The organism is Verticiella sediminum (assembly GCF_007558815.1).
Lineage (GTDB): Bacteria > Pseudomonadota > Gammaproteobacteria > Burkholderiales > Burkholderiaceae_B > Verticiella > Verticiella sediminum.
Genome location: NZ_VLTJ01000029.1, coordinates 225,229 through 281,512 on the forward strand (window position 1 = coordinate 225,229; position 56,284 = coordinate 281,512).

The following is a 56,284-nucleotide window of genomic DNA, read 5'->3' on the forward strand; positions in this document are numbered from 1 at the left end:
GCGCAAGCATACATCATAAAGTTCGCATTTATGATCTATACTGATCGCACCAAACCGCCGACGAGCGGTACCGAGAGTCAGCCCCGACCGACCACGGATTCAAGGAGACACCATGTTCCAACGTACCGCGCTCGCGCTGTGCCTCGCCGCAGCCAGCGCATCCCCCGCCCTCGCCGCCGAGTACCCCAGCCAGCCGATCCAACTGATCGTAGGCTACGGCCCTGGCGGCGGCACCGACGTGTGCGCGCGCGTGCTCGGCCAGCACATAGGCAATACGCTCGGCCAGAGCGTCGTGATCGAGAACCGCCCCGGCGCGGGTTCCTCGCTGTCGATCAACTACGTGGCCCGCCAGAAGCCCGACGGCTACACGCTTGCCACCTTCTCCACCGGCGCCCTGCTCAACCAGTTGCTGCCGGTCGAGACCACCTACGACGTGACCCGGGATCTCACGCCCATCGTCCAGTACGCGCAATACCAGGCCGGCCTGCTGGTGCGCGCGGATTCCGCGTTCCAGTCGGTGGACGACGTGATCGCCGCGGCAAAGCAGGACGCCAAGGCCATCAGCTACAGCACGGCCGGCCTCGGCACGCCGCAGCACCTCACCATGGAACGCCTGGCCGAGATGGCCGGCGTGAGCTGGACCCACGTTCCCTACAAGAGCGGCCCGGAAACCATCACGGCCCTGCTGCGCGGCGACGTGCAGGTGATGTCGCAGACCGCCGAGTGGGTGCCCTATGTGCGCGATGGCCGCCTGCGCCTGCTCGCCACCTACGGCGCCGAGCGCATGCCCGGCTTCGATAGCGCCCCCACGCTGCGCGAAGCGGGCTATGACCTGGTGGCGCCGAGCATCCTGGGCGTCGTGGGCCCGCGCGGCATGTCCGACGATGTCGTGCAGCGCCTGGCCAGCGCCTTCGAGGCGGCCACGCAGACGCCGGAATTCGCCAACTGTGCCGACCAGTTCGGCCTGAAGCCCGACCACATGGCGCCCGAGGTGTTCGGCCGGCATCTGGCCAGCACGCTCGAGGAGTGGGGGCCGGTGGTGAAGGAGCTGGGGCTGGATTAGGTCCCCCCTACGCGCTGACGCGCGCCCCCCAGGGGGCGGCACTGGCGGACCGGCAAAGCCGGATCCGCGGTGCCCTGGATGGCATCATCGCAGTTTCATACGTCGAGGTGGCGCGCAGCGCCATGGATGACAGCGCCGCTCAGGCGCCGGCCCGCGCGACCGCCCCGACGGCGGGCGCGGCGGCGCGGTCGCGCCACGCCAGCAGGCGCAGCGCGTTGGCGACCACGACCAGCGTCGTGCCTTCGTGCAGCGCCACCGCCGGGCCGATGCCCAGGCCCAGGATGGTGGCCGGCACGAGGAAGGCCACCACGCCCAGGCTGATGCACACGTTCTGCAGGATGACGGCGCGCGTGCGCCGGCTCAGCGCCACCGCGAACGGCAGCGCCGAGAGGTCGTCGGCCATCAAGGCCACGTCGGCGGTCTCCAGGGCCACGTCCGAACCCGCGGCCCCCATGGCCACACCCACGGTGGCGTGCGCCATCGCCGGCGCATCATTCACGCCGTCGCCGACCATCGCCACCTTGCCCTGGCGGCGCAAGCGGCGGATCGCTTCGACCTTGTCGTCCGGCAGCAGCCCGCCCAGGGCCTGATCGAGCCCGAGCTCGCGGGCGACCGCGTCGGCCACCGTCGGGTTGTCGCCCGAGATCATCGCCAGCCGCCGCACGCCCAGCGCGCGCAGTCGGGACAGCGCCGCGCGCGCTTCGGGCCGCGCGGTGTCCATGAGAGCGATCACGCCGAGATCGCTGGCGCCCCGGCGCACGACCATGGTGGTGCGCCCGGCCGCCGCGAGCCGCTCGGCCTCGCGGTGCACGGCGGGATCGAGCGGCGCCAGGCCGCCCTCGCCGAACATCGCCGCCTTGCCGATCCACACGGTGTCCTCGCCGATGCGCGCGCGTACCCCGCGTCCGGTCAGGCTTTCCAGCGCCTCGGCGCTCGGTGCGGGCGCCGCCAGCCGGCCGGCGCCGTCCCGCGCGATGGCGCGCGCCAGGGGATGGTCGGACAAGCGCTCGACCGCGACCGCGACGGCGAGCAGGGCCTGCGCATCGACGCCCGGCGCCGGCGCCACGTCCGTGATGCGCGGCCGGCCGATGGTGAGCGTGCCGGTCTTGTCGAAGGCGATGGCGTCGACCGAGCCCAGGTTCTCCAGCGGCCCGCCGCCCTTGACCAGCACGCCGCCGCGAGCCGCGCGCGCCACGCCGGAGAGCACGGCGCTCGGCGTGGCGATCGCCAGCGCACATGGGCTGGCGGCCACCAGCACCGCCATCGCCCGGTAGAAGCTGTCGCGAAACGGCTCGTCCACGACCACCCAGGCGAACAGGAGCAGGACCACCAGCGCCAGCACGGCGGGCACGAACACCCGCTCGAAACGGTCGGTGAAACGCTGGGTCGGCGACTTCTGGGTCTCGGCCTCGCTCACCAGGCGGACCAGGCGCGCCAGGGTGCTGTCGTCCGCTCGGCGGCTCACCTCCACCTCCAGCGTGCCGCTGCCGTTGATGGTGCCGGCGAACACCCGGTTCGCCTCGTCCAGCCGCGCCGGCTGGGCGCGGGCTTCGGCGGGGTCGGCCACCGGCCGCTTGTCCACGGGCACGCTCTCGCCGGTCACCGGCGCCTGGTTGACTGCACTCTCGCCGCGCACGACGAAGCCGTCGGCGGGCAGCCGGGCATCCGCCTTGACCAGCACCACGTCGCCCGGCACCAGCGCCTGGACCGGGGTTTCCCGCCATTGCTCGCCGCGCCGCACCAGCGCACTGTCCGGCGCAAGCTCCGCCAGCGAGCGGATCGCGCGCTCGGCGCGCCCCATGGCGTAGTGCTCGAGAGCGTGGCCCAGGCTGAACAGAAAGAGCAGCAGCGCGCCTTCGGCCCAGGCGCCGAGCGCCGCGGCCCCGGCGGCGGCGACCAGCATCAGCGTGTCGATCTCGAAGCGCCGCAGGCGCAGGTTGTCCAGCGCCTCGGCCAGGGTGAAGAACCCGCCGAAGACGTAGGCGGCGACGAAGCACGCGAGCGCCCAGGCACCGGCGTCGGGCCAGATCTGGCGCAGCAGCAGGCCCAGACCGAGCAAGGCGCCGCAGGCCAGGGAGAAGACGAGTTCGCTGTTGCGCCCGAAGAGGCGCAGGCCATGGCCGTGACCGTGTACGTGGGAATGGGGCTGAGCGTGGGAAGTATCGCGGACGACGGCACCTGCCGGCGTGGCGCCCGCCTCGTCCGCGGGCTCGCGGGCATCGCCGGGTACGCCGTGGTCGTGATGGTCATGGTCGTGATGATGGGGCCGGGCCGCCACGCCCGCGCCGGCCTGCGCCGCCGGTGCAGGCGCCGGCAGTTCGTCGGTTTCGTAGACGGCCGCCACGTGTCCGCCCGGCTGCAGGGTCTGCAGATAGCCGCGCAAGCCGATCGGGTCGATGCGCGCGCGATCGAACTCCACGCGCACCAGGCCGCTCGCGCTGGCTTGCGCCTCCAGCACGCCGGGCAGTTCACGCAGGCGCTCGGCGATGGTGTCGGCGCGCCGCTGGTGCGGAATGTCCAGTCGCCACAGGGCATGGCCGTAGCGCTGCGTGATCTGCGCGCCGGCCGCCCGCACCAGCTCGCGGATGCGCGGCAGCGGCAGTACTGCCGGGTCGTAGTGCACGCAGAGCTGCGCCGCACCGCCGTCGTCCGCCGGCACGACGTGGGCGCTCTCGACGCCGTCGCGCCCCACCAGCTCCGCCGTCAGGCGACTGACGCAGCGGTCCGCTGCGGAATCCACGTCCGGGAGGACGAGCGGAATGTCCAGCCGCAGTTTCTCGGTCATGCCTGGGTCTCCGATGTGCCACGCGGGCCACGGAGCCAGTGTAGGGCCTGTTAACGCGATGGCCCCCTGTGCGTTCGGCCCTGCACCGGGACACGCGGCGGCGCAGCGGTCGACGCCCGGCGCCGGCCCGCCGCATGTCTTACAACAAGTTCATCGGAATCCTGAGGTAGCGCACGCCGTTGGCTTCGGCCGCGGGCAGCTCGCCCGCGCGGATGTTGACCTGGATGGCCGGCAGGATCAGCGTGGGCATGCCCAGCGTGGCGTCCCGGGCGCGGCGCATGGCCACGAAGCCCGCCTCGTCCACGCCGTCGTGCAGGTGGATGTTGCTCGCGCGCTGCTCGGCCACGCTGGTCTCGTGCCGCGGCTCGCGTCCGGGCGGCGGATAGTCGTGGCACATGTACAGGCGCGTGGCGGGCGGCAGCGCCAGCAGCCGGCGCGCGGAATGATAGAGCGCATGCGCATCGCCCCCCGGGAAATCCGCGCGCGCACTGCCCACGTCCGGCATGAACAGCGTGTCGCCGACGAAGACATGGGTGGGCGTGCCCTCCCCGTCTTCGATCGCATAGGCCATGTCCGCTGGCGTGTGGCCGGGCACGTGCAGCGCACGCAGCGTGAGGCGGCCCACCGCGAAGGTCTCGTCGGGCCCGAACAGGTGATCGAATTCGCGGCCGTCGGCGGCATAGCGTTCGCCCGGATGATAGATGCCGCCGAAGACCGCCTGCACGGTGCGGATGGCCGCGCCGATGGCGATCCGCCCGCCCAGCCGTTCGCGCAGGTAGTGCGCCGCCGACAGATGATCCGCGTGAGCGTGCGTCTCGAGCAGCCAGGCCGCCTGCAGGCCGTGCTCGCGCACGTAGCGCAGCACACGGTCGGCCGCAGCGGTGCTGGTGCGCGCCGCCTTCGGATCGAAGTCGAGCACGGGGTCGACGATGGCACAGGCGCCGCCGCCGGTTTCGTGCAGCACATAGGTATACGTGCCGGTCGTCGCATCGTAGAAGGGTTCGACGCGCGGTGCGGGCTGGGACATGACACGGATTCCGTTGGGCAACACCGACAGTATATCCATATATATTATTTATTTTTATATAATGTCGTGCATGAACGCACCCCTACCCACCGCCGCGCTGGCCGGGCAACTGCGCAACTCCGCGCGGCGCGCCTGCGCCCTGCTCAAGGCCATGGCCCACGAAGACCGGCTGCTGCTGCTCTGCCAGCTCGCACAGCAGGAAAGCAATGTGGGCGAACTGCGGGCCGCCACCGGCATCCAGCAGCCCAGCCTGTCGCAACACCTGGGCGTACTGCGCGACGAACGCCTGGTCGCCACCCGGCGCGAGGGCAGGTACATCCGCTACCGCCTGGCCAGCCCCGAGGTGCTCGCCGTCATGCAGGCGCTGTACAGCAGCTTCTGCACGCCGAGCGCCGCCTCCCCTCGCGAGGCGCGATGACCATCGACTGGCAGCACTTCACGCCCTGGGCCTCGTTCGGCGGCGGCCTGCTGATCGGGCTCGCCGCCGCGCTGCTCATCCTGCTCAACGGCCGGGTGGCCGGCATCAGCGGCATCGTCGGCTCCCTGCTCACCCGCATCGGCGCCGGCGAGCGCGGCTGGCGCTGGGCCTTCGTCGCCGGCATGGCCGTCTCGGTATGGGCATGGATCGGCCTGGGCCTGCATACCGCTCCCTATCTGCCGAGCACCGCGCCCTGGCTGGTCGCCGCCGGGCTGCTGGTCGGCCTGGGCACCCGCTATGCCTCGGGCTGCACGAGCGGTCACGGTGTATGCGGTCTCGCGCGCGGCGCGCGGCGCTCCTACGCCGCCACCGGCATCTTCATGCTCGCCGCCTTCGCCACCGTGTTCCTGGTTCGCCACGTCATCGGGGTCTGACCATGCCGCTAGTCACCGCCGCCCTGAGCGGCTTCATCTTCGGCCTGGGCCTGCTCGTCTCGGGCATGGCCGACCCGAACAAGGTGCTGGGTTTCCTCGACCTTGCCGGCGACTGGGACCCATCGCTCGCCTTGGTCATGCTGGGCGCGATCGCCGTCGCGGCGCCGGCCTACGCCTGGGTGCGCCGCCACCAGCGCACACTGACCGGCGCCACGCTCGCCCTGCCCAAGCGGCGCGACATCGACCGCCGCCTGGTCTGGGGCAGCGCGGCCTTCGGCCTGGGCTGGGGCCTGGCGGGCTTGTGCCCGGGGCCCGCCCTGATCAACGCGTTCGCCCTGCATGGGCCGGCGCTGGTTTTCGTCGCCGCCATGCTGGCGGGCATGGGCCTGTACGGCTGGCTCACGCGGCCTGGGCAGTAGCGTCGGGCGCGTCCGCGCCCAGCAGATTGCGCGTGAGCGTCACCCAATAGGCCGCGCCCAGCGCCAGGATGTCGTCGTTGAAGTCGTAGTACGGGTTGTGCACTGGCGGGTTGTCGACGCCCTCGCGCGCCGCACCCACCAGGATGTAGGCGCCGGGCTTGCGTTCCAGCATGTAGGCGAAGTCTTCCGAGCCCATGCGCGGCCGCGTGTTCGCGTTCACCGCATCCGCGCCCACCACGGCCCGGGCCGCCTCGGCGGCGAGCCCGGCCTCGGCCGGCGAGTTCACGCAGGCCGGGTAGCCCTCGAAATGGTCCACCTCGATGCGCGCCCCGCTCAGTTGCGCGACGCCGGCGCAGATGTCGTCGATGCGCATGCGCGCCCGCTGCCGCACCTGCGGCGAGAAACAGCGGCAGGTGCCGCGCAGCGTGACCGCCTCGGGAATCACGTTCCAGGTGTCGCCGCCGTGGATCTGGGTGATGCTCAGCACCAGCGAATCCACCGCGCTGATGTTGCGGCTGACGATGCCCTGCAGCGCTCCGACCAGGGTGGAGGCCGTCACCACCGCGTCGATGCCCGCCTCGGGCTGCGCCGCGTGCGAACCGCGGCCGATGACGCGGATCTCGAAGGTGTCCGAACTCGAAAGCATGGCGCCTTCGCGGATGGCGAAGGTGCCCAGCGGCAGGTTGGGCGCGTTGTGCAGGGCGAACACGCGCTCGCACGGAAACTGCTCGAACAGGCCGTCCTCCAGCATGACGCGGGCGCCGCCGTAGTTCTCCTCGGCCGGCTGGAAGATGAAATGCACGGTGCCGCGCAGGCCGGGCTCGGCGACGATGCGCTGCGCGGCACCGAGCAGCATGGCGGTATGGCCGTCGTGCCCACAGCCGTGCATCTTGCCGGGAATGGTCGAGCAATGGCCCGCCGTGCCCAGTTCCTGCATGTCGAGCGCGTCCATGTCGGCGCGCAGGCCGATGACCGGCCCGTCGCCGCGGCGCAGCGTGCCCACCACGCCGGTGCCGCCCAGGCCGCGATGGATCTCCAGCCCCAGGCCCTGCAGCACCTCGGCCACCTTCTGCGCGGTGCGATGCTCCTCGAACGCGGTCTCGGGGTGCGCGTGGAAATCGTGGCGCCAGGCGCGCATGCGCTCGAGCACGGGTGCGCAGAGCAGTTCGGTGGCGGCCTCGATGGCGCGGGCGGTGTCTGGGGTCATCCTCGTCTCCTGGAGGCGCGCGCGGGCGGCGCACGCGAAGTCCTCCCCATTCTCCCGCAGCGTCGCGCGGTTTCAATGGCAATGAAGACCGCCTATCATTGCATCGAAGACAACAATCGCCATTCCGCCATGGACGACGTTCTCGACCGCAAGCGCGCCCTCTACCTTCAGCAGATCATCGAGACAGGCTCGGTGCGCGCCGCCGCCGAACTGCTCGGCGTGGACGCGTCGGTCGTCAGCCGCGCGGTCGCCCGGCTCGAACAGGACATCGGCGCCACGCTGCTCGAGCGCAGCGGCCGCGGCGTGGTGCCCACCGACGCCGGACGGCTGGTGGCCGTCTTCGCCCGCCGCCAGCAGGACCTGGACGACACCTTCTTCGCCGAGATCAACGATCTGAGGAACGCCAGCCGCGGCCACGTGCAGCTCGTGCTGGGCGAGGGTTTCGTCGACCTGGTCATGGCGCCGGTGCTCAAGCCCTTCGTCGACGAACACCCGGAGATCACCTGTGCGCTGCACGTCTGCGGCACGGACGAAGCGGTGCGTTGGATCGTCGAGGACAAGGCGCACGTGGGCTTCACGTTCCACCCGCCCGACGACGTGCGGCTGCGCTCGCACTACAGCCGGCTGTCGTCCTTTCGCGCCCACGTGCGCAAGGATCACCCGCTCGCGCGCAAGCGCCGGGCGCTGCGCCTGGTCGACCTGCTGCCGTATCGCGGCGCCACGCTGGACGAGAGCTTCGGCGTGCGCAAGCTCATCGCCGCCGCGGAGCTGGAGGAGAACGTTTCCCTGCCCGCGGTCCTGCAGACCAACTCCTTCAAGGTGCTCTGGGAATTCGCCGCGCAGGGCATGGGCTACATCCTGGCGCCGCGCAGCCTGCCCCTGAAAGGCGCGCAGTTGCGCCAGCTCGTCTCGCTGCCGCTGGCCAGCCCGCTGCTCAACCGCAGCCGCATCCATGTGCTGACGCGCGCCGGGCGTCACCTGCCGCCCGCGGCGGCCCAGTTCCTGCGCCACGTCGTACAGGCTATGCCGCACGTCTGAGCCGGCGCGCGGGCGCCTGCGCCGCGGTCCCGCACGCCGGCCGGCGACCGTTGATGAAAGCGCAACAAAGCACGCAATCTGCTGCCATTGGTGCATGCAGAGCGCCTCGCTAGACTCCGTTACAACGGCCCCCGCGGCCCACAGTATCCGGAGCCAGCATGCGTGCATCATCCGTCGTAACCGCCGCCCAGCGGCATCTGCAAACCCGCCGGGCGTTGCTGGCCGCCATCGCCGCGCTGCCTTTCGCCGGCGCGCGCGCGGCCGCGCCCTACCCCACGCTCAAGCCGATCAGCCTGGTGGTGCCCTACCCCGCGGGCGGCGCCAGCGACGCCTCGGCGCGCATCCTGAGCGGGCCCATCGGCGAGAGCCTGGGCCAGCAGGTGATCGTGGAAAACGTGGCCGGGGGCACCGGCATCCTCGGGGCGATGCGCGTGCTGAACACCGGCAGCGACGGCTACGCCATGCTGCACGGCTCGCCCAACGAAGTCATCCTCTCGCCTCTCACCAACAAGGCGGCACGCTATCAGCCGGAAGACTTCCGCCTGACCCAGCCCCTTTCCGAAGTCGTGCTGGTGCTGCTGACGCGCCAGGGGCTGCCGCCCGCCACCCTCGACGAGTTCATCGCCTACGCCCGCGAGCCGCGCAGCAAGCCTCTCACCTATGGCAGCGTGGGGATAGGTTCGCTCTACCACCTGGTGACGGAGCACCTGGGCCAGCGCGTCGGCGCAGATCTGCTGCACGTGCCCTACAAGGGTGCCGCCCCGGTGCTGCAGGACTTGAGCGGCGGCCAGATCGATTTCGCGGTCCTGCCGTTCCAGACCAACATGCTGGGGCTGGTCGAGCAGGGCCGCATGAACCTGCTGACCAGCTTCTCGAACACGCTGCCGCCGCCGCTCGCGCATCTGCCGAAGATCGGCAGCAGCCGCGAAGTGCCGGATTTCGAGTACACCATCGGCGGCGGCTACTTCGTGCCGCGCGACACGCCGCAGGAGGCCGTGGACAAGCTGCGCGTGGCCGTGGGCAGCGCCATCGCCCGGCCGGATATCCGGGAACGCATGGAGGCCGAAGGACGGCTGGTCAAGCAGCCGGGCTCGCAGCAGGAAGCGGACGACTACTTCGCGGCCGAGATCGCCAAGTACCGCAATCTCGTGCAAGCCGTGGGTTTCGAGCCGACCTGACGGTCGGCCTCAGCCGCGCAGCAGCGGCACGCCGATCAGCCAGCGGTGTGCGAACAGCAGGAAGGCGGCATAGACCAGAAGGCCCGAGACGACGGCCACCAGATCGTTCCAGGGCCACGCCGGCGCGCCGGCTATCGAGCGCTTGGGGCGGCGCGACAGCGAGGCGATGTCGGCCAGCGCCCACAGGCCGAACACGCCGAACAGCAGAACGTCGGCGAGATTGCCGTTGGCGAGCAGGTGCGCACAGGCCCACAGCACCGTGGCGATCAGCATCGGGTGGCACAAGGCATGCGCGATGCGGCCCGGCAGGTAGGCCGCCAGAATCAGCGGAAACACCGGCACCATCAGCAGCATTGCCAGGTGCCGGCCGGCGCCCGGCGGCGTATAGAGGAGATAGGGCGCATACCTGGACAGGCCGTAGCCATAGACGATCATGGCCAGACCGATGATCGAGACCAGGGCGTACATGGCTTTCCAGGGCCCCTCGCTGCCCAGGCGGCGGATCGCCGCCGTGCGAGTGCCAGGCCGTACGATCTCGATCGAATGGATGCCGAAGAACAGAATCAAGCCGACGATGAGCCAGGTCATGGACGGTGCGCACAGATAGCCGGAGTGCGTCGATGATAGCGGCATTCGGCGGTGGCCGGCAGTGTGCCCGCCGTCTTTCGACGGCGCGCCGGGGGTGCGCGGTGTGTGCCCGCCGCGCCCGTTCTCCATTAGCATGAGCAGGACACCGCCCTACTGCCGGCGTCCAGCCCCGAGGATCTGCGCCATGCCGTCGTCCACCGCCACGCTCGCCGCTCTCTGGCAACTCGCCGGCCTGCCCGGCTCCGCCCTCGAGCAAGCTCGATTGAGCGGCCGGGACCCGGTCTTCCCGTCCAGCTTTCCGGTCGCGCTGGCGGCCCAGGCGAGCCTGGCCGCCGCGGGCCTGGCGGCGTGTGAATTCGCGCACGCGCGAGACGCGCAGCGTCAGCAGGTGGCGGTCGACGCCACGCACGCCGCGGTGGAGTCGACCGGCTGGTTCAGCCTGGACGGCACGGTACCCGACATCTGGGACCCGATCACGGGCCTGTATCGCACGGCCGACGGCCACGTGCGCATCCACGCCAACTTCGCGCACCATCGCGACGGGGCGCTGCGCCTGCTGGGGCTGGAGCCGGCGCGCGCCACGCGCGCCGACGCCGAACAGGCACTGCTGGACTGGAAGGCACTGGAATTCGAGGCGGCGGCCGCCAGCCGCGGCCTGGTGTGCACGGCGCTGCGCACCTTCGCGCAATGGGATGCCACGCCGCAAGGCGAAGCGCTGGCGGCCCAGCCGTTGATGCGGTTCACGCGCATCGGCGATGCGCCGCCACGCAGTTGGAGCCGGCCCGCCGCGAACGACCCGCCGCTGCACGGCGTGCGCGTGCTCGACCTCACGCGCATTCTGGCCGGCCCGGTCGGCGGCCGCACGCTGGCCGCCCTGGGCGCCGACGTCATGCTGGTGAACTCGCCCCGCTTGCCGAACATCGCGGCGATCGCCGACACCAGCCGCGGCAAGCGTTCGGCACACGTCGATCTGCACACCCCGACCGGCAGGCAGACGCTATGGCGTCTCGTCGACGAAGCGCACGTCTTCTCGCAGGGCTATCGTCCCGGCGGCCTGGCCGCGCTCGGCTTCTCGCCGCAGGCGCTGGCACAAAAGCGCCCCGGCATGGTCTGCGTCTCGCTCACGGCCTACGGCACCCAGGGGCCATGGGCCGGGCGCCGCGGCTTCGACTCGCTGGTGCAGACGGCCATGGGCTTCAACCATGCCGAGGGGGAAGCCGAAGGCAAGGGCAGGCCCCGCCCCATGCCGATGCAGATCCTGGACCAGGCCACCGGCTTGCTCATGGCCTTCGGCGCCAGTGCCGCGCTCTGGCGGCAGACGCAGGAAGGCGGCAGTTGGCAGGTCGACGTCTCGCTGGCCCAGACCGCCCAGTGGCTGCGCGGCCTGGGCCGGGTCGAGGACGGGCTGGCGGCCCAGCCGCCCGCCATCGAACCCTATCTCGAAGACAGCGCATCGGGCTTCGGCGCCCTGCGGGCAGTGCGCCCGGCCGTGCAGTTGAGCCGCACCGCCGCCCGCTACGCGCGCCCGTCGGTCCCGCCGGGCAGCGACGCGCCGGTGTGGTAGCGCGCAGCGGGCACGCCAGCGCCGAGGGGCGCCCGCCTGTGCCCCCGTTGGCATAAGAATGAGAATAAGTATTAGAATCAAACGTTCTATTTCAAGCGCCTACGTCCGCTCGCCCCATGCCCCGCGCTGCCTACCCCCGAAAAGACTGGCTCGCCCACTACGCCGAGCTGATCGGCCGGTGGCGCCGCGGCGGGCGCGGGCGCGAGGACGGCGAGGACGCCATGCACGACACCGTGCTCGGCATGCTGGAAGGCGGTGTGGGCGCGATCTGCGATCCACGGGCGTACATGGCGCGCGGCACCTCGAACCGTCTGATCAGTTGGCACCGCCACGTCAACGCGCTCGAATTCACCTCGCTGGACGCCATGAGCGACGCGGAGCATCCCAGCATGCCCGGCGCGGACGGCGGGATCCGCTTCCAGCAGTTGGCCGACGCCCTCGCCGAAGCCCTCGAGGAACTGCCGCTCAAGTGCCGGCAGGTCTATGTCATGTGCCGACTGGAAGGCTGGAGCCACAGCGAGATCGCGCGCGAAATGGGGCTCTCGCGCAGCATGGTCGAGAAATACATGACCCGTTCCGTGCGCCACATCAACGTCCGTCTGCAGAACCATGGGCCGTACTGACGACGGCACGCCCTCGCCAGACGCAGGCGCAGCCGACCCGCTCGAACGTCCGGGCGACGCCGCGCACTGGTTCGCGCGCATGCAGTCGGGCGAGACGAGCGCCCAGGACCGCCGCGACTTCGATGCCTGGTGCGCGGCCGACCCCGCACATCTACGCGATTACCGGCGTCTGCTCGCGCAATGGCAGGTGGCGGCTCTCGTGCCCCGCCAGCGGCTGCACAGGCTCATGCAGGCCGCATCCACACCCGCCGTACCGCCCGATCCGTCTCGCCGGCGCTTCGGCCTGGCCGCCGGCGCCCTGGCGCTCGCCGCCGCGGCGGGGCTGGCCGCGCACGCTCTGCGCCCGACCGACCGCGTGAGCCTGGCGCTCGCCACCCCCCAGGGCGAACGGCGCGAGGTCATCCTGCCGGACGGCTCGACGGTGCATTTGAACGCGGCCACCGAGCTGGCCGTCCGTTTCGATCACAGCCAGCGCCACGTCGAGCTGCTGCGCGGCGAGGCCTTCTTCACGGTGCGGCACGATGCCGGCCGTCCCTTCGTGGTGGACGGCGGCCTCGGCCAGGTGACCGTGACCGGCACGCGCTTCGATGTGCGGCGCGATGCCGACGCCCTGCGCGTCACGGTGGCCTCGGGTTCGGTGCGCCTGCAGTCGGGCCCGTGGTGGCACGCGGGCGAGCGCCGCCTGACGGCCGGCCAGCAGGCGCTCGCCTATGCGGACCGCACGCTCAGCGAGGCGGTCAAGGTGGACGTCGACCAATCGCTGGCCTGGCAGCGCGGCAAGGTGATCTTCAACGACGCACCGCTCGCAACGGTCATCGACGAGATGAACCGCTACCTGCCGCAGCCCGCACGTCTGCAGGCATTGGGCCTGGCGCAGTACCGCGTGTCCGGGATCTTCGGTGTGGACGATCCCGATGCCCTGCTCGACGCCCTCCCCGCCATTGCGCCCGTGACCGTCTTGCGCCTGGGCGACGGCCGCGTGGCAGTGCTCGCACGCTGAGGCGGCGGGATAAGCCCGTCGCGCCAGTGCGGCGCATCCACGGCGGGAGCCGCGCCCGATACCTGCCCGCGCCGCCTCGGACACGCGCTCGCCTTTGGCCTGTTACAAAATAGTATCGATTCTCATTACGGTTAAACAGGGTGTCATGCGTCTGGAGAGTAAGAGGCGCGGCGACGCCGGCCTCCAGACACCGATTCCCGCGCGGGCGAGCCCCGCGTCTTCTCTATACCGGAAACGCGCATTGTGAACACCGTCTTCTGCCGGCCCAGCCGGCCCCTGCCGCTACGCACCTTCACCGGCCGCATGAGCGCGCTCGCCGTCGCGCTCGCCCTGGCCCTGGCGGCCGCCCCCGCTCCGACGCTGGCGCAGGAAGCGCCCGCCCGCGTGGACATCCCGGCACAGCCGCTGGGCGACGCGCTGCTGCAACTGGGCGAACAGACCTCCCTGCAGATCTTCTTCGCCCAGGACGTGGTGAGCGGATTGAACGCCCGTCCGGTGTCCGGCACGCTGGCGCCGGAAGCCGCCCTGCGCGTCCTGCTGCAGGGCACGGGCATCGACTACGTGCGCAACGGCAACAATGTCACGCTCTCGCGCGCCAGCGCCACGGGCGCTGCGAACGCCGCGGGCGCGGGCGCCACGGATGTCGCCCAGCTCGCCGCCGTCACCGTGAGCGCCGGCATCCTGGGCGACCTGGCCCCGGCCTATGCGGGCGGCCAGGTGGCGACCGGCGGCAGCCTGGGCCTGCTCGGCTCCGAAGACGTGATGGATACGCCGTTCAGCACGGTCAACTACACGTCCGAACTGCTCTACGACCAGCAGGCGCGCACACTGGCCGATGTGGTGGTCAACGACGCTTCCGTGCGCGGCCTGACCTCCACGGGCGGCTTCGGCGAGGATTTCCAGATCCGCGGCTTTCCGGTCGGCAGCGGCGACGTGAGCGTGAACGGGCTGTACGGCCTGGTGTCCTCCAGCCGGGTGCCGGTGCAGATCCTCGAGCGCGTCGAAGTCCTCAAGGGGCCGGGCGCCTTCATGCGCGGCATCCCGCCCAACGGCAGCGTGGGCGGCGCCATCAACGTCGTCGCCAAGCGTGCGGACGACGAACCGCTGGCGCGCGCCACGCTGGGCTACATGAGCAAGTCCAACGTCACCGGCCAGATCGACCTGGGCCGCCGCTTCGGCGAGGACAACGCCTGGGGCGTGCGCTTCAACGGCGTCAAGCGCGGCGGCGAGGCCACGCTGCGCGACGGCAAGCAGGGCCTGGACATGGGCGCCGTCGGCGTGGACTACCGCGGCGACCGCCTGCGCTGGTCGCTGGACGCGATCCACCAGGAAGACGTGCTGGAGAACATCCGCTCGCAGATCGGCTGGCAGGACGACGTCAGCGAGTTGCCCGCCCCGCCCGACGGACGCACCAACTTCTATCCCGGCACGCGCCTCACGCAGCGCGACAGCACGGTGATGTCCCGGCTCGAATACGACTTCACCGACCGCATCACCGGCCACGTCGCCCTGGGTTATCGCGACGGCGACGTGCGCCAGATCTTCCCGGTCACGGTGGCTGCCGGCCTTCCGGCGCAACGCCTGTCGGTGGACAGCGACGGCAATTTCAACGTCGTCAGCACCTACTACGACTCCTACACCAAGACCTTCAGCGGCGACGCTGGCCTGACGGCACGCTTCAATACCGGCAGCGTCGGCCACCGCGTGGCCCTGGGCATGACCTACCTCGACCAGGAGGCCGGCAACCTGTACACCCGGGGCGACGACACCGTAGCCTCGAACATCTACGATCCTGTGCCGATCCCGCCGCTGCCGGGTACGCGCGGCGAGCCGCCGAAGGTGTCGGACACTGCGCTGACCAGCATCGCCATCTCCGATACCGTGTCCTTCGCCGACGACCGTGTGCTGCTGACGCTCGGTGCGCGCCGCCAGACCGTGGACGTGGACAGCTACAACGCGGCCGGCGCAGTCACCTCGGGCTACCGCGCCAGCGCCGTCTCGCCCGTGGCGGGCATCGTGGTCAAACCCTGGGACAACGTCTCGGTCTACGCCAACTTCACGCAGGGCCTGACGCGCGGCACCGTCGTCGGGGAGCAGTACGAGAACCGCGGCGAAGTGCTCGCACCCTTCAAATCCAAGCAGTACGAGACCGGCGTCAAGGTCGATTGGGGCAAGCTGACCACCACCGCCGCGCTGTACCAGATCGCCCGGCCCGCCGGTCAGGCCGACACCGAGAACAACATCTACGGCTACTTCGGCGAGCAGCGCAACCGGGGCCTCGAGCTGACCGCCTACGGGGAGATCATGCCCAGCCTGCGCCTGCTGGCGAGCGCTGCCTTCATCGACAGCGAGCTCACGAAGACGCAAGGCGGCCTGAACCAGGGCAACCGCCCCTCGGGCGTACCGACCAGCACCTACAACCTCGGGCTGGACTGGGACACGCCGTGGGTGGATGGCCTCAGCCTGAACGGCCGCGTGATCCGGACTTCCTCGGTGTACCTCAACAACAACAATACGCTGGGCCTGTCCGGCTACACCCGCTTGGACGTGGGTGCGCGCTACCGCACCGAGATCGCCGGCAAGGAGGTCGTGCTGCGCGCGAACATCGAGAACCTCGCCGACAAGCGCTACTGGCTGGCCTCGGGCTCGTTCGTCACCAACGCGGCGGGCCGCACCTACATGCTGTCGGCCTCGGTCAACTACTGAGCTTCGCCAGCTCGGGCGCGGCGACCGGCGGCACGCCGCCGCCGCGCCCGCGTCACGCCAGCGCGCGGCGCAGCTCGTTGGCGCAAAGCTGCACCGCCGTCTCGGTTTCGTCGAACGCCTTGCCCATGGTGATGAAGCCGTGGATCATGCGTTCGAAGCTGACCAGCGTGGCGCGGTTGCCGGCCTCCGTGAGGCGCTGCGCGTAGTACAGCCCCTCGTCGCGCAGCGGGTCGTAGCCCGCGGTGATCACCAGCGCCGGCGGCAGTCGGGCGAGATCCTCGTGCAGCAGCGGCGACGCCCGCCAGTCGGTATCGTGGCGGTCGTCGATCAGGTAGTGGTCGTGAAAGTACGTCATGGTGTCGCGCGTCAGCACATACCCGTCGCCGTTGGTCTCGTGCGAGGGCGTCCCGCGCCGCTGGTCGGTGGCCGGGTAGATCAGCAACTGGAAGGCGATGCGCGGCATGTCGGCGTGATCGCGGGCGTACAGGCTCGCCACGGCCGCGAGGTTGCCGCCGGCGCTGTCGCCGCCCACCGCCAGGCGCGAGGCATCCAGGCCGAGCCGCCCGGCCTCGGCGGCCACCCAGCGCGTGGCGGCAAGGCAATCGTCCACCGCGGCCGGAAAGCGGTGCTCCGGCGCCAGCCGGTAATCCACCGCCACCACCGCGCAGCCCGAGGCCTGGGCCAATTGTCGGCACAAGGTATCGTGAGTCTGCAGATCGCCGATCACCCAGCCGCCGCCGTGGTAATAGACCAGCACCGGCAGCCGGCCCTGCTGCGGCGTGCTCGCCGCATACAGGCGCAGCGCAATGGGGCCGTGGGGCCCCGGCGCCGACAGATCCTCCACCCGGGCGAGCGCCGGCGGCTCGGGCTGGGTCAATGCCCCGCGTTCACGGTACTGCTGGCGCGCCGCCTCCGGCGGCTGAGTATGGATCGGCGCAATGCCGCGCTCGGCCATGAGGTCGATCAGAACGCGCGCCTGGGGATGCAGCATGGGTAGGTCTCCTGGGGCGGCCCGCGCGAATCCCGATTGCGCCGCGCGGCCTTCTTTGTAAGAATTGTCTGGAACAACGATCCACCTGGTACAAAGTAGAGTCCGGCCGATTCGGTTGTCAAGCCGCGTCGCGCAGCTCGGACACAACAGTACCCGCGCCCTCCGGCAGCGGGCACGCCACCAAGGAGACAGCAGCGATGCGGGATCAAGTCACTCCCGGGACATCCGCCCCGGGCATGCCGGCCGCCGAGCACGTCGACGTGCTCGTGCTGGGCGCGGGCATTTCCGGCATCGGCGCCGGCCATCATCTGCGCACCCAATGCCCAAAGCGCAGCTTCGTCATCGTCGACGAGCAGGACGGCTACGGCGGCACGTGGTGGACGCACCGCTACCCCGGCGTGCGCTCCGACAGCGAGCTCTACACCTTCGGCTATCGCTTCAAGCCGTGGTCCGGCCCGCCCATCGCCACCGGCGCCGAGATCCTCGACTACCTCGGCGAGGTGGTGCGCGAGGACGAGCTCGAACCGCGCATGCGGCTGCGCCACCGCGTGCTGTCGGCGAACTGGTGCAGCGAGCGCGCCCGCTGGACGGTCGAGGGCCGCCGCACCGATACCGGCGAGCCGTTCCGCTACACCGCCTCCTTCCTCTGGATGGGCCAGGGCTACTATCGCCACGACCAGGGCTACACGCCGACCTGGCCGGGCATGGAGGATTTTCGCGGCCCCGTCATCCATCCGCAGCAGTGGCCCGACGATCTCGACCTCACGGGCAAGCGCGTGGTGCTGATCGGCTCGGGCGCCACCGCCGCCACCGTGCTGCCCGCGCTGGCCGGCCAGTGCGAGCACATCACCATGCTGCAGCGCTCGCCCACGTATTTCGTCACCAAGCGCAACGTCAACGAGCTGGCCGACCTGCTGCGCGAGCTGGACATCCCCGCCGAATGGACCCACGAGATCGTGCGGCGCAAGGTGCTCAAGGAACAGCGCGAGGTGATCCGGCGCTCGTTCGAGGAGCCCGACGCATTGCGCCGCGAGCTGCTCGCCGGCGTGCGCCAGCATCTCGGTTCGGACGAACTCGTCGAGAAGCACTTCACGCCCAGTTACCGGCCCTGGCAGCAGCGCATCGCCTTCGTGCCCGATGCTGACCTCTTCGGGGCGATCCGCACGGGCCAGGCCTCGGTGGTCACCGACACCATCGAGCGCTTCGAGCCCGACGGCATCCGCCTCGCCTCGGGCGAGTTCCTGCCCGCCGACGTCGTCATCAGCGCCACCGGTCTGAACCTGAGCGTGATGGGCGACATCGCCTTCGCAGTCGACGGCGGGCCCGTCGACTTCTCGCGCACGGTGGGCTATCTCGGCGCCATGTTCACCGACGTGCCCAACCTGATATGGGTGTTCGGCTACTTCCGCGCGAGCTGGACGCTGCGCGTGGACCTGCTCGCCGACTTCATGTGCCGCCTGCTCGCGCACATGGACGAGATCGGCGCCAGCCAGGTCATGCCGCAGTTGCGGCCCGAAGACGGCGACATGACGCTGCTGCCCTGGGTGGACGCCGCCAACTTCAACCCCGGCTACCTCATGCGCATCCTGGACCGCCTGCCGCGCCAGAGCAGCCGCGCGCCGTGGCGCCACACCCAGGACTACTGGGAAGACCAGCGCGAACTCGCCAGCGCCGCGCTGGACGACGGCACGCTGGTCTACGGCATGCCCCCGCAGCCCTTGCGGCGCACGGCATGAGCGCTCCCGCCCGGCCGCCCGAAGGGAGCGCGACTCCTCCCTCGGGGAGGATGTCGCGCAGCGACAGCAGGGTCCCTCAGGCCGCGGCTCAGCCGTAGACCGGAAACCGCGCGGTCAGCGTCGCCACCTGCTCACGCACGTGCGCGATGCGCGCCGGCTCCTGCGGCGCATCCAGCACGTCGGCCACCAGGTGGCCCACCTGCCGCGCCTCGTCTTCGCCGAAGCCGCGCGTGGTCATCGCCGGCGTGCCCAGCCGGATGCCGGAGGTCACGAACGGCTTTTCCGGATCGTTGGGAATGGCGTTCTTGTTGACGGTGATGTGCGCCTCGCCCAGCACGCGCTCGGCGTCCTTGCCGGTGATGCGCTTGGCGCGCAGGTCGACCAGCATGAGATGGCTTTCCGTGCGGCCCGAGACGATGCGCAGGCCGCGCGCGATCAGGGTGTCGGCGAGCACCTGGGCGTTCTTCGCCACCTGCTGCTGGTAGCGCTTGAACCCGGGCGCGAGCGCCTCCTGGAAAGCGACGGCCTTGCCCGCGATGACGTGCATCAGCGGGCCGCCCTGCAGGCCGGGGAAGATCGCGCTGTTGATCTTCCTGGCGATGTCCTCGTGGTTGGTGAGCACCACGCCGCCGCGCGGCCCGCGCAGGCTCTTGTGCGTGGTGGAGGTGACCACGTCGGCATGCGGCAGCGGGTTGGGATATTCGCCCGCCGCGATCAGGCCCGCGTAGTGCGCCATGTCGACCATCAGCCGCGCGCCCACCGCCTTGGCGACCCGGGCGAAGCGTTCGAAGTCGATGCGCAGGGCATACGCCGAGGCGCCGGCGATGATGAGCTTGGGCCTGTGCTCGTGGGCAAGGCGCTCCATCGCGTCGTAGTCGATCTCCTCGCGCGCGTCCAGGCCGTAGCTCACCACCTTGAACCATTTTCCGCTCAGGTTGAGCGCCATGCCGTGCGTGAGATGGCCGCCTTCGGCCAGGCTCATGCCCATGATGGTGTCGCCGGGGTCGAGCAGGGCGAGAAAGACCGACTGATTGGCCTGCGAGCCGGAGTTTGCCTGCACATTGGCGTACTGCGCGCCGAAGAGCTGCTTCAGGCGGTCGATGGCGAGCTGCTCGACAAGGTCGACGTATTCGCAGCCGCCGTAGTAGCGCTTGCCGGGATAGCCCTCGGCATACTTGTTGGTGAGCTGCGAACCCTGCGCGGCCATCACCGCGGGCGAGGCGTAGTTCTCGGAGGCGATCAGCTCGATGTGGTCCTGCTGGCGCTGGTCTTCCCGCAGGATGGCAGCGTGGACCTCGGGGTCGATCCGGGCGAGGGTGTATTCGGTGCGCGGGAACATGGCAATGCCCTTGAAGGAAAAAAATCCCGGCCGATGGCCGGGATCGTGACGATCAGGCCACGCTTTCGCGCAGCGCCCGGGCTGCCGAGACCATGTTGGTCAGGGCCGGAATCACCTCGTTCCACTGCCGCGTCTTCAGGCCGCAGTCGGGGTTGACCCACAGGCGTTCGGCGGGAATGCGCTCGGCGGCCTTCTTCATGAGGTTGACCATGTGCGCCTCGGTCGGGATGTTGGGCGAATGGATGTCGTACACGCCCGGGCCGATTTCGTTGGGATACTTGAAGTCGTCGAACGCGTCGAGCAGTTCCATGTCCGAACGCGAGGTCTCGATGGTGATGACGTCGGCGTCCATGTCGGCGATCGAGGCGATGATGTCGTTGAACTCCGAATAGCACATGTGGGTGTGGATCTGCGTCTCGTCGGCCACCCCGTTGGCGGTGATGCGGAAGCACTCCACGGCCCAGTCGAGGTATTCCTGCCATTGCGCGCGGCGCAGCGGCAGGCCCTCGCGCAGCGCGGCCTCGTCGATCTGGATCACGCGCACGCCGGCCTGCTCCAGGTCCAGCACCTCCTGGCGGATGGCGAGCGCGAGCTGGCGGCACGACACCGCACGCGGCTGGTCGTCACGCACGAAGGACCAGTTGAGGATCGTGACCGGGCCGGTCAGCATGCCCTTCATCGGCTTGTCGGTGAGCGACTGGGCGTAGCGGATCCATTCCACCGTCATGGCCTTCGGGCGGCTGATGTCGCCGAACAGGATGGGCGGCTTCACGCAGCGCGAACCGTAGGACTGCACCCAGCCGAACTGGCTGAACGCGTAGCCGTCCAGTTGCTCGCCGAAGTACTCGACCATGTCGTTGCGCTCGGCCTCGCCGTGCACCAGCACGTCCAGGCCCAGGGCTTCCTGCTCGCGCACGCTGCGCGCGATCTCGGCGCGCATTGCGGCCTGGTAGGCGGCTTCGTCGATCTCGCCGGCCTTGAACTGGCTGCGCGCCTGGCGGATGTCGGCGGTCTGCGGGAAGGAGCCGATGGTGGTGGTGGGGAACTTCGGCAGCTTGAGCAGGGCGGCCTGCCTGGCGGCGCGCTCGGCGTACGGCTGCTGGCGCTCGCCGAGACGGGCATCGACCTTGGCCAGCGCGGCCTTGACCGCCGGATTGTTCACGCGCGGCGAGTTGCGGCGCGCCTGGATGTCGGCGCCGTTGGCGTCCAGCTCGGCGCGCACAGCCTGACGGCCCTGGTTCAAGGCCTGCGCCAGCACACGCACCTCGTCGAGCTTCTGCAGCGCGAACGCCAGCCACGACTTCACCTCGGCATCGAGCTTCTGTTCGCTGGCCAGATCCACCGGCACGTGCAGCAGCGAGCACGAGGGCGCGATCCACAGCCGCTCGCCCAGGCGCTGGGCCAGGGGCTCCAGCCAATCCAGCGTGGCGTTCAGATCGGTCTTCCAGATGTTGCGGCCGTTGACCACGCCCAGCGAGAGCACCGAGTCGGCGGGCAGCGCCTCGATCAGCGGCAGCACGTCGTCGCGCCCGTTGACGGCATCCACGTGCAGGCCCGCGACCGGCAGGCGGGCGGCGAGCGCGACGTTCTCGAGCAACTGGCCGAAGTAGGTCGCGAGCAGCAGCTTGACGCGGCTCGTCTTCAGCTCGCCGTAGGCGGTCTCGAAAGCGCCCTGCCACGCGGCGTCGAGCTCGGTGACCAGGACGGGTTCGTCGATCTGCACCCATTCCACGCCCTGGGCGGCGAGCGTCTCCAGCAACTGCGCATACACCGGCAGCAGCCGGGGCAGCAGCGCCAGCCGATCCGAATCGTCCTTGGCCTTGCCGATGGCGAGGTAGGTCACCGGCCCGACGATGACCGGCTTGGCCTTCACGCCCTGAGCCTGGGCCTCGGCGAGCTGCTCCAGCAGGCGGCCGGCGTCGAGCTTGAACTCGGTACCGGCGGTGAACTCGGGGACGATGTAGTGGTAGTTGGTGTCGAACCACTTGGTCATCTCGCCCGCGGCCACGCCGCCGCAGCAGCCGGCGTGCGCCTCCGCGGCCTGGGCCGAACGCCCGCGCGCCACGCGAAAGTAGTTGTCCAGCACGTCGCCATGAAAACCGCGCACGCGTTCGGGCAGGTTGCCCAGCGTGAAGCTCATGTCGAGCACTTGGTCGTAGAACGAGAAGTCGCCGACCGGCACCAGGTCCAGCCCGGCCTGGTTCTCCCAGTGGCGCTGGCGCAGCTTCGCGCCGCTCGCCTTGAGTTCGGCCAGGGACGATTGGCCCTTCCAGTAGGCTTCCTGGGCGAACTTGAGTTCGCGCTTGGCGCCGATGCGCGGAAATCCGAGATTGTGAGTGCGTGCCATGGTGTAAGTCCAATAGGAAGCCCACCCCCTATGCGCTGACGCGCGCCCCCTCGAGGGGGCGGCACTGGCGGACCGGCAAAGCCGGATCCGCTGTGCCCCGGGTGGTGCGGCGTACTTTCATGCGTCGCGGGTGGCGCGATGCGTGGTGGAGTAATTGAAACCGTAGACCCGCATGCTACGCAGACCGATTCATGAATGAAAATGGTAATATTTCATCAATCTATTATTTTCATTCATACGAACCGCAGCCATGGCCATCCTCGACCGAGCCCATCTCGACATCGTGCGCGCCGTCGACCAGCACGGCTCGCTCACTGCCGCGGCCGCCAGCCTGCACCTCACCCAGTCCGCCTTGAGCCACACGGTGCGCAAGCTGGAAGACCAGCTCGGCGTACCGATCTGGCATCGCGAAGGCCGCAGTCTGCGTCCCACCCAGGCCGGCCAGTACCTCCTGGCCGTCGCCAAGCGCCTGCTGCCGCAGCTCGATCAGGCCGAGGAGCGCCTGCGCCAGTTCGCGCGTGGCGAGCGGGGCACGCTGCGCATCGGCATGGAGTGCCACCCGTGCTATCAGTGGCTGCTCAAGATCGTCTCGCCCTACCTCGCCGAGTGGCCCATGGTGGACGTGGACGTCAAGCAGAAATTCCAGTTCGGCGGCATCGGCGCGCTCTTCGCGCACGAGATCGACATGCTGGTCACGCCGGACCCCCTGTACAAGCCGGGCCTGCGCTTCGAGCCGGTGTTCGACTACGAGCAGGTCCTGGTGGTGAGCCTGGCCCACCCGCTGCGCACGGCCGACCACGTCGAGCCGCATCAGCTCTCGGACGAGACGCTCATCACCTACCCGGTCAGCACCGACCGCCTCGATGTGTACACACGCTTTCTGACGCCGGCGGGCGTCAGCCCGCGCCGCCACAAGCCCATCGAGACCACCGACATCATGCTGCAGATGGTGGCCAGCGGGCGCGGCGTGGCGGCCCTGCCGCGCTGGCTGGTCGAAGAGAACGCCGAGCGCTTCGGCGTGGTGCCGGTCAAGCTCGGCCCGACCGGCGTGGACAAGCAGATATTCCTGGGCTTTCGGGAAGCGGAAGCCGACATCGACTACCTGGGGGCCTTCGTCGAACTGGCGCGGGCGCGGCGGGACGCCTGAATCCGCTGCGCAGCCGCACCCTGCGGCGCGGGCCAGCGCACCGACCCGGCGGGAACCCCGCTTGCTATTCGCCGCCCCGCCGCCCGGCTCTACACTGTCGGGCCGAACGGTTCGCCCGCACGTCGCCCGCGAGCCCGATCCGCTCGACGACAACAAGAACGTGCGTGTCACGGCGGTGAGACGCCACGCAGGAACGCTTCAGGCATGACAACAGACATCGTGGTGGTTCTCGGCATCGCCCTCGCGGCGATCCTGCTGTTCGCAACGGAAAAGCTCAGGATGGACGCAGTGGCCCTGCTGGTGCTCGCCAGCCTGGCCATCACTGGGCTGGTCACGCCGGGCGAGGCGGTCAGCGGATTCAGCAACTCGGCCACCATCACGGTGGCCGCCATGTTCGTGCTCGCCGCGGGGCTGCAGAACAGCGGCGCGCTCACCGGCATCGGCCGCCTCCTGGGCAAGGCCAGGTCGCCGTTCCTGTTCCTGCTCACCCTGTTCCTGATCCTCGCCGTGGTCGCGCCCTTCGTGAACAACACCGCGGTGGTCGCCGTGTTCATGCCGCTGGTCATCGCGGCCACGGCCAGCGTGGGCATGCCCGCCTCCAAGGCCCTGATCCCGCTGTCCTACGTCTCCCAGATGGCGGGCGTGTGCACCCTTGTCGGCACCTCGACCAACCTGCTGGTCAACGGCATCGCCCGGGACCTGGGCCATCCGGGCTTCGGCATGTTCGAGTTCACGCCCCTGGGCGTGATCTGCATGGTGGTGGGTTGCCTGTACCTGCTCACCATCGGCCGCTGGCTGCTGCCCGACACCAAGGCCTCGGAACTCGCGGACAGCCAGGAGATCGGCAAGTACGTCACGGAGCTGCGCGTCATGCCCGACGCCAAGCTGCTCGGCCAGACCGTGGGCGAGGCCAAGCTCGGCGAGGAGTACGGCGTGTTCGTGCTCGAGCTGATGCGTGGCGACGAGGAAGTCTGGTCGCCACGCTCGCAAGTCCTCGAGGAAGGCGACGTGCTGCTCGCGCGCGGCGAGTGGTCCAAGCTGGAAGAACTCTGCAAGAGCCAGGGGCTGGAGCTCAACGCGCGCACCAAGCTCAAGCACCGCAGGAACAAGGACGACGAGGACGTGCCGCAGGTGCTGACCGAGGTCATGATCGCCCCGCGCTCGCGGGCGTCGGGCAGCACGCTCGCCACGCTGGACCGCCGCTGGCAGCACGACGCCACGGTGCTGGCCATCCATCGCCGCGGCCAGATCCTGCGCGAAAAGCTCAAGGACGTGCGCCTGATGGTCGGCGACGTGCTGCTGATGACCACGTCGGAGACCGAGATGCCGGCCCTGCGCAAGGACGCCAACGTCATCGTGCTGTCCGAGCGCAACGACGACCCGCCCAAAGGCTGGCGCGCCCCGTTCGCGCTGGTCACCATGGTGCTGGTGATCGGCATCTCCGCCATCGGCTGGCTGCCGATCTCGATCACCGCGCTGGCCGGGGCCGTCGCCATGACGCTGGCCGGCTGCCTGGACGCCGACGACGTCTACGACGCCATCGACTGGCGCATCATCATCCTGCTGGCCGGCCTGCTGCCGCTGGGCGTGGCCATGAGCCAGACCGGCGCGGCCGGGTTCATCGTCGAGAACACCATCGGCCTGGTCGCCTCGCACGGGCCGCTGGTGGTGCTCGCCGTGCTGTACCTCATGGCCCTGCTCTTGACCGAATTCATGAGCAACGCCGCGGCGGCCGTGCTGCTCACGCCGATCGGCATGTCCACCGCCAACATGCTGGACGTGAACCCCACGCCCTTCCTGATCGCCGTCACCTTCGCCGCCTCGACCAGCTTCTCCACCCCGGTCGGCTACCAGACCAACACCATGGTCTACAGCGCCGGCGGCTATCGCTTCGTGGACTTCATCAAGGTCGGCCTGCCCCTGAACCTGATCTTCTGGGTGCTGGGCGTGATCTTCATTCCCATCCTGTGGCCGTTCTGAGCGGCGCGCGCCGGCGGCGCGCCCGCCTCATGCCGGCTTGACCCGGTAGTCGCGCAGCACATCGCCATCGGGCTGCAGGCCGAGCCCCGGGCCGGGCGGCAGCGCGAACGCGCCGTCCTGGACGTCCAGGGCGCCGCCGTACAGCGACGCCTCCGGACCGACGACGAAATGCTCGATGCTCATGCGCGGCGCCGCCGGCTGTGCGGCGATGAGGTGCAGCGTGGCGAGAAAGCCCGGCCCGAAGTAGGTGGAGTGCGGCGCCAGCGAAGCGCCGTACGCCTCCGTCAGCGCCGCCACCTTGCGGAACTCCGTGATGCCTCCCACCTTGGCCACGCTGGGCTGGACGTAGGTCGCGGCGCCGGCGGCCAGGATCTTCTGGAACTCATGGACGGTGCACGCGTTCTCGCCGATGGCGATCGGGATGCCGCTCTCCTGGCGCAGGTCGCGCAAGGCATCGAACGACTCCGGCGGATAGATCGGCTCCTCGAGCCAGCGAATGTCGTAGGCCTTCAGGGCATGCGCCAGTCGACTCGCCTCGGCGGGCGTCCAATGGCAGTTGGTGTCGACCATCAACGGGATCTCCGAGCCCACGACGCCTCTGACGGCACCCACGTCCACCGACCCGCGCGTGTGCACCTTCATCGACTTGTAGCCCGCCGACACGGCGGCCCGGGCGGCTTCGGCGACCCGATCCGGATCGTCGAAGCGGAACAGGCTCGCATACGCATCGATCGTGCTCGCGTTCGCGCCGCCCAGCAGCTCGACCAGGGATAGCCCCGCGCGCCGGCCCGCCATGTCCCAGAGCGCGATGTCGACGCCGGACAAGGCGAAGTTGACCACCCCGTAGCGGCCGTAGATGTGCAGCACTTTCTGCACGTCATGCATCAGGCCGGTGATCCGGCGCGCATCCTGGCCGATCAGCAGCGGCGCGATCATCTGCTCGATGGCCGCCTTGACCGGCACCTGGCAGGCGTAGGAAAAGGCCTCGCCCCAGCCGACGCACCCGTCCTCGGTCTCGATCCGCACCAGCAGTATCTCGAGCGCTCCGAAATCCTTGCCGCGCCACGCGGGCAGCCGGCTGCGCACCTCGAACGGGATCGAGAGCGGTATGGCTTGGACGCTGCGGATCTTCATGGAAGTGCTCCGATGGCCGGCACGCGGCAAGGTTCACGAAAGAAAATTCTTGTCTTCGACGCGATCTTAAGCGAATGAATGGTTCTGATCCGCACGAAACGCAGGCCGGGATTGCCTAGCGTGGCCGAAAACCAGAGAATGCCCATCCAAGGCACTCTCTTGCCGCAAGCACAACGCCATGACACCACCGCGCACGCCCAACGCCTCGCCGCCGGAAACCCTCGACAAATACGAACTGGCGATCCTGGAAATCCTCCAGCAGGACGCCAGGGCCGGCGTGCAGGAGATCGCCGACCAGATCGGCCTGTCGGTCTCGCCCACCTGGCGCCGCATCCGCGCGCTCGAGGAGCGCGGCTACATCGAGAACTACATTGCCGTGCTCGACGTGGAAAAGCTCGGCTTCAAGCAATGCGTCTTCGCTCACGTCACCCTCGCCAAGCACGACCGCGCCGCGGTACGGCAGTTCGAGCAGACGATCGAGCGCCGCAGCGAGGTGCTGGAGTGCTTTTCCATGACCGGCGACGCCGACTACCTGCTGCGCGTCATCGTGCGCGAGACTCCCGACTACGAGCAGTTCCTGCAGGAGGCCGTGTATTCCTGCCCGGCCGTGCAGAGCGTTCGCTCGAACTTCGCTTTGCGCAAGATGAAATTCACCCTGCGCGTACCCTTCGAATGAGCCTTCAGGCCGTGGCCGGTTCGACGCGATAGTCGCGCAGGAACGCCGCCGAGGGCTCCAGGCCCAGGCCCGGCGAGCGGGGCAGCGCGAACGCGCCGTTCACCGGCACCAGGGCATCGCCGTAGGGAAAGGCTTCCACGCCCGCCATGAAGAACTCGATGCAGCCCCAGCGCGCGGGATAGGCCGCCATCAGGTGCAAGGTGGCCAGCAGGCCCGGCCCGTAGTAGGGCGAATGGGGCGCCAGCGTCGCGCCGTAGACTTCGGCGAGAGTGGCCACCTTGCGGAACTCGCTGATTCCGCCCACCTTGATGACGCTGGGCTGCACGAACCGCGCGGCCTGGGCGCGCAGGATCTTCTGGAAGTCGTACGCCGTGCAGGCATTCTCGCCGATCGCCAACGCCTGGCCGGTGCGCCGCTGCAGTTCCGCCAGCGTTTCGAAATCCTCGGGCGGGTACAGCGGCTCTTCCACCCAGCGGATGTCATACCCCTGCAACTGCCGCAGATATTCCGCGGCCTCGCCCGGCAGCCAGGCGCAATTGGTGTCCATCATGACCGGCACGGCGGCGTCCAGGGCCTGGCGCACCGCGACGACGTCGGCCACGCCGCGCGTATGCACCTTGACCGCGCCGTAGCCCTCGGCCACGGCGGCCTGCGCCGCCGCCGCCGCGCTGTCCGGATCGTCGTAGCGGAACAGGCTGGCGTAGGCGGGCAGACTGTCCACCGACGCCGCGCCGAACAGTTCGCACAGGGGAACGCCGGCGCGCCGCGCCGCGATGTCCCACAATGCAATGTCCAGCCCCGACAACGCATAGTTCACCACGCCCGAGCGGCCGTACAGGTGCATGACGCGCTGGATCTCGTAGAGCAGCCCGGCGATGTCGCGGGCATCGCGCCCGATCGCGATCGGGGCGATCATCTCTTGTAGCGCCGTGCGCACGGCGGCCTGGCAGTTGTAGGCGAAGCTCTCGCCCCAGCCGACCAGTCCGTCCTCGGTCTCGACCCGGACCAGCAGCAGCTCCAGCGCCCCATAGTCGCGCCCGCGCCAGGCGTGCCCCTTGGCGCGGAAGGTGAAGGGAGCCGCGAGGGGAATGGCTTCGATCTTGGCGATTTTCATGGGTCTGCTCGGGTGGGACGGATTTCAAAGAATGGATTGCAGGAACGTGCGCGTCCTGGGGTTCTGCGGATGGGCCAGCAGCTCGCGCGCGGGCCCCTGCTCGACGATGCTGCCCTGGTCCATGAAGACGACGCGGTCGCCGGCCTCCCTGGCGAAGCCGATCTCGTGCGTGACCACCACCATGGTCATGCCCGACGCCGCCAGCCGCTTCATCTGCTCCAAGATCTCCTGGATGATTTCCGGGTCCAGCGCCGATGTGGCTTCGTCAAAGAGCATGACGTCCGGGCGCATGGCCATCGCGCGCGCGATGGCCACCCGCTGCTTCTGGCCGCCGGATAGCTGCCCCGGGTAGGCATCGGCCTTGTGCGCCATGCCGACGGCGGCCAGCTCGGCCATCGCCCGCTCGCGCGCCTCGGCGCGCGGCAGGCCGAGCACGCGCATGGGCGCGAGCTGCACGTTCTGCAGCGCCGTGCGGTGGGGAAAGAGGTTGAAATGCTGGAAGACCATGCCGATGCGCCGGCGCAGCCTGCCCAGGTGCGGCAGCGCACGCTGGCCGCCTTCCCCCTGGATGAGCGCCTCACCGTCGAAGACGATGCTGCCCCGGTCGGGCACCGTGAGCAGGTTCATGCAGCGCAGCAGGGTGCTCTTGCCCGAGCCGCTGGGCCCGATGATCACCACGACCTCGCCGCGGCCCACGTCGAGCGACACGTCGCGCAGCACGTGCAAGGGCGCCGGCACAGGCCGGAACATGCCGGGCCTCCTGGCCGCGAACCATTTCTCGATCCCCGCGAGCTGGAGGATGTTCTGTCGCGCGTTCATGGGGTTCGTCATGGCGTTCGGATTGTGCGTGCTCATCTCAGTGCGCCTGCCGCGATAGCCTGCGTTCGAGCAGACGGCCCAGACGCGACACGGCGATCACGAGGGCAAGATAGACCAGCGCTGCCGTCGTATAGAACTCGAAGGTTCGATGCTCGAGATTCGCCGCGCGGATCGTCTCGGCCATCAGGTCGCTCGCCCCGATCAGGGCCACCACGGCCGAATCCTTCACGATCATGGCGAACTGGCTGACCAGTTGCGGCACGGCGACCAGCATCGCCTGCGGCAGCACGATCTCGAAGAACGTGCTCACGCGGCCGAGCCCGAGACTGCCCGCGGCCTCGCGCTGCCCTTTGTCCACGCCCTGGATGGCGGCGCGATACACCTCGGACAGATAGGCGCTGTGCAGCAAGGCGATCGAGATCACGCTGGCCGCGAACGGCGTCAGGTCCAGCCCGGTGACCATGGTGAGCCCGAAATAGATCCAGATCACGTAGATGTAGATCGAGATCGCCCGGAAGAACTGCGTGTACGCGAACGCGAGGCTGCGCAGCGGCCACCAGGGCGACATGCGCAGCAGGGCCACCAGCAGCCCGAGCACGAGCGACGCGGCGTACCCCGCGAACGCGATCTGCAGCGTGAAGACCAGCCCTTTGGCCAGTTGCGGCGCCTGCAGCCACACGGCGTGCCAGTCCATCTCATGGCTCACGGGTGTGCTCTCCTGTCGCCACCGTCGGGCGGCCGGGCGGCGGCGCGGGCTGGCAAGGCTTCATGGATACTCCAGCGCGCGCTCGATGGCGAGGAACAGCAGCGAGATCGTGAAGACCATGGCGACGAAGATCACGAGCACGGCGGTGAAGGCCTCGAACGGCGCGAAGTAGTCCATGTTGATGCTCTGCGCCTGGTGCATCAGGTCGGGGACGGCGATGACGCCCATGAGGGTGGCCGTCTTGAGTGTTCCGACCATGACGTTGCCCAGCGGCGCGACCACGCGGCGCATGCACTGCGGGAGGATGACCTCGCGGTAGACGGCGTAACGGCGCAGGCCTAGCGATTCGGCGGCTTCGAACTGCCCCCGATCCACCGCATCCAGGGCGGAGCGGAATATCTCGGACGCATAGCCGGCACTCGTGAACGCGAGCACGATCAGGATGCTCTCGAACGGCGAGAACGCCACGCCCGCGAGCTGCGATACGCCGAAATGCACCCAGAGCAGCATCACGTAGGGCGGGATGCCGCGCGCTGTCTCGACGAGCGCGGTGCCCGTTCCCGCTAGGAGCCGCACGCCGCTGCGCCGCATCAGCGCGAAGACCAGACCGAACGCGCATGCCAGCACGAAGCCCACCACGCTCACCCAGAGATCCAGCCACGCGCCCGCCAGCAGCGCAGGCCAGTAATCGTCAAGGATGCTCCACTGGAAGTTGTACGAGCCCATGCCCGCCGCCCGCCCTTCAGCCCTGCTTGATTTCCACCGGCTCCCCGCCGGAGCCGACGGAGATCAACGGGATGTTGTACTTGTCCTGCGCCTCGGTGCCGAACCACTTCTGCTGCAGCCCGACCATCGTGCGCAGCGCTCCCTGGTAGCGCAGCCAGTTCGTGATGTACGCCCAGAGCTTGAAATCGTCGGCGGCCATGAAGAAGGTGTTCGGGATGGCGTTGACCGTTTCACCGTGCACGGTGACCTGCGGATACGCCTTCAGCACATTCTGCGCGAACAGCGCGTCCGTGATCAACGCGTCGACGCGCCCCGTGCCCACTGCGCTGGTGGCGTCGGTGAGCTGCGGAAAGGTCTGGATCTCGGCCTGGGGAAACAAGGCGCGCAGCGTGGTGGCTTCCGAGGTGCCTTGCTGGCATGCGACCTTCACGCCCGGCGCGTTGAGTTCGGCCAGCTTGCCGATCGACCTGCCCTCCTTCAGGTAGGCAACGTTCTGCTGGTAGTACGCAGGAAAACCCGCGAAGGCGCCGCGCAAGGCGCGTCCTGGCAGGATCGTCACGAAGGTGCCGATCATGTCGAACTTGCCGGCGGCCAGCGCGGCGAACGTCTGGCCGAACGGCATCTCCGTATAGACCGGCTCGACGCCCATGTCGTTCAGGAGCAGCTCGAGGAACTCTATCCCCAGCCCGGCGGGCTTGCCGTTCTCGTCCTTGAACCGCAGTGGTTTGTTGTTCAGGTCGACGCCTATGCGCGCTTTCTTGGTCCGCGTCCAGACGTCGAGCAGCGACTCCGTGCTGCTCTGCGCGGCGTGGGCGGGCGCGCTGGCCGCCAGACCGGCGGCGCCCAGCGCGGCCATGCCGCCGGCGGCCCCCAGGAAAGAGCGACGCTGTTCGCGGCGCGAGAGGTCGGAAGTGCCGGATACGGCGAAATGCTCGGGCAGCTCTTGCATGACGGTTCCTTCTGACGTTGTGACGGTCGCCTGGTGGAGCACTGGCTGACCGGGACATGATGCCATCGGGAAGCGGGCATGTTTTTTCGAAATGGATCTCGCATTACGCGAAGACGGAAAAATTTTGCTCGCAGCGTCGGTTCCGCGGGAAATATCTCTCCCCATCGTCCGCGGTGCGGCCGCGATAGCGGCGCGGCAAGCCCGCCGGCCATCCACCGGGCCGCGCCACGCGGTTCTGCTCAGTCCTCCGGCACGTAGATCATGCGCCCGTCATCGAGCCGGTAGGTCACGCCGGCGCGGGCGCCCTGCCCCTGGCCGAGCTCGCCGCTGGATTCGTAGCGGGTCAGCTCCTGGCCCTCCTTGACGGTGATGCGCATGTCCGCCTCGCCAGGGTTCTCGACCACCACCACCCGCTCCTGCGAGAACGGGTTGAGCGGGTTCTGCGCGATCGTCACCATCAGGATTCCGATGACCACCAGGAACAGGTCGATCAGGTTGACGACCGAGAGCATGGGATCGTTGTCCTCTTCGTCGAGAAAACGCATCAGGCCGGCCCCCCGCGCTGGCGCTCGAGGGCGCGCAGGTCCTGCAGCAGCCAGCGCCGCCGCACGGTGAGGATGAAGAAGCAGATGCTCGCCGCGAGCAGCGCCAGGATGACCGACGAGAACGCGGCCACCATATTGCGGCCAACGGCGGCGCCGTCGTTGCTGCCCAGGGCCAGCAGGGCCGGCCCCATGGGGATCATGGTGGCGATCAGGCCCAGCATGGGCGCGGTGCGCGAGACGATGCGCAGCCACTCCAGGCGCTGCATGATCCAGAGTTCCAGGTCGTCGCTGGCGAGCACCGGCGCGTCGCCGCCCTGCCGTGCATGGTCCAGGAGCGCCTGCGGCCGGGCGCCGCGCCGGCGCTGCCAGGCTTCGACGATGAAGGCGCCCAGCATGACGAGGGCATAGGCGAGCGCGGCCGCGATGAGCAGCATCACGGGCGCCAGGAACACGCGCGAGACGGCGTAGAGCAGTGCTTCGATGTCGGTGAACAGGGTCATGGGTGGATCGGAAGTCCTGGATGAATGGGAATGGCGCGCGGCGGATTCACGCCGCGCGTGCAAGGAGCCGGGATGCAGTGCGGCGGCGCGAGGGCGCCCGCCGCTCAGCGCACGAGACCGTCGGGGCCGGCCCGCGCCCCGTACCGGCGCCGGGTGCTTGCCGCCTGGCGGACGGCGCCCGCGCCGATCAACAGCAGCATGAGCGCTAGCGCCCAGCGCTGAGGCAGGGTGTCGTCCTGCGGCGGCGGTTCGACGGGTTCGAGCACGCGGCCCTGGACGTCCTCCGACGAGCGCTCGGCCGCCTCCGGGGACGATGCGGCATCCGTTGCCGGCGCGGCCGGGGCGCTCGCGGCATCCGGCGCGGGCCCCGCCTCCAGGCCGAAACCCTGGGCCATCTCGGCGATGAACCGCCGCGTCGGCTCGGCGCCCGTGTCCACGGCGAAATCGCGCGCCAGCGTCTGCCAGCGCTCGGCCAGCGCGCGGCGGGTGTCGTCCGGAGCATCCCAATAGCCCTTGCGGATTGCCTCGGCCATCCGTTCGAGCACCTGAGCCTGCGCGGTGGGATTGTGCTGCTCGAACCACTCGCGCGTACCGAGATCGCGCGTGTCCGCGACATAGGTATCGAACATGGCCTGCCACTGGTCGCCACGCACGGTGCCGGGGTCCATGACCTGCCAGCCGAACAGGTTGTTGGTGGCGTTGAGCACCTGCAGCGTGCCGGCATAGCCCTCTTGCTGCATGGCGCCTATCCATTGCGGGTTCAGGTAGCGCACGCGCAGCTCGTCGGCCAGAAAGCGCGACAGGCCGGTGGTACGCGCCTGCGGGCTGCGCAGGTCCGAGATCAGCAGTTGCGGCGCCTCGCCGTCCAGGTGGCGGATGGCCGCCGACAGGCCGCCCAGGAACTCGAAGGGGTGGTCGGTGGACAGCACGCCGTGCAGGTTGGAGGAACGCGACATGATGGCGGCCTCGGTGCCGCGCAACTGGGCGGCCAGCAGGTTGGCCTCGGCGGGCGCCTCGCCCCAGCCCTGCGCGCCGAAGGCATGCCGGCTGGCGGCGAGGAACTGCTCGCCCAGCGCCGCATCGTCGTCCCATGCGGTCGAGCGCAGCGCCAGATCCGGCACGCCGGTGCCGTACGCGCCGGGCGCATTGCCGAAGATGCGATAGCGCGCCGCCCGCGCCGCGGCGTCCGGCGCCAGCCCCTGCTCGAGCAGGTCAGCGGCGACGCGGCGGTTGTTCGCGGCGATCGGATTGTCCGGCTCGTCGAGTTCGGCGAGGCGCTGCATGGCGTCGTCCAGCAGCCGCATGAAACTGTCGAACTGGTCGCGATACACGCCGGTCACCTGCACCACGACATCGGTGCGCGGACGGCCCAGCGCCGCGGCCGGGATGATCTCCAGGGACGTCACGCGTCCGCCCGCGTCCCAGACCGGACGCAGGCCCAGGGCATGCAGGATCTGCGCTTCCGTCACGCCCAGGTGGCGGATGGCCTCGGACGACCACAGGCTGAACGCGAGCTTGCGCGGCCAGGCGCCGCCATGCTCGGCGCGAAAGGCCTCGACCAGTTGGTCGTAGGCCGTGCGTGCGGATTCATAGGCGGCGCGGGCGGGGATCTTGTCCGCCTCGAAGGCGTACAGGTTGCGCCCGCTCGCCACCTCGGGATTGCGGATGGGGTCGCCGCCCGCGCCGGGCGCCACGAAACGGCCGGCCAGGCCGGCCAGCAAGGCCTGGTTCTCCTGCGTGTCGCGCAGGTGGCGATCGCGCGCCAGCGCCTGTTCGGCAAAGGCGGCGACGGCCTCGGGCAGGGGCGGGCCGGCTTCGTCGCCCAGCATCCGGCGTACGGCGCGGTAGGCGGGCGCCCGCGCGAGCGCCTCGGCATCCGCTGCGAACTGCTCCTCGACATCCACGCCCAGGGCCTCGTAGAAGGGCTGGCCGAGCTGCTGCATGACCGTGCTGGCGCGATGCTCTGCGCTGGCCGGCTCGCCGAAGGTGTGCAGCCCCAGGGGCATGGCGCTGCGCGCAAGCTCGTGCAGGTGATCGTGCAGTTGCTGCAGGAAGCCGGCAGCATCCGCCTCGGCCTGCGGTACCGTCCAGCCGAGGTCCTCGAGCAGATGGGCGCCGGCGGCCAGCTCGCGGATCTGCGCGCTTACCTGCTCGCGCACCTGGCCTTCGTCGAGCTGCTGGTATTCGTGGATGAGATGATGCAGGTCGCGCAGTTGATCGTACAGGCCGGCCGGCGCGAAGGGCGGCGTCTGGTGGCTGACGGTGACCGCCCGGCCGCGCCGCTTGGCCTGCATCGCCTCGCCGACGTTGTCCTGGATGTACGGATAGAACACCGGCAGGCTGCCCGCGGCCAGCCAGGGGTAGTCCGTCGCGGCCAGGCCGCGATCCTTGCCCGGCAGCCATTCCTGGGTACCATGCGTGCCCAGGTGGATGAGCGCATGCGCCCGGCCCTGGTTTTGCAGGTACAAATAGGCTGCCATGTACAGGTGATCGGGCGCGCTTGCCGTGTCGTGGTAGTGCCCTTGCCCGTGCGCGGTGCGCGGCATCTGCGGCATGACGACGAGATGGCCCAGTTGCCAGCGTGGAATCACGAAATAGCGCTTGCCGTCGATCTCGCGGACCGCGGGGTGGCGCGCCGGGGCGCCGGCGTGGCGCAGTTCGTCGCGGCGCGCGGGCGGCAGCGCGGCCAGCCAGCGTTCGTAGTCGTCCAGCGGATACCGTGCTGCCAGCCCCTCGTCGAGCAGCGCGTCCAGCGCAACGCTGCCGTACAGCGCGCCCAGCATGCGCTGCCCCGTGGCGATCACCTGCGCCTCGCTCACCGGCTCGCCCACCGCGTAGCCGTCCGCGGCCAGCGCGGCCTGGATCGAGACGACGCTGCGCGGGATGTTCAGGTTGGACGCGCCCAGGTTCTTCTCGCCCGCCGGGTAGTTCCAGAACATCAGGGCGAGCCGCTTGTCCGCGGGCGGGGTCTGGCGCAGCGCCACCAGGCGCTGCAGCTTGCCGATCAGGGCATCCGCCTGCTCGGGCAGCAGGTCCTGCACACCCTGCGTGCTGGCCGACAGCACGATCGGGTCGCTCACGCCCCACCCTTCCGGGCCGGCCAGGAACACGGCCGTCGTGCGCGGCGACACGCCGCTCGTCGCCGTCGGCCAGTCGGCCGCCTGGCCTTCGCGAAAGCGCAGCGTCTGGATCACGGGCACGTCCAGGGCGAGGAAATCGCGGCTGCGCGCGGCGCCGTCCTGCATGTGCGTGAGGTTGACCAGGGCATCCACGCGGGCGGATGCGAGCAGCCCGGCCAGGCCGCCGTCACGCTCGCCGTCCGTCCAGAACACGATGGGCCGCAGGCCGGCGGCCTCGCTGCGCCGGATCAGTTCGTCGATGTCGCGCGTGAGCATGTCGGCCACCACACCGCGATGGATCAGGAACGCCACGCGGCCGGCAGTCTCGCCGCCGGGGCGATGCGTGCCGTACCAGGCGAGGTAGGGTTCGACGCCGTCGAAGAGCGTGCCGGCCTCGGGATGGTAGAAGCCCGTCGCCGGCAGACGAGCGGGCGGGGCCAGCAGCGCCTCGGCCGGCGCCGCGCCGTCGTGCACCGACTTCGCCAGGGCGAAGAACCGGCGGAAGTTGTCCTCGCCGCCGGCCGCGTACAGTGCCGCCATCTGCGCGGCGACCTGGGCCGGCAGGTTCGCCCACTCGGGACGCCCGCCGCCGACGGTCAGGCGCGGCACGCCGGCTGCCTCGGCCAAGGCGCCCAGGTGCTGGGTCACCATGGCGCGGTCGCCGGGACGCGGCACGTCGAGCACGACCACGGCGGCCGCCTCCACGGCATCCTGCAGTGCGACCGTTGCGTTGGGCGCCTGCACCTCGACATCGCGATGCTGGAGTTCCACGCCTTCGCGCTCGGCCAGCGCGCGCAGGTGCTGGAACTTCTCGGCGGACACGAAACCGTTGTGCAGCACCTGGACGAGCGGCCTGGCCGCCGCCGGCATGGCGGCCAGTAGGGACAGCGCCACGCACAACGCCGTCGACCCTTGCAACAGCCAGCGTCCGGCCACCATCGGCCGGCACGACAAGCAGCGGCGCGCGACGTGGCCAGCGCGCTGGACCACCCACCCGAGATCTCGCATCAGAACCTCGCCGTCAGGCCCGCGAAGTAACGGCGCCCTTCGTCGGCACGGCCATAGACGCTGGCATCGTCATTGGCCAGCCGCTTGTCCGTGAGATTCTCGATACCGGCATGCAGGCTCAGGTTGCGATTGACGTCGTAGTCCACATACCAGTGCAGCAGGGTGTAGCCGGGCCGTTCGCTTTCGGTGGCCGAGCGGAACTGCGAGCCGATGTACTCCACCCTCACCCGCGTGGACAAGGCCGCCAGCGGCGTCCAGGCCAGCGTCGCGTTGGCGCGATGCCGCGAGCGATCGGGCAGCCGCGTGTCGGCCATGCGGTCGCGCGCATCGAGATAGGTGTAGTTGGCATCCAGGCGCCAGGCGGGGGACAGCGTCGCGCCGGCCGTCAGCTCCAGGCCCTGCAGGCGGGCGCGGGCCACATTCTCGTAGACCAGGCAGGTCCGGCCGCTCACGTCGCAAGTGGGTAGTCTGCGCGTCTCGATCAGGTTGCGCACGTCGTTGTGGAACGCGGTCGCCCCGGCCGACCAGCGGGGCCGGTCATAGCTCGCGCCGAACTCGAAGGACTGGTTGGTCTCGGGCTGCAGCTCCGGGTTGCCGCGGATCACGCCGCGCCCGCCCATGGCGGCGAAGGATTCGTATTCGGGGGAGAGCTGCTTGAGCGTGGGCGCCTTGAAGCCGCGGCCGGCGCCGCCCTTGAACGTGAGCGCGTCCGAGGCATGGAACAGCAGGTAGGCGCGCGGGCTGGTCTCCCAGCCGAAATCCTCGTGGCGGTCGAAGCGGCTGCCCAGCACCAGCTCCCAGCGCTCGCCGAGCACGATCTCGTCCTGGGCGAAGAGCGCGTAGTGCGTCTGCGACTTCTTGCCGGCGCGGTTCACGCTGGGGTCTTCCAGGCTCTCGCGGCGGGTCTCCGCGCCGAGCGTGAACTTGTGCGCGCGCCCGGCGGCGAACCCGATGCGGCCGTCGAGTACCGTGTCGGTGAAGCGGTTCGGCCCGGTAGCGTCGGCGCCGTCGCTGCGCCCGGCCTCGCGATCGAGCGTGCTGCGATACAGGCGCACCTGGCTGTCGCCCCAGTCCCACTGCCCGGCGTGCGACAGCGCGTAGCGGCGGCGCTGTACCTGGTTGTCGGCGCTGTAGGGCGCGGCTGAAGTGCCGCGCACGCCGTCCAGATCCTCATTGCCTGCGCTGGCCGACACATCGATGCGCTGGCGCGCGTCCGGTGTCCAGGTCAGGCCGACGTGCCCCGTGGTGGACCGATTGCGGTCCAGCGCGGTGAACGCAGGGTCGGCGGCGTCGCGCAGGGCATCCCGATAGCGGTACTCGCCCCAGGCGTTCAGGCCGAGCCGGCCCGGCACCAGCGGGCCGCCCACGTAGAAGCCGCTCTTGTACTGGTTGCCGTCCAGCCCATGATCGTTGACCAGACCATAGGCGCTGACCGACCCCTGCCAGCGATCGGTCGCCGAGCGCGTGATCACGTTCACCACCCCGCCCAGCGCCTCCGACCCGTAGAGCGAGGACATCGGGCCGCGCACCACCTCGACGCGGTCGATCGCCTCGGTGGGCACCCAGCCCAGCTCGAAGTCCGAGTGCGCGATCGCGGAAGCCGAGGTGCTGATGCGCTGGCCATCGACCAGCATCAGCGTGTGCTCGCTGCTCATGCCGCGGATGGAGATGCCGCGACGGCCGAGGCCCACATCGTCCAGCCCCACGCCGACAGTGCCCTTGACGGCATCCGCCAGGTCGTGGACGGGCCGGGCGCGCAGCGCCTCGCCCTCGATCACCGAGACACTGGCGGGCGCATCGCCGGCATCCCGCTCGGACGCAGTGGCAGTCACCACGACGTTCGACAAGGTCCGTACCTCGCCCGCCCCGGCGCGGCCGCGCCGCTCACCCACCGGCTCCTCGGCCCACGCCGTGCCCGCCCAAGCCATCGCCACCGCCAGGCAGATTGCGGCCGTATCGCGTCTCGCATGCATCCTTCAGACTCCCGTTCGCACTGCGCCCGGCGGACATTCCGGGTGTCAGCATCTCGCCAAAATCAGAGATGATATAACGTATCATTTATAAATGATATAACATCTCACATAATGGACGCGCCGATGCTCCCGCCGCGCGGGGGTTGCGCTGGACGAACGAGCGCCTCCTTTCCCCTTCAGTCGTCGCCGTCCTCGCTGAAGATCGCTTCGATCGACAGGCCCATCACGCGGGCGATGACGAATGCCAGGGGCAGACTGGGGTCGTACCTGCCCGTCTCGATCGCATTGACCGTCTGACGTGACACGCCCAGCCGTTCGGCCAGGTCGGCCTGCGACCACCCGCGTTCGGCACGCAGCGCCTTGAGCGAATTCCTCATCGGTAACGCCTCGCGGCGAGCGCAGCGCCCACGACCCAGAGCACCGCCATCAACGGCCAGACGGCAAACATCGACAACCGGGGCAGGCCGGCGTTCTCGAGAAAGCCGTAGCCGAAGGTCGACAACGCACTGCCGGCGAAGGCGAACACGATGGCCTCGAACTGGACGCGGCGTTGCAGCTCGTCCATACGGCGCACGCCGCGCACAATGACCCAACATAGGAGAAACGCCGGGATCATGGGAGCCAGGGATATCAGCACGCGCGGCCCATCGGCCTGGCCGCCCTGGCCAAGCACCGTCAACGATGCCGCCAGCACGACGGCATACAGGGCCAGGCATCCCGCAAGTTCCAGGAAATAGCGACGCATGGCAATACTCCGGAATGTAAAGTCTGCTTTACATTCTAGACCCTGCCCCGGGCACGTGTAAAGCTTGCTTTACATCCATCGAAGCGTCCCCATGCCTTTACTCCCACCGGCCGGCCGCCGCCCGAATGCGGCACGCCGATACACCCTCCGGTAATGAGCGGGAGAGACTCGCAACCAATCGAAACCGCAAAAAGCAGTACCATATCGGCCGAGGGTCAACCCCTCCCGCGGGCGGTTCGACCGCGTGTTCTTTTTTCTCCAAGGTCACCCAATGAGCACGACATCGCTGGACAAACGGAAAATCAAATTCGCGCTGCTGGAAGGTATCCACCCGTCCGCGGTGGAGCGCATCCAGTCCGCGGATTACCACGACATCCAGACCTTCCCGAAAGCCCTGGAAGGTGAAGAACTGCTCAAGGTGATCTCCGAGGTGCACTTCATCGGCATCCGGTCCCAGACGCGCCTGACGGCCGAGGTACTGGAGCACGCCCGCAAGCTCACCGCGATCGGCTGCTTTTGCATCGGCACCAACCAGGTCGATCTGAACGCCGCGCGCGACAAGGGCATTCCGGTGTTCAACGCGCCCTACTCGAACACCCGCTCGGTGGCCGAGCTGGTGCTGGCCGAGGCCATCCTGCTGCTGCGCGGCGTGCCCGAGAAGAGCACGCTGGCGCACCGCGGCGTGTGGCGCAAGTCCGCCGCCAACGCCTTCGAGCTGCGCGGCAAGACGCTGGGCATCGTCGGCTACGGCTCGATCGGCACGCAGCTTTCGGTGCTGGCCGAGGCTATGGGCATGCGCGTGGTCTTCTACGACGTGGTCACCAAGCTGCCGCTGGGCAATGCGCGCCAGGTGCGCTCGCTCAAGGAGCTGATGACCGAGAGCGACGTGGTCAGCCTGCACGTGCCCCAAACGGCGGCCACGCAGTGGATGATCGGCGAAGAGCAGATCGCGGCCATGAAGCCCACCTCGGTGCTGATCAACGCTTCGCGCGGCAAGGTGGTGGTCATCGAGGCCCTGAACCAGGCGCTGCGCGCGGGCAAGCTGCTGGGCGCCGCAGTCGACGTCTTCCCCACCGAGCCGGGCAACAACAGCGAGCCCTTCGAGTCGCCGCTGCGGGGGCTGGACAACGTGATCCTGACGCCGCACGTCGGCGGTTCGACCGTGGAAGCCCAGTCCAACATCGGCCTGGAAGTCGCCGAGAAGCTGGTCAAGTACAGCGACAACGGCACCACCATTTCCTCGGTCAACTTCCCCGAGGTGGCCCTGCCCTCGCACCCGGGCAAGCACCGCCTGCTGCACGTCCACAGGAACGTGCCGGGCATCCTGTCCGAGATCAACAAGGTGCTGGCTGACGCGCAGGCCAACATCTCGGCCCAGTACCTGCAGACCAACGAGTCGATCGGCTACGTCGTGACGGACGTGGACACGGCCTACTCCGAGGCCGCGCTGGCGAAGATCGCCGAAATCCCCGGCACGCTGCGCTCGCGCATCCTGTTCTGAACGAGGCCGGGGCGCCAGCCTCGCCCGAGAGGGCAAGTGCCATCGCTCCCAGCGTCGCCTGCGCAGACGAACCAACGCCCCGTCCGGCATCGCCGGCGGGGCGTTGTTCTTGCACGCGTGCGCATCCGCTGCGCGCCCTCCCGCCGAAAACCCGCACCCGGGCGATACACTGGGATGTCGCCCAACATCCGCCTCGCCCGTGTCCGCCATCGACGAAACCCTGATCCAGGCCCTGCGCGCCCGGCTCGAAGCCGCCAGCGGCGAGCCGGTGCGCCTGCTGGAGACCCACATCTCGTGGATCTTGCTGGCCGGACAGGCGGCCTACAAGGTGAAGAAGCCGGTCCGCCTGCCCTTCGTCGACTTCGGCACCCTCGCCGCGCGCCAGCACTTCTGCCGGCAAGAGCTGCGCTTGAACCGCAGGCTCGCCCCGCAGCTCTACCTGGATGTCCTGCCGATCACGGGTTCGGCCCAGGCGCCCGAGCTGGGCGGCTCGGGCCCGCCGATCGAATGGGCGCTGCACATGCGGCGATTTCCCGATGGCGCGCTGTTCAGCGAACGGCTGGCCGCGGACGCGCTGCGGCCCGAGCATCTGGACGCCCTCGCCTTGCGTCTTGCCGACTTCCATGCCGCGGCGCCCGTGTGCGAGGAACGCGCGCCGGACCAGGTCTGGGAACATGCGGTGCGCCCCACGCTCGACGTGCTCGAGCAACTGGCCGGCCTGCCCGAGGGCGCGCGCGCCGCGCCCATCGCCGCCTGGGTGCGCGAGCAGGCCGAGCGCCTGCGCCCGGTGTTCGTCCAGCGGCAGGCCGAGGGCCGTGTGCGTGACGGGCATGGCGACCTGCACCTGGCCAACGTGATCGTGCTGGAAGACGGCGCAGCGAGCGCCTTCGACTGCCTGGAATTCGACGACGCCCTGCGCCGGCTGGACGTGATGAGCGACATCGGCTTTCTGACCATGGACCTGAAAGCCCATGGCCGTGCGGACCTCGCCTTCCGTTTCCTCGACGGCTATCTGCAGCGCGGCGGCGACTACGCCGGGCTCGCCGTGCTGCGCTTCTACGAGGTGCATCGCGCCCTGGTGCGCGCACTGGTGGGTGCGCTGCGCGGCGCAGCCGGCGCGGGCGTACCGGACGTACCGGACTATCTGGCCTGCGCCGCCGCCCTCATCGCCGAAACCGACAGGCCGCGCCGGCTCGCCATCACGTTCGGGCTGTCGGGCTCGGGCAAGTCCACGGTGGCCGCCGGCCTTGCCATGGCGGCCCATGCGATCCGCCTGCGCTCGGACGTGGAACGCAAGCGCCTGTTCGGCCTGGCCGCGTTGGATCGCTCGGCCGAGCATGCGCTCGAGATCTACACGGCCGACGCCAACACGCGCACCATGGCCAAGCTGCGCGCGCTGGCGAGTGCCGCGCTGGCAGGGGACTACCCCGTGATCGTGGACGCCACCTTTCTGCGTCGCGCGGAACGCGCCGCCTTCGCCGAGCTCGCGGCCCGGCACGACGCCGGCTTCGCCATCCTGCATTGCGACGCCTGCCCAAGCACGCTGCGCGCCCGCGTCGCGCAGCGCGAGCGCATGGGCGGGGACGCCTCCGAGGCGAGCGCCGCCGTACTGGAACGCCAGCTCGCCACCCACGAGGCCCTGAACGACGCGGAACGCCAGTACATCGTGACCGTCTCGACGGAGCAGCCGGTCGATGCGGCAGCGCTCGCCCGCCGCTGGCTGAGCGGCGCGGGTTGCAGCGACCGCTCAGGCGACGGCGCTGATCCTGCCGGTCATGCCTAGTTCGTCAGGGCGCAGGGTCAGCACCGATACGCCCGAAGCCGTCACGGCAACGGTGTGCTCGAACTGTGCGGACAGCGACCCGTCTCTGGTCACCACCGTCCAGTCGTCAGCCTCGGTTCTCACGCTCGGCCCGCCGCGATTGAGCATCGGCTCGATCGTGAACACCATGCCCTCGCGCAACGCGAGGCCGGTACCCCGCTTTCCGAAGTGCAGGACCTGCGGTTCCTCGTGCATCTCCCGGCCGATGCCGTGACCGCAATATTCACGCACGACCGAATAGCCATGCCGCTTGGCATGGCGTTCGATCGCCCAGCCGATGTCTCCGAGACGGGCACCCGGACGAACCGCCCGAATGCCCTTCCACATGGCGTCGTAGGTGGTCTGGACCAGGTGCCTGGCGACGGGACTTACCTCGCCAACGAGATAAGTCTTGCTGGAATCCGCGATATAGCCGTTCTTTTCCAGCGTGATGTCGAAATTGACGATGTCGCCGTCCCGAAGCACGCTCGATGGCGAGGGAACGCCATGGCAGACCACCTCGTTCACGGACGAATTCAACACGAAACCATAGCCATACTGGCCCTTGCTCGCCGGCCGGGCCTGCAGGTCACGAACGATGAACTGCTCGACCCGTTGATCGATCTGCAGCGTCGACATGCCGGCGAGCGGGATTCGATCCAGCAGCCCGAATACGGACGCCAGCAGCCGGCCGGATTCGGCCAGCAACGCCAGCTCCCAAGGCTGCTTGGTCATGCTTCAGCCACGCTCAGGGGTTGAGCCGCAACCCCTGCGGAATTGAACTCGCGCTCGATGATCTCGTTGAAACTGAGGGTCGGCTGGGTTTCGCACAGCATGCCGACCTTGATCCAGTAGGCGGCCTGCGCGTTGATCGAACGGCACGATACTTTGCTGGCCCTACGCAACTGATCGTGCAAGTCGTCGTCTATGTTCACAATGCCCATGCTCGTCCTCCCTATATGGTTCGTATATGGATCATATACGCTGGACATGAGATGGCCAAGCATGTGGGCATGCGCTCCGCACTTCGATCGCGGACGGCGGCGTCAGAAGATGTCGAGCAGGCCGCGATCCTTGCGCAGGGCGCTGTCGACCTGCTTCTGCCACAGCCGATCGCAGACCACGGTCTCGTCGGCGCGATGCCCGAACACCTTGAAATGCACGGCATGGCACCACTCGGTGGAGTCGTGATCCGGGCCGTGGCCCTGGGCGTCGACCACGCCGGTGGCCGTGTCGACCCATTCGAACCACTCGGGCTGGCCAACGTAGTTCGGATGCGGCGCGGCCGCCAGGATGCGGGCATGACGTTCGGCGATGGCGGGGTCGTCTTCGGGATACACGGGCTGGGTGCCGATGGCACTGCAGGCGCCGAGCAGAAGCAGGGCCGCGGCGGGAACAAGCGTCTTGAAAGTCATGGTCTGGAAGGCGATGGGTTGGAGTCGAAGAAGAAGGGCTTACCGGAGATGGACGATACGCCGTCGGCGCGGTGGCGGGGTTTCGGCAAGCGCCGCACGGATCGCCAGCTCCACGGGGAAGGCTTGCTCGGCAGGCGCGGCCAGCGAGAAAGGCTCCGTGGGCAGCAGCGGCGGTTGGGCCATGAAGCGCGGGCGGGTGCCGCGATGCGGCTGCGCCGCGTGCACCAGGAAGGGATGGCAGAGGTAGACCGTGCCGGCGCGCCCCGTGGCCTGCATTTCCGGTGCGCCCGCGCTCTCGGCAAAGCCGTCGGCGGCCAGTTCGCGCAAGCTCAGGCCGGCCTCGCCGGCCTGCGCCAGCCGGCGCGCGACGTGGCGATGCGAGCCCACGCGCAGCCGCGTGGGTGCATCGTGGCGCCCCACGTCGGAGAACAGAAAGAGCAGCAGCAGCGCGCGTCCGCGCGAGTGGAGATTGGTGCGCCAGGCGAGAAAGTCGTCGGGATGCGTCTCGAAGCCGAATCCGGGGTCGATGTGCCAGCCGGCGTCGCCCGGGTCTTCGGGTGAAGGAAAGCGGATCGGAAACGTGCCGAGCGGCCCCGGCGGCAGCCAGCGTCCCGGCCCGACCAGTTGGTCGAACGCGGCGTGCAGGCGCGGCGACGCCGCCGCCGCGGCGAAGGGTGGCTGCGCATACCAGCCCAAGCGGATGACGGGCGCGCGCCACGAGGCCCGGTCGTCGGGCGAGCAGCCCGTGTCGCGCCACAGGATGGCGCGCGCGGCCTCGGCCAGCTCCGGCGAGAAGGCATTGGGCAGGCAGACGTAGCCGTCACGCACGAACTGGCGCACCTGCGTCGGCGTCAGCACCGACGCGCTCAGGCCGCGGGCGCTCACGCCCGCCCCGCCGCTGCCCGGGCGTCGCCCGGCGCCGCGTCCAGCCGCACCAGCAGCTCGACGGCCGGACTGGCGTACTCGCTGATCCAACGGTCGTGGATATGGCGGATGGGCAGAGCGTTCAGGTAGTTCCAGCGCTCGCGGCCCTGGCGGCGCGAGACGACCAGCCCGGCATCGGCCAGCACGCGCAGGTGCAGCATCACCGTGCAGCGGTCCATGTCGGCGAAGGCCGCGCACAGCGCGCCGGTGGTCTGGGGCCCGTCGCGCAGGCGATCGAGCAGCTCGCGCCGCCGCCGGTGCGACAGCGCCTTGAAGATCCTGTCCTGTTCGAATTCGGCATCGCTTGACATGTTCTATTTTTATAACATAATGCATCGAGCATGGACACGGCCCACGAGCCTGCCATCGAAGGCAGCCACGGGTCACAGCCCATCCCGGCGCCAACGGCGCCCCATCCGGTGGGCGTCCGCCTGCGGCGGACGTGATGCACGGATCATCCCGGAGGAGCCGTCATGAGCCTGGGTTTCAGCGTCAGCGCGCGCGTCGCCCGCCCCGCAGCCGAAGTGTTCGACGCCATCGTCGCGCCCGACAAGCTTAGCTGCTATTTCACCACGGTCGGCGGCGCCAGCGCCCCGCTGGCCGAAGGCGCCACGGTGGTCTGGTGGGGCACGCAGGAAGTGCGGGTCGAAAAACTCGTCGCTCCCAGCCACATCCGATTGCGCTGGCAGTCCGGTGCCGCGCTCGATGGCGACACCGTGATCGACATCCGCTTGCAGGCCCTGCCCGACGCCTCCACCCTGGTCAGCATCGACGAGCACGGCTGGCGCGACGACGACACCGGGCGCAGCGCGTCCTACGGCAATTGCCAGGGCTGGACGCAGATGCTGTGCAGCCTGAAATGCTGGGTCGAATACGGCATCAACCTGCGCGCTGGCTATTATCCCCACGAGTTGCAGACAACCCCCGAACCGCCCGACGAGGCGTGAGCGCCAGCCCGCATCCCAGCGCTCGCCTGCGGCGAACCACCCCACGGCGGAACAGGGCTTGCTGCTGAATGAAACCTAGCCCCTACGCGCTGACGCGCGCCCCCTCGAGGGTCGGCACTGGCGGACCGGCGGAGCCGGCTGCGCGGTGCCCTGGATCGCATCACTGCAGTTTCATGCGTCGAGGCGGCGCGCAGCGCCAGGGACAACTGCAATGAAACGCCCCCCGCGTTCACCGCGTCCGCTGCCCTCCGCGCGGCCTCAGCCCCCTCCGGGCGGTCGTGTGGAGGCTGAATGACTTCACCGGCTGCCACCATGCCCATGCGCCACCCGCGTCATCCACTGCCACCAGCCGCCTGCGCCCGCCGCAGCGGGTGGGACGGGCGCGGCTGGCTGCTCCTCGTCATGCTGATGCTGACGCTGTCGCTGATGCACGGCAGCGGACGGGCGGCCGACACCACGCCCGCCCCCGCCAGCGGCTTGCAGCTCGACATCGAGGGCGCGATCGGCCCGGCCACCACCGACTACCTGCGGCGCGGGTTGGCCGAGGCACAGGAGCGCGGCGCCGGCTTCGTGCTGCTGCGCATCGACACCCCCGGCGGGCTAGTGAGTTCGATGCGCGACATCAACCGCCTCATTCTTGCCGCCCCCATCCCGGTGATCGGCTACGTCGCGCCCGGCGGCGCGCAGGCAGCGAGCGCCGGCACCTACATTCTCTATGCGACCCATCTGGCGGCAATGGCGCCGGGCACCAACGTGGGCGCGGCCACGCCCGTGTCGATGGGCGGCGGCGCGCCGCCCAGGCCGCCGGCCGAGCGGCCCATCGACCCCGATGCGGACGGAGCGCCGCGTGCACCGCCCGCGGAACCCGAAGCGCCCCCCGCGGACGCCGGCACCAGCAAGGCGGTGAACGATTCGGTGGCCTATCTGCGCAGCCTCGCGCAACTGCGCGGGCGCAACGCCGATTGGGCCGAGCGCGCCGTGCGCGAAGCCGAGAGCCTGCCGGCCCAGGCGGCCCTGGCCGAGAACGTGATCGAGATCGTGGCCGGCAGCACGGCGCAACTGCTCGCCCAGGCCGACGGGCGCGAGATACGCCTGGGAGAAGAGAGCGTCACACTGCAGACCGCCGGCGCCGAGATCGAGCACTTCGAGCCCGACTGGCGCACCCAGTTGCTGGCCGCGATCACCAACCCGAACCTCGCCTACATCCTGCTGCTGCTCGGCATCTACGGCATCCTTTTCGAACTGATGAGCCCGGGCGCGATCTTTCCGGGCGCCCTGGGCGGCATCGCCCTGCTCACCGCTCTCTTTGCCCTCAACATGCTGCCCATCACCTTCGCCGGGGCCGGCCTGCTGCTGCTCGGCGTGGCCCTGCTCGTGGCCGAGGCCTTCACCCCGAGCTTCGGCGTGCTCGGCATCGGCGGTCTCGTCGCATTCGCCTTCGGCTCGGTCATGCTGTTCGACGGCGACATTCCCGGCTTCGCCCTGGACGTTCCCGTCATCGTGCTCGCCGCGGTGCTGAGCGCGATCCTGCTGGTCGTCATACTCGCCTCGGTGGTGCGCTCGCATCGCCGCCGCAAGACGACCGGCGACGAGGATCTGCTCGCCCACCCCGGCACGGTGCTGCGCTGGCGCGGCACCCACGGCCAGGTGCAGGCGCACGGCGAGACCTGGCAGGCGCGCGCGGAGCAGGCGCTCGAGCCGGGCCAACAAGTCCGCATCGTCTCGCGCGAGGGCCTGACCCTCGTGGTCGCGGCCGACGACGCACCGCTGCAATCCACCTAGGAGGCTTTTCCATGTTCGTGATTCCCTATGCGTCGCTGCTGGTCATCGTCGCGCTCATCATCTTCGCCTCGATCCGAGTGATGCGCGAATACGAACGGGCGGTCGTCTTCACCCTGGGCCGGTACGCCGGGGTCAAGGGCCCCGGCCTGATCGTGCTCGTACCCTTCGTGCAGCAGATGGTGCGCGTGGACCTGCGTACGCTCGTACTCGACGTGCCCAGCCAGGACGTGATCTCGCGCGACAACGTGTCGGTGAAGGTGAACGCCGTGCTGTACTTTCGCGTGATCGAGGCCGACAAGGCCGTCATCAACGTCGAGAACTACCACGAGGCAACCAGCCAGCTCGCGCAGACCACCTTGCGCTCGGTGCTGGGCAAGCACGAACTCGACGAGATGCTCGCCGAGCGCGACAAGCTCAACGACGACCTGCGCGCCATCCTGGATGCGCAGACCGACTCCTGGGGCATCAAGGTGGCCAACGTCGAGATCAAGCACGTCGACATCGACGAGAGCATGGTGCGTGCGATCGCCCGCCAGGCCGAGGCCGAGCGCAACCGGCGCGCGCGCATCATCAACGCCGAGGGTGAACAGCAGGCCGCCGAGCGCCTGGTCGAGGCGGCCTCCATGCTGGCCACCGAGCCGGCCGCGATGCAGCTACGCTATCTCTCCACCCTGCACGACATCGCCAACGACCGCTCCTCGACCATCGTGTTCCCGATGCCGATCGAGATCCTGCCGCAGCTCTTCGGCGGCGGGCAGAACGCACCGGCTCGCCCACGCCCGGCGCCGGCCGCGGACACCGACAAACCGATCGAGGTGGTGCGCGGCGACGCGGCCTGAACCGGCGCGTTCCCCGCTGCGGGGAGGCATACCGCTTGCTGGACGGTAGCCCCGGCATTCAGGAGCCCACACCATGCAGCGCTTCCAAGGAAAAGTCGTCATCGTCACCGGCGCCGGCTCGGGTATCGGCGAAGCCATCGCCAAGCGTTTCGCCGCCGAGGGCGCCCAGGTCGTGCTCGCGGGGCGCAGCCCCGACAAGCTGGAACGCACAGCCATCGGCATGCCGCCGGGCCGTGTGCACCTGAAGCCCACCGACGTCTCGGAGGAAGGCGAGGTCGAGGCGCTGATCGCCTTCGCGCTGGCGCGCTGCGGCCGCATCGACGTGCTGGTCAACGACGCCGGCATCGCCTCCGAGGGACGCATCGAGGACGTCGCCACGGACGAGTGGCGCCGCATCTTCGCCACCAACGTGGACGGTATCTTCTACGCCAGCAAGGCCGCCATGCCGCACCTGAAGGACACCCACGGCTGCATCGTCAACGTGGCCTCGGTGTCCGGCCTGGGCGGCGACTGGGGGATGTTCGCGTACGACGTGTCCAAGGGCGCGGTGGTCAACATGACGCACGCACTGGCGCTGGACTACGCCGCCGACGGCGTGCGCGTGAACGCGGTCTGCCCGACCTTCACCCTCACACCCTTGACCGAGGACATGCAGCAGGACGAGAAAATCCTCGCCAAGTTCGCCGAGCGCATCCCGATGGGCCGCCCGGCCAAGCCCGTCGAGATCGCCTCGGTCGTGGCGTTCCTGGCGAGCCCGGACGCGGGCTTCGTCACCGGGGTGAACCTGCCGGTGGACGGCGGGTTGTCCGCGTCCAACGGCCAGCCGCGCATGTAGGGAGCGGGGCGGCCGCGCCGAACGCGCCTTGTACGGCCAAGCTCAGCGATCCCAGCTCGGGGTCTCGCCCAGGCGTTCGCGCAGCCAGGCAAGCACGGCCTGCACGCGCGGCACCTCGGCCCGGTGGGCGGGCACCATGGCCTTGAGCCGGCGCGGACGCAGCGCAAAGGCCGACAGCACCGGCACCAGCAGCCCGAAATCCACGGCGCTGCGTGCGACGTAGCTCGGCAGCAGCGCAATGCCGTTGCCTGCGCGGGCGCTGGCCAGGACGACGTGGTTGTCGTTGGCGGTCAGGCGCGGCTGGACTTCGACTTCGATCATGCCGTGCTCGCTCTCGAACTGCCACGCCGGCCCTACGGGCGAGAAGACCAGGCAGTCGTGCTGCGCCAGTTCCGCCGGGTGCGCCGGCGCGCCGCGCCGGGCGAGATAGGTCGGCGCGGCGCACACGATCTGGCGCAGCGGCGCCAGCGGAACGTCGATCACACCCTCGTAGCTGTCCTCGCGCCCCGCGACCACGATGTCCACTCCCTCCTCCAGCGGATTGAGCGGCCGGTCCGCCAGCAGCACGTCCAGCGTGATGTGCGGATGCGCCGCCTGGAACTCGCCCAGCATCTGCGCCAGGAAGGCGACGGTGATCGAGGTCGGCGCCTTGATGCGCACCAAGCCGGCAAGCCCAGAGGCGTCGGCCTCATGCAGCGAGGCGGCCAGCTCGTCGAACTGGGCGAGCAGCCGGCCGGCGCGGGGATGAAAGCGCTGGCCGGCCTCGGTCAGCGTCACGCGCCGGCTGTTGCGCTCGAACAAGGGCGCGCCCAACTCCCATTCGAGCTGGGCGACGCGCTTGGAGACGACCGAAGGCACGGTGCTCAATTCGCGCGCCGCCCGCGAGAAATTGCCCGCGCGCACGGTGGCAAGAAAGGCGCGCACATTGAGCAAGGTGTCCATCTATTCCAATCCGCGAAAGCTGAACGCGCAATATAGCGGAACAGGCCCAAGTTCCCTTGGCTACCATTGCTGAAATCGAACAGCCTGGCACGCCATCTCGGCGCTGGCGCCTCTTGGAGACTCTGCATGTCCGAATTGCGCACCCTGCACGAGCCGGCTCGCGACACCCCGCTCATGGGCGAGTACGACGTCGTCGTCCTGGGCGGCGGGCCGGCCGGCATGACGGCCGCCGCGGCGGCCGCCCGGGCCGGGTGCGACACCTTGCTGATCGAGCGCTACGGCTTTCTCGGCGGCATGGGCACGGCCGCCGGCGTGACCAACTTCTGCGGTCTGCACGCCAACGTGTACGGCGAGCACCGGCGCGTGGTCGAGGGCATCGGCGGCGAGTTCGTCGACCGCATCGATGCCCTGGGCGGGCTGTGCGAACCCCATGTGATGTTCCAGGGCAAGATCGCCGCGCAGGCCTACGACACGGCGGCCTACAAGCTGGCCGCCGACGAACTGGTCGTGGGCAGCGGCGTGAAAGTCCTGTTCCACGCCCATGTGGCCGGCGTCGCCATGGCCGGCGAGGACCGCATCGACGCAGTGTTCGTCGAGACCAAGTCCGGCCGCCGCGCCGTGCGCGCGCGCCTGTTCATCGATGCCTCGGGCGACGGCGACGTCGCGGCCGCCGCGGGCGTGCCCTACGAGAAAGGCGACGGCCACGGCGGCATGCTCTATCCGTCCAGCATGTTCCGGGTCAACGGCGTGGACCCGCAGCGCGCGGGCGATGCCTGGAACCACTTCGGCCGCTGGATGGAACAGGCCGAGCGAGACGGCCAGCGCTTCGCGCGCAGGACCCCCATCATCCGCCCGCAGAAGAACCCGACCGAGTGGCGCGCCAACGTGACGCAGCTCAGCAATGCCGATGGCAGCGCCGTCGACGGCACCGACGCCTGGCAGCTCAGCGAGGGCGAACTCCAGGGCCGGCGCCAGATCGCCGAGTTCATCGGCTTTCTGCGCCGCTACGCGCCGGGCTTCGAGCACGCCTACATCCACGACATCGCGCCCCAGGTGGGCATCCGCGAAACGCGCCGGGTGGTGGGCGAATACCAGCTCACCGATACCGACGTACTGCAGTGCGCCAGCTTTGGCGACACCATCGGCGTGAACGGCTGGCCGATCGAAGCGCACGTCGCCGGCGACGTGGTCTTCCAGTTCGCGGACGTGCCGCACGTGCGCGGCTACAACCACCTGCCGCTGCGCATGATCCTGCCGCTGAAGGTCGACAACCTGCTGGTGGCCGGGCGCTGTGCGTCGATGACCCACCTGGGCCAGTCGGCGGCCCGCGTCACCGGAGCCTGCTTCGTCATGGGCGAGGCCGCCGGCAGCCTCGCCGCCCAGGCCCTCGCGCAGGATGTGCGCGCGCGCGAGGCCGACGTCGCCCGCCTGCAGCAGACCCTGCGCACCAACGGGGTTTTCCTGGGCGACTGAGTCTGCGCCCGCCGGGCGCCGCCGCGGCGCCTGCGTCAAGGCGGCATCGCCCGCCGGCGAACGAGGCCGAACGCAGGCCTGTGCCATACCCCTCTACAAGAACACTTCCTGGAGACACCATGCACCATCCCACCTTCGAGCGCTCGCTGCCTTGCCTTGCCGCTGGCGCGGCATCCTCTCAGCAGACGGCAGCGCGGTGCCTTCGGCCGGCCGGGCAGGGGCGCTCGCGCGCCTTGCTGCGCACCCTTTCCCAAGCCCTCGTGCTGAGCCTGGGCCTGGCGGCGGGCAGTGCGCACGCCGCCTGGCCCGAGCAGCCGCTGCGCATCGTCGCCCCCTTCGCCCCCGCCTCCACGCCCGACACCGTGGCTCGCGTGCTTGCCGAAGGTATGGGCGAACGCCTGGGCCAGACCGTGATCGTCGAGAACCGCCAGGGCGCCGGCGGCATGATCGGCACCGACGCGGTGGCGCGCGCCAAGCCCGACGGCTACACACTGGGCGTGAGCGTGGTCGGCCCGCTCGCCAACAACAAGCTGCTCTACAAGCAGATGCCCTACGACCCCGATACGGCCTTCTCCTACATCACGGTCGCGGTCAACCAGCCGAGCATCCTGGTCGCGCGCAACGACCTGCCCATCAAGGACGTGGCCGAGCTGATCCAGGCCCTCAAGGCCAAGCCCGACCAGTTCAACTACGCCTCCATCGGCAACGGCTCGCTGTCGCACCTCACCATGGAGCTCATCGCCCAGGAAAGCGGCAGCAAGATGGTGCACGTGCCCTATGCCGGGTCGAGCCAGGCCGTGCTCGCGCTGATGGCCGGCGAAGTCGACGTGGCCGCCCTGCCCGCCGCCGCCGTGCTGCCGCAGGTGCAGGCCGGCAAGCTGCGCGCGCTGGCCGTCACCACCGGCGAGCGCTCGAGCCTGCTGCCCGAGCTGCCCACACTGAAGGAAGGCGGGCTGGACGGCGTCGAGGCGGGCGCCTGGATCGCCCTGGTCGGCCCGGCCGGGCTGCCCGGCGAGGTGATCGAGAAGCTGCACGAAGCGGCGGTGCAGACCCTGGCCGATCCCAAGGTCGCCAAGACGCTGGGCCAGCAGTACATGGAAGTCGTGGGCAATACGCCCGCCGAGTTCCAGGACTACGTGCAGGAAGAACTGGCGCGCTGGACGCCGGTGATCCGCGACAACCGCATCTCGCTCGACTGAAGCTGAAGCGCCGCCGGGCCCCGTGCGCGGCGCCCGGGGCCTGGCTCACGCCAGCAGCGAGAGCCCCAGCGTCGCCACGACGACCGCGACCACGCCGAACTGCCAGTTCTGCCGCATGCTGATCTGGTAGGGCGCGAGCCCGGAGTAGCGCGCCGCCGTCATGTTCAGCATCGAGAACGGCGCCACCACCGAGGCAATGCCCCAGCCGGTGAGCAGGGCGCAGAAGTGGGGCAGCACGGGCAGGCCGAGCGCCTGCGGCGTGAAGGTGGAGGCAAGCAGCACTACCGTGAGCACGGGGTGCAGGCCCACGCAGGACAGCAGGATGATGCACAGCATCAGCGCCAGGATGGCCAGCGCCGCGTGCCCCGCCAGCAAGCCCACGGCGTAGGCTATCCAGGCCGGCGGCACCGAATCGGCGATGACCGAGCCGCCGCAACCGGCCGCCATGAACAGCAGCACCTCCGGCGCGAAGCCGCGCAGAGCCGCCGCGTCGGTGGCGAAGCGCCGCCAGGCGCCGGCTGCCGTCCGGTCGCCGCTCTCGAACACATTGAAATACCCGTGCAGGCCCAGCGCCACCGCCGGCGCGAGCATGGCGATCGCGCCCGACACCGGGATCTCCAGCCGCAAGGACACGGCAACCACCACAGCGAAGAATGCCAGCATCGATCCCAGCACCCGCACGCTCGCGCGGACGACGCCGGGCGGGGGCGGCTCGTCCGCCTGGTCATGGTGGCGCAGGAACACGCGACGATCGACGAACAGGCTCAGCACGATGGTGGCCGCGGCAAAACTCAGCCCGATCGGCAGCACCTGCGACCAGCGCAGTTGCGGATACAGCGCGAGCAGGATCACCATGTTGCCGAAGGTCGGACTCCACAGCGTGGCCGCCGAGAAGCTGCGCGTGATCGCCGTGAAGAGCGCCAGGCGTTCGGTTTCGCCGGCGTGCGCACCGCGGCTTGCCACCCCGAACAGCATGTGCACCCCGGCAAAACCGAGCAGGCACGGAAACACCTGGCTGGCGGCGGCCAGCATCAGGTAGCGGCGCCGATAGGTGAGCACCGAGAGATAGCCGGTGACGGTCTGCAGCCCCGGACTGCGCTGCGCCGCGCGGGCGAGCAGCGAGACGCTGGCCATCACCGAGGCGATCATCGCGCCGATGTAGACGCCCCGGGTGATGCTGTGCAGCCCCGCGCCGCCGAAGGGCCAGACGACGAGCCCGATCAGCACCAGCGCCGCGCAGATGCGTGCGATGCTGGCCGGAATCGCCGAGCGCGCCAGCCAGACGAAGCCGGTGGCCGACAGCGCAATGCCCCAGAAGGCCGCCACCGGCCCGCCGAGCAGGTGCCAGAGATTGAAGACGATGAGCCCCGCCATCAGCAGCGGCGCCTTGTCCGCCCCCGCCGCTCTGCCGCCCGTCGCCGTCATCACTGCTCCGTCCCTGCGCAAAGGGACCATGGTATCGCGTTAGCGAGGGAAGTACCGAGCTGCCGGTTCAGCGCCCCCAGCTCAGGCAGTTCTCCACCTTCCACCCGTACAGCCACTGCAGCGCGTCGTAGAACTGTTCCTGCCGGCGGCCCTTCCAGAGGGCGTTGCGGACCTGGCGCTCGACGCCGGCGGCGTGATAGATGCGGCCCATCTCGCGGGTGGACCACACGACGCGGGCGGTGCGCGGCACGCGTACGGATTCGTAGCGCCGGAAGGCCTCGGTGAAGTCGCCGCGGGATTCGCGCACGGCCTCGCCCAGCGTCACGGCGTCTTCCAGCGCCATGCAGGCGCCCTGGGCGAGATACTGCGTCATGGGGTGGGCGGCGTCGCCCAGCACCGTGACGCTGCCTTCGCTCCAGTGCTCGACGGGCTCGCGGTCGGCGGTGGCCCAGCGCTTCCAGGAGGTCGGGCGATCGAGCATCTGGTGCGGGCGCGGGTGCACGCCCTGGAAATAGGACAGCACCTCCTCCTTGCTGCCTTCGCGCACGCCCCACGCCTCCCGCTCGCGGCTGTGGAAGGTGACGACGAGGTTGTACTGCTGGCCGCCGCGCAGCGGGTAGTGCACCAGATGGCAGCGCGGCCCGGCCCAGACGACGGGGGCGTTGACCTGCAGCTCCTGCGGCATGTCGGCCACGTCCACCACGGCGCGATACACCACGTGGCCGGTGACGCGCACCGGGTCGCCGATGAGCTGCTGGCGGATGGCGGACTTCACGCCGTCGGCGCCGACCACGGCATCGGCCACGTAGCGGTTGCCCGCCTCGTCGATCACCGCGACCTGCTTGCCCTGGGGCTCGTAGCCGCGCACCCGCGTCGACGTGCGAAAGCTGATCAACGGATCTTTCTCGACCGCCTCGAGGATGGACAGGTGGATGTCGGCGCGGTGGATCACGCCGTACGGATTGCCGAAGCGCTGGCGAAACGGCTCGCCGACGTCCACGGTGACGACCTCGGAGGCATCGACGGCGTCCATCAGCATCAGCCGGTCGGTGAACACCGACCGTCCGCGCGCGGCATCGCCCACGCCCAGCGCGTCGAGCGCGGCGTAGGCATTGGCGCCCAACTGGATGCCCGCGCCGATCTCGCCGATCGTGGCCGCCTGCTCCAGCAGTTGGACGCGGATGCCCTGGCGGGTCAGGGCGAGCGCGGCGGCCAGGCCGCCGATGCCGCCGCCGACCACGATGGCGGATGCCGAATGGGTACTCATCTGTCGCTCCTGATGAACTGGGCTCACGCCGCGTAGTCGGGCTGCGCGCCGGGCGCCGCCGCCGCGAACGCCGGTTGCGCCACGCAGTGCTCGTGGACGGCCATGACCCGCGGGAAGGCCGACAGGTCGCACTGCATGCGCAGCGCGTTCGCCACCTGGGGCACCAGGCAGCAGTCGGCCAGCGTGGGCGCGTCACCAAAGCAGTACGCGCCGTGCCCGTGCTGGGCCAGCAGGCGCTCGACCGCGGCCAGGCCCTCGGCGATCCAGTGCTCGTACCAGGCGTTCTTGGCGTCTTCGGCCACGCCGAGTTCCTTCACCAGATAGCGCAGG

At 69.6% G+C, this 56,284-nt stretch carries 50 protein-coding genes (1 of these 50 cut by a window edge); 22 read left to right on the forward strand and 28 right to left on the reverse strand.

What is annotated here, in order from left to right; translation table 11 throughout:
- Positions 1 to 112: 112 nt before the first annotated feature.
- Positions 113 to 1,063 (forward strand): tripartite tricarboxylate transporter substrate binding protein, encoded by a 951-nt coding sequence (locus tag FOZ76_RS15565; RefSeq protein ID WP_143949184.1) that lies wholly within the window; start codon positions 113 to 115, stop codon positions 1,061 to 1,063.
- 139 nt (positions 1,064 to 1,202) lie between these two features.
- Here FOZ76_RS15565 and FOZ76_RS15570 read toward each other — a convergent pair whose 3' ends face one another.
- Both FOZ76_RS15570 and FOZ76_RS15575 read right to left on the reverse strand, forming a co-directional pair.
- Positions 1,203 to 3,848 carry a heavy metal translocating P-type ATPase gene (locus FOZ76_RS15570; protein ID WP_143949185.1) on the reverse strand — a complete coding sequence of 882 codons (2,646 nt, stop codon included), beginning with the start codon at positions 3,846 to 3,848 and terminating at the stop codon, positions 1,203 to 1,205.
- Positions 3,849 to 3,987: 139 nt separating this feature from the next.
- Positions 3,988 to 4,875, reverse strand: a complete 888-nt coding sequence (locus FOZ76_RS15575) for an MBL fold metallo-hydrolase (protein ID WP_143949186.1) — start codon at positions 4,873 to 4,875, stop codon at positions 3,988 to 3,990.
- 70 nt (positions 4,876 to 4,945) lie between these two features.
- Here FOZ76_RS15575 and FOZ76_RS15580 point away from each other — a divergent pair, with 70 nt between their 5' ends.
- The 3 genes from FOZ76_RS15580 to FOZ76_RS15590 are packed head-to-tail and all read left to right on the forward strand — an operon-like array spanning position 4,946 to position 6,146.
- Positions 4,946 to 5,293 carry an ArsR/SmtB family transcription factor gene (locus tag FOZ76_RS15580; protein ID WP_143949187.1) on the forward strand — a complete coding sequence of 116 codons (348 nt, stop codon included), beginning with the start codon at positions 4,946 to 4,948 and terminating at the stop codon, positions 5,291 to 5,293.
- Positions 5,290 to 5,727: a YeeE/YedE family protein gene (locus tag FOZ76_RS15585; RefSeq protein ID WP_143949188.1), complete on the forward strand. Its 438-nt coding sequence runs from the start codon at positions 5,290 to 5,292 to the stop codon at positions 5,725 to 5,727. The genes FOZ76_RS15580 and FOZ76_RS15585 overlap by 4 nt, the downstream gene beginning before the upstream one ends.
- 2 nt (positions 5,728 to 5,729) lie before the next feature.
- Complete coding sequence (locus FOZ76_RS15590; protein ID WP_143949189.1) at positions 5,730 to 6,146, forward strand: DUF6691 family protein; 417 nt, start codon at positions 5,730 to 5,732, stop codon at positions 6,144 to 6,146.
- Here FOZ76_RS15590 and FOZ76_RS15595 read toward each other — a convergent pair.
- Complete coding sequence (locus FOZ76_RS15595) at positions 6,127 to 7,353, reverse strand: M20 aminoacylase family protein (protein ID WP_143949190.1); 1,227 nt, start codon at positions 7,351 to 7,353, stop codon at positions 6,127 to 6,129. The two genes, FOZ76_RS15590 and FOZ76_RS15595, sit on opposite strands and share 20 nt — an antisense overlap.
- Before the next feature lie 129 nt (positions 7,354 to 7,482).
- Here FOZ76_RS15595 and FOZ76_RS15600 point away from each other — a divergent pair, with 129 nt between their 5' ends.
- A complete protein-coding gene (locus FOZ76_RS15600) occupies positions 7,483 to 8,391 on the forward strand; it encodes a LysR family transcriptional regulator (protein WP_143949481.1) in 909 nt (302 codons plus the stop codon).
- Between the two features lie 158 nt (positions 8,392 to 8,549).
- Complete coding sequence (locus FOZ76_RS15605) at positions 8,550 to 9,569, forward strand: Bug family tripartite tricarboxylate transporter substrate binding protein (protein WP_143949191.1); 1,020 nt, start codon at positions 8,550 to 8,552, stop codon at positions 9,567 to 9,569.
- A 9-nt stretch (positions 9,570 to 9,578) separates the two neighbouring features.
- Here FOZ76_RS15605 and FOZ76_RS15610 read toward each other — a convergent pair whose 3' ends face one another.
- A complete protein-coding gene (locus tag FOZ76_RS15610; RefSeq protein ID WP_246129544.1) occupies positions 9,579 to 10,202 on the reverse strand; it encodes an NnrU family protein in 624 nt (207 codons plus the stop codon).
- 139 nt (positions 10,203 to 10,341) lie between these two features.
- Between FOZ76_RS15610 and FOZ76_RS15615 the strand changes: the two genes are divergently transcribed.
- The 4 genes from FOZ76_RS15615 to FOZ76_RS15630 all read left to right on the forward strand — a co-directional run bounded on the left by FOZ76_RS15615 (position 10,342) and on the right by FOZ76_RS15630 (position 16,050).
- Complete coding sequence (locus tag FOZ76_RS15615) at positions 10,342 to 11,721, forward strand: CoA transferase (protein WP_143949192.1); 1,380 nt, start codon at positions 10,342 to 10,344, stop codon at positions 11,719 to 11,721.
- Between the two features lie 116 nt (positions 11,722 to 11,837).
- Positions 11,838 to 12,344 (forward strand): sigma-70 family RNA polymerase sigma factor, encoded by a 507-nt coding sequence (locus tag FOZ76_RS15620; protein WP_143949193.1) that lies wholly within the window; start codon positions 11,838 to 11,840, stop codon positions 12,342 to 12,344.
- Positions 12,331 to 13,344 (forward strand): FecR family protein, encoded by a 1,014-nt coding sequence (locus FOZ76_RS15625; protein ID WP_143949194.1) that lies wholly within the window; start codon positions 12,331 to 12,333, stop codon positions 13,342 to 13,344. The genes FOZ76_RS15620 and FOZ76_RS15625 overlap by 14 nt, the downstream gene beginning before the upstream one ends.
- 243 nt (positions 13,345 to 13,587) lie before the next feature.
- Entirely contained in the window at positions 13,588 to 16,050 is a 2,463-nt protein-coding gene (locus FOZ76_RS15630; RefSeq protein ID WP_246129546.1) for a TonB-dependent receptor, read from the forward strand.
- Positions 16,051 to 16,102: 52 nt separating this feature from the next.
- Here FOZ76_RS15630 and FOZ76_RS15635 read toward each other — a convergent pair whose 3' ends face one another.
- Complete coding sequence (locus FOZ76_RS15635) at positions 16,103 to 17,041, reverse strand: alpha/beta hydrolase (protein WP_143949195.1); 939 nt, start codon at positions 17,039 to 17,041, stop codon at positions 16,103 to 16,105.
- A gap of 197 nt (positions 17,042 to 17,238) precedes the next feature.
- Between FOZ76_RS15635 and FOZ76_RS15640 the strand changes: the two genes are divergently transcribed.
- On the forward strand, positions 17,239 to 18,777 hold the full coding sequence (locus FOZ76_RS15640; protein ID WP_143949196.1) for a flavin-containing monooxygenase: 1,539 nt from the start codon (positions 17,239 to 17,241) through the stop codon (positions 18,775 to 18,777).
- An 88-nt stretch (positions 18,778 to 18,865) separates the two neighbouring features.
- Here FOZ76_RS15640 and glyA read toward each other — a convergent pair whose 3' ends face one another.
- Positions 18,866 to 20,116, reverse strand: coding sequence for a serine hydroxymethyltransferase (gene glyA, locus FOZ76_RS15645; protein WP_143949197.1), 1,251 nt, complete (start codon positions 20,114 to 20,116; stop codon positions 18,866 to 18,868).
- A gap of 52 nt (positions 20,117 to 20,168) precedes the next feature.
- Complete coding sequence (gene metE / locus FOZ76_RS15650; protein WP_143949198.1) at positions 20,169 to 22,463, reverse strand: 5-methyltetrahydropteroyltriglutamate--homocysteine S-methyltransferase; 2,295 nt, start codon at positions 22,461 to 22,463, stop codon at positions 20,169 to 20,171.
- Between the two features lie 256 nt (positions 22,464 to 22,719).
- Here metE and FOZ76_RS15655 point away from each other — a divergent pair, with 256 nt between their 5' ends.
- Positions 22,720 to 23,610 (forward strand): LysR family transcriptional regulator, encoded by an 891-nt coding sequence (locus FOZ76_RS15655; RefSeq protein ID WP_211366291.1) that lies wholly within the window; start codon positions 22,720 to 22,722, stop codon positions 23,608 to 23,610.
- A gap of 204 nt (positions 23,611 to 23,814) precedes the next feature.
- Positions 23,815 to 25,590, forward strand: a complete 1,776-nt coding sequence (locus FOZ76_RS15660; RefSeq protein ID WP_143949200.1) for an SLC13 family permease — start codon at positions 23,815 to 23,817, stop codon at positions 25,588 to 25,590.
- A 27-nt stretch (positions 25,591 to 25,617) separates the two neighbouring features.
- Here the strand turns inward: FOZ76_RS15660 and FOZ76_RS15665 are convergent, their stop codons facing one another.
- Positions 25,618 to 26,724, reverse strand: a complete 1,107-nt coding sequence (locus FOZ76_RS15665) for a mandelate racemase/muconate lactonizing enzyme family protein (protein ID WP_143949201.1) — start codon at positions 26,722 to 26,724, stop codon at positions 25,618 to 25,620.
- A 178-nt stretch (positions 26,725 to 26,902) separates the two neighbouring features.
- Here FOZ76_RS15665 and FOZ76_RS15670 point away from each other — a divergent pair, with 178 nt between their 5' ends.
- A complete protein-coding gene (locus FOZ76_RS15670) occupies positions 26,903 to 27,400 on the forward strand; it encodes an Lrp/AsnC family transcriptional regulator (protein WP_143949202.1) in 498 nt (165 codons plus the stop codon).
- A gap of 4 nt (positions 27,401 to 27,404) precedes the next feature.
- On the opposite strand, the gene FOZ76_RS15675 is transcribed toward FOZ76_RS15670, so the two are convergent.
- From FOZ76_RS15675 to FOZ76_RS15725, 11 genes are all read right to left on the reverse strand, one after another.
- A complete protein-coding gene (locus tag FOZ76_RS15675; protein ID WP_143949203.1) occupies positions 27,405 to 28,514 on the reverse strand; it encodes a mandelate racemase/muconate lactonizing enzyme family protein in 1,110 nt (369 codons plus the stop codon).
- A 24-nt stretch (positions 28,515 to 28,538) separates the two neighbouring features.
- Positions 28,539 to 29,315: an amino acid ABC transporter ATP-binding protein gene (locus FOZ76_RS15680; RefSeq protein ID WP_425473296.1), complete on the reverse strand. Its 777-nt coding sequence runs from the start codon at positions 29,313 to 29,315 to the stop codon at positions 28,539 to 28,541.
- 55 nt (positions 29,316 to 29,370) lie between these two features.
- A complete protein-coding gene (locus FOZ76_RS15685) occupies positions 29,371 to 30,039 on the reverse strand; it encodes an amino acid ABC transporter permease (protein WP_143949204.1) in 669 nt (222 codons plus the stop codon).
- Positions 30,040 to 30,099: 60 nt separating this feature from the next.
- Positions 30,100 to 30,765 carry an amino acid ABC transporter permease gene (locus FOZ76_RS15690; protein ID WP_143949205.1) on the reverse strand — a complete coding sequence of 222 codons (666 nt, stop codon included), beginning with the start codon at positions 30,763 to 30,765 and terminating at the stop codon, positions 30,100 to 30,102.
- A 16-nt stretch (positions 30,766 to 30,781) separates the two neighbouring features.
- The gene (locus FOZ76_RS15695; protein ID WP_143949206.1) at positions 30,782 to 31,714 is read right to left on the reverse strand and encodes a substrate-binding periplasmic protein; all 933 of its coding nucleotides are present in this window, start codon (positions 31,712 to 31,714) and stop codon (positions 30,782 to 30,784) included.
- A gap of 239 nt (positions 31,715 to 31,953) precedes the next feature.
- Positions 31,954 to 32,259 (reverse strand): DUF2149 domain-containing protein, encoded by a 306-nt coding sequence (locus tag FOZ76_RS15700; protein ID WP_143949207.1) that lies wholly within the window; start codon positions 32,257 to 32,259, stop codon positions 31,954 to 31,956.
- The gene (locus tag FOZ76_RS15705; protein ID WP_143949208.1) at positions 32,259 to 32,759 is read right to left on the reverse strand and encodes a MotA/TolQ/ExbB proton channel family protein; all 501 of its coding nucleotides are present in this window, start codon (positions 32,757 to 32,759) and stop codon (positions 32,259 to 32,261) included. Before FOZ76_RS15705 ends, FOZ76_RS15700 begins: the two co-directional genes overlap by 1 nt.
- A 104-nt stretch (positions 32,760 to 32,863) precedes the next feature.
- Positions 32,864 to 36,886, reverse strand: coding sequence for a cobaltochelatase subunit CobN (cobN, locus tag FOZ76_RS15710; RefSeq protein WP_246129548.1), 4,023 nt, complete (start codon positions 36,884 to 36,886; stop codon positions 32,864 to 32,866).
- Complete coding sequence (locus tag FOZ76_RS15715) at positions 36,886 to 38,859, reverse strand: TonB-dependent receptor domain-containing protein (RefSeq protein ID WP_143949209.1); 1,974 nt, start codon at positions 38,857 to 38,859, stop codon at positions 36,886 to 36,888. The genes cobN and FOZ76_RS15715 overlap by 1 nt, the downstream gene beginning before the upstream one ends.
- 176 nt (positions 38,860 to 39,035) lie before the next feature.
- Positions 39,036 to 39,236: a helix-turn-helix transcriptional regulator gene (locus tag FOZ76_RS15720; RefSeq protein WP_143949210.1), complete on the reverse strand. Its 201-nt coding sequence runs from the start codon at positions 39,234 to 39,236 to the stop codon at positions 39,036 to 39,038.
- Positions 39,233 to 39,604, reverse strand: coding sequence for a hypothetical protein (locus tag FOZ76_RS15725; protein WP_143949211.1), 372 nt, complete (start codon positions 39,602 to 39,604; stop codon positions 39,233 to 39,235). The genes FOZ76_RS15720 and FOZ76_RS15725 overlap by 4 nt, the downstream gene beginning before the upstream one ends.
- Before the next feature lie 271 nt (positions 39,605 to 39,875).
- Between FOZ76_RS15725 and serA the strand changes: the two genes are divergently transcribed.
- Positions 39,876 to 41,105: a phosphoglycerate dehydrogenase gene (gene serA / locus FOZ76_RS15730; RefSeq protein ID WP_143949212.1), complete on the forward strand. Its 1,230-nt coding sequence runs from the start codon at positions 39,876 to 39,878 to the stop codon at positions 41,103 to 41,105.
- A gap of 199 nt (positions 41,106 to 41,304) precedes the next feature.
- Positions 41,305 to 42,888 carry a bifunctional aminoglycoside phosphotransferase/ATP-binding protein gene (locus FOZ76_RS15735; RefSeq protein WP_342781878.1) on the forward strand — a complete coding sequence of 528 codons (1,584 nt, stop codon included), beginning with the start codon at positions 41,305 to 41,307 and terminating at the stop codon, positions 42,886 to 42,888.
- Here FOZ76_RS15735 and map read toward each other — a convergent pair.
- The 5 genes from map to FOZ76_RS15760 all read right to left on the reverse strand — a co-directional run bounded on the left by map (position 42,853) and on the right by FOZ76_RS15760 (position 45,556).
- Positions 42,853 to 43,641 (reverse strand): type I methionyl aminopeptidase, encoded by a 789-nt coding sequence (gene map, locus FOZ76_RS15740; protein ID WP_143949213.1) that lies wholly within the window; start codon positions 43,639 to 43,641, stop codon positions 42,853 to 42,855. The genes FOZ76_RS15735 and map overlap by 36 nt on opposite strands.
- Positions 43,638 to 43,850, reverse strand: coding sequence for a ParD-like family protein (locus FOZ76_RS15745; RefSeq protein ID WP_143949214.1), 213 nt, complete (start codon positions 43,848 to 43,850; stop codon positions 43,638 to 43,640). The genes map and FOZ76_RS15745 overlap by 4 nt, the downstream gene beginning before the upstream one ends.
- A gap of 102 nt (positions 43,851 to 43,952) precedes the next feature.
- On the reverse strand, positions 43,953 to 44,321 hold the full coding sequence (locus FOZ76_RS15750; protein ID WP_143949215.1) for a hypothetical protein: 369 nt from the start codon (positions 44,319 to 44,321) through the stop codon (positions 43,953 to 43,955).
- Between the two features lie 39 nt (positions 44,322 to 44,360).
- Entirely contained in the window at positions 44,361 to 45,206 is an 846-nt protein-coding gene (locus FOZ76_RS15755) for a phytanoyl-CoA dioxygenase family protein (protein WP_246129549.1), read from the reverse strand.
- Complete coding sequence (locus FOZ76_RS15760) at positions 45,203 to 45,556, reverse strand: ArsR/SmtB family transcription factor (protein WP_143949216.1); 354 nt, start codon at positions 45,554 to 45,556, stop codon at positions 45,203 to 45,205. Before FOZ76_RS15760 ends, FOZ76_RS15755 begins: the two co-directional genes overlap by 4 nt.
- 162 nt (positions 45,557 to 45,718) lie before the next feature.
- On the opposite strand from FOZ76_RS15760, the gene FOZ76_RS15765 reads away from it, so the two are divergent.
- From FOZ76_RS15765 to budC, 4 genes are all read left to right on the forward strand, one after another.
- The gene (locus FOZ76_RS15765) at positions 45,719 to 46,192 is read left to right on the forward strand and encodes an SRPBCC domain-containing protein (protein ID WP_143949217.1); all 474 of its coding nucleotides are present in this window, start codon (positions 45,719 to 45,721) and stop codon (positions 46,190 to 46,192) included.
- A 291-nt stretch (positions 46,193 to 46,483) separates the two neighbouring features.
- A complete protein-coding gene (locus FOZ76_RS15770; protein WP_246129551.1) occupies positions 46,484 to 47,974 on the forward strand; it encodes an NfeD family protein in 1,491 nt (496 codons plus the stop codon).
- An 11-nt stretch (positions 47,975 to 47,985) separates the two neighbouring features.
- Positions 47,986 to 48,813: a slipin family protein gene (locus FOZ76_RS15775; RefSeq protein ID WP_143949218.1), complete on the forward strand. Its 828-nt coding sequence runs from the start codon at positions 47,986 to 47,988 to the stop codon at positions 48,811 to 48,813.
- Positions 48,814 to 48,886: 73 nt separating this feature from the next.
- Positions 48,887 to 49,648: a meso-2,3-butanediol dehydrogenase gene (budC, locus tag FOZ76_RS15780; protein ID WP_143949219.1), complete on the forward strand. Its 762-nt coding sequence runs from the start codon at positions 48,887 to 48,889 to the stop codon at positions 49,646 to 49,648.
- A 42-nt stretch (positions 49,649 to 49,690) separates the two neighbouring features.
- Here the strand turns inward: budC and FOZ76_RS15785 are convergent, their stop codons facing one another.
- A complete protein-coding gene (locus FOZ76_RS15785; protein ID WP_143949220.1) occupies positions 49,691 to 50,590 on the reverse strand; it encodes a LysR family transcriptional regulator in 900 nt (299 codons plus the stop codon).
- 126 nt (positions 50,591 to 50,716) lie between these two features.
- Between FOZ76_RS15785 and FOZ76_RS15790 the strand changes: the two genes are divergently transcribed.
- Complete coding sequence (locus FOZ76_RS15790) at positions 50,717 to 52,063, forward strand: FAD-dependent oxidoreductase (RefSeq protein ID WP_143949221.1); 1,347 nt, start codon at positions 50,717 to 50,719, stop codon at positions 52,061 to 52,063.
- A 119-nt stretch (positions 52,064 to 52,182) separates the two neighbouring features.
- Complete coding sequence (locus tag FOZ76_RS15795; protein WP_143949222.1) at positions 52,183 to 53,262, forward strand: Bug family tripartite tricarboxylate transporter substrate binding protein; 1,080 nt, start codon at positions 52,183 to 52,185, stop codon at positions 53,260 to 53,262.
- Positions 53,263 to 53,307: 45 nt separating this feature from the next.
- On the opposite strand, the gene FOZ76_RS15800 is transcribed toward FOZ76_RS15795, so the two are convergent.
- The 3 genes from FOZ76_RS15800 to maiA form a co-directional block, all read right to left on the reverse strand.
- Positions 53,308 to 54,687 (reverse strand): hypothetical protein, encoded by a 1,380-nt coding sequence (locus tag FOZ76_RS15800; protein WP_143949223.1) that lies wholly within the window; start codon positions 54,685 to 54,687, stop codon positions 53,308 to 53,310.
- Between the two features lie 67 nt (positions 54,688 to 54,754).
- Positions 54,755 to 55,954, reverse strand: a complete 1,200-nt coding sequence (locus FOZ76_RS15805; RefSeq protein WP_143949224.1) for a 3-hydroxybenzoate 6-monooxygenase — start codon at positions 55,952 to 55,954, stop codon at positions 54,755 to 54,757.
- Positions 55,955 to 55,977: 23 nt separating this feature from the next.
- Positions 55,978 to 56,284 carry the 3' portion of a maleylacetoacetate isomerase gene (maiA, locus tag FOZ76_RS15810; RefSeq protein ID WP_143949225.1) on the reverse strand. The gene runs 335 nt beyond the window's last position, so only the last 307 of its 642 coding nucleotides appear in the window; its start codon lies off the right edge, out of view — the gene reads right to left on this strand; it ends in the stop codon at positions 55,978 to 55,980.

Excerpts from the sequence above, each read along its gene's own strand:
- FOZ76_RS15715 (WP_143949209.1), bottom strand. The coding sequence starts at position 38,859 with ATGCATGCGAGACGCGATACGGCCGCAATCTGCCTGGCGGTGGCGATG.
- FOZ76_RS15675 (WP_143949203.1), bottom strand. The coding sequence starts at position 28,514 with ATGAAAATCGCCAAGATCGAAGCCATTCCCCTCGCGGCTCCCTTCACC.
- map (WP_143949213.1), bottom strand. The coding sequence starts at position 43,641 with ATGACCAAGCAGCCTTGGGAGCTGGCGTTGCTGGCCGAATCCGGCCGG.
- FOZ76_RS15640 (WP_143949196.1), top strand. The coding sequence starts at position 17,239 with ATGCGGGATCAAGTCACTCCCGGGACATCCGCCCCGGGCATGCCGGCC.
- FOZ76_RS15600 (WP_143949481.1), top strand. The coding sequence starts at position 7,483 with ATGGACGACGTTCTCGACCGCAAGCGCGCCCTCTACCTTCAGCAGATC.
- FOZ76_RS15620 (WP_143949193.1), top strand. The coding sequence starts at position 11,838 with ATGCCCCGCGCTGCCTACCCCCGAAAAGACTGGCTCGCCCACTACGCC.
- FOZ76_RS15785 (WP_143949220.1), bottom strand. The coding sequence starts at position 50,590 with ATGGACACCTTGCTCAATGTGCGCGCCTTTCTTGCCACCGTGCGCGCG.
- FOZ76_RS15660 (WP_143949200.1), top strand. The coding sequence starts at position 23,815 with ATGACAACAGACATCGTGGTGGTTCTCGGCATCGCCCTCGCGGCGATC.
- FOZ76_RS15580 (WP_143949187.1), top strand. The coding sequence starts at position 4,946 with ATGAACGCACCCCTACCCACCGCCGCGCTGGCCGGGCAACTGCGCAAC.
- FOZ76_RS15690 (WP_143949205.1), bottom strand. The coding sequence starts at position 30,765 with ATGGGCTCGTACAACTTCCAGTGGAGCATCCTTGACGATTACTGGCCT.
- FOZ76_RS15565 (WP_143949184.1), top strand. The coding sequence starts at position 113 with ATGTTCCAACGTACCGCGCTCGCGCTGTGCCTCGCCGCAGCCAGCGCA.
- FOZ76_RS15695 (WP_143949206.1), bottom strand. The coding sequence starts at position 31,714 with ATGCAAGAGCTGCCCGAGCATTTCGCCGTATCCGGCACTTCCGACCTC.
- FOZ76_RS15635 (WP_143949195.1), bottom strand. The coding sequence starts at position 17,041 with ATGCTGCATCCCCAGGCGCGCGTTCTGATCGACCTCATGGCCGAGCGC.
- FOZ76_RS15670 (WP_143949202.1), top strand. The coding sequence starts at position 26,903 with ATGACACCACCGCGCACGCCCAACGCCTCGCCGCCGGAAACCCTCGAC.
- FOZ76_RS15595 (WP_143949190.1), bottom strand. The coding sequence starts at position 7,353 with ATGACCCCAGACACCGCCCGCGCCATCGAGGCCGCCACCGAACTGCTC.
- FOZ76_RS15775 (WP_143949218.1), top strand. The coding sequence starts at position 47,986 with ATGTTCGTGATTCCCTATGCGTCGCTGCTGGTCATCGTCGCGCTCATC.
- FOZ76_RS15570 (WP_143949185.1), bottom strand. The coding sequence starts at position 3,848 with ATGACCGAGAAACTGCGGCTGGACATTCCGCTCGTCCTCCCGGACGTG.
- FOZ76_RS15605 (WP_143949191.1), top strand. The coding sequence starts at position 8,550 with ATGCGTGCATCATCCGTCGTAACCGCCGCCCAGCGGCATCTGCAAACC.
- FOZ76_RS15720 (WP_143949210.1), bottom strand. The coding sequence starts at position 39,236 with ATGAGGAATTCGCTCAAGGCGCTGCGTGCCGAACGCGGGTGGTCGCAG.
- serA (WP_143949212.1), top strand. The coding sequence starts at position 39,876 with ATGAGCACGACATCGCTGGACAAACGGAAAATCAAATTCGCGCTGCTG.
- FOZ76_RS15590 (WP_143949189.1), top strand. The coding sequence starts at position 5,730 with ATGCCGCTAGTCACCGCCGCCCTGAGCGGCTTCATCTTCGGCCTGGGC.
- FOZ76_RS15750 (WP_143949215.1), bottom strand. The coding sequence starts at position 44,321 with ATGACTTTCAAGACGCTTGTTCCCGCCGCGGCCCTGCTTCTGCTCGGC.
- FOZ76_RS15585 (WP_143949188.1), top strand. The coding sequence starts at position 5,290 with ATGACCATCGACTGGCAGCACTTCACGCCCTGGGCCTCGTTCGGCGGC.
- FOZ76_RS15705 (WP_143949208.1), bottom strand. The coding sequence starts at position 32,759 with ATGACCCTGTTCACCGACATCGAAGCACTGCTCTACGCCGTCTCGCGC.
- FOZ76_RS15575 (WP_143949186.1), bottom strand. The coding sequence starts at position 4,875 with ATGTCCCAGCCCGCACCGCGCGTCGAACCCTTCTACGATGCGACGACC.
- glyA (WP_143949197.1), bottom strand. The coding sequence starts at position 20,116 with ATGTTCCCGCGCACCGAATACACCCTCGCCCGGATCGACCCCGAGGTC.
- FOZ76_RS15725 (WP_143949211.1), bottom strand. The coding sequence starts at position 39,604 with ATGCGTCGCTATTTCCTGGAACTTGCGGGATGCCTGGCCCTGTATGCC.
- FOZ76_RS15745 (WP_143949214.1), bottom strand. The coding sequence starts at position 43,850 with ATGGGCATTGTGAACATAGACGACGACTTGCACGATCAGTTGCGTAGG.
- FOZ76_RS15800 (WP_143949223.1), bottom strand. The coding sequence starts at position 54,687 with ATGACGGCGACGGGCGGCAGAGCGGCGGGGGCGGACAAGGCGCCGCTG.
- FOZ76_RS15760 (WP_143949216.1), bottom strand. The coding sequence starts at position 45,556 with ATGTCAAGCGATGCCGAATTCGAACAGGACAGGATCTTCAAGGCGCTG.
- FOZ76_RS15665 (WP_143949201.1), bottom strand. The coding sequence starts at position 26,724 with ATGAAGATCCGCAGCGTCCAAGCCATACCGCTCTCGATCCCGTTCGAG.
- FOZ76_RS15795 (WP_143949222.1), top strand. The coding sequence starts at position 52,183 with ATGCACCATCCCACCTTCGAGCGCTCGCTGCCTTGCCTTGCCGCTGGC.
- FOZ76_RS15805 (WP_143949224.1), bottom strand. The coding sequence starts at position 55,954 with ATGAGTACCCATTCGGCATCCGCCATCGTGGTCGGCGGCGGCATCGGC.
- FOZ76_RS15615 (WP_143949192.1), top strand. The coding sequence starts at position 10,342 with ATGCCGTCGTCCACCGCCACGCTCGCCGCTCTCTGGCAACTCGCCGGC.
- FOZ76_RS15625 (WP_143949194.1), top strand. The coding sequence starts at position 12,331 with ATGGGCCGTACTGACGACGGCACGCCCTCGCCAGACGCAGGCGCAGCC.
- FOZ76_RS15770 (WP_246129551.1), top strand. The coding sequence starts at position 46,484 with ATGACTTCACCGGCTGCCACCATGCCCATGCGCCACCCGCGTCATCCA.
- cobN (WP_246129548.1), bottom strand. The coding sequence starts at position 36,886 with ATGCGAGATCTCGGGTGGGTGGTCCAGCGCGCTGGCCACGTCGCGCGC.
- metE (WP_143949198.1), bottom strand. The coding sequence starts at position 22,463 with ATGGCACGCACTCACAATCTCGGATTTCCGCGCATCGGCGCCAAGCGC.
- FOZ76_RS15765 (WP_143949217.1), top strand. The coding sequence starts at position 45,719 with ATGAGCCTGGGTTTCAGCGTCAGCGCGCGCGTCGCCCGCCCCGCAGCC.
- FOZ76_RS15610 (WP_246129544.1), bottom strand. The coding sequence starts at position 10,202 with ATGCCGCTATCATCGACGCACTCCGGCTATCTGTGCGCACCGTCCATG.
- FOZ76_RS15700 (WP_143949207.1), bottom strand. The coding sequence starts at position 32,259 with ATGCGTTTTCTCGACGAAGAGGACAACGATCCCATGCTCTCGGTCGTC.
- FOZ76_RS15790 (WP_143949221.1), top strand. The coding sequence starts at position 50,717 with ATGTCCGAATTGCGCACCCTGCACGAGCCGGCTCGCGACACCCCGCTC.
- budC (WP_143949219.1), top strand. The coding sequence starts at position 48,887 with ATGCAGCGCTTCCAAGGAAAAGTCGTCATCGTCACCGGCGCCGGCTCG.